Source organism: Friedmanniella luteola, assembly GCF_900105065.1.
Classification (GTDB): domain Bacteria; phylum Actinomycetota; class Actinomycetes; order Propionibacteriales; family Propionibacteriaceae; genus Microlunatus; species Microlunatus luteolus.
The window spans coordinates 4,138,942-4,194,433 of the sequence record NZ_LT629749.1 but is presented as its reverse complement, the minus strand read 5'-3'; the positions used below and the strand labels follow the sequence as shown (position 1 = coordinate 4,194,433).

Genomic DNA, 55,492 nt, shown 5'->3' with positions numbered 1-55,492 from the left:
GCGGAGCTGTCGGCGGCCTCGACCTCGACCATCGTGCCGGCGACGGCGGCCACCACGCCGGCGCCGACCAGGGCCTGCACCAGCTGCTCGGTCTCCCGCCGGCCGCCCAGCACCTCGACCAGCAGCGTGCCGGTGGTGTGCAGGTAGTCGGTGGTGGCCGAGGACCGGAGCAGCCGTCCGGCGTCCAGCACCACGACGTGGTCGCTGACCCGCTCCAGCTCGCCCAGCAGGTGGGAGGTGACCAGCACGGCGATGCCGAACTCGGTGCCGATCTTGCGCACCAGCGCGAGCATGTCGTCCCGGGACCGCGGGTCCAGGCCGTTGGTCGGCTCGTCCAGCAGGACCAGGCGGGGGTCGTGCACCAGGGCCTGGGCGAGCTTCGCCCGCTGCTTCATCCCCGTCGAGTAGCCGCCCATGGGGCGGTACCGCTCCTCGGCCAGGCCGACCTGCCGCAGCACGTCGGCCGCCCGCTCGCGCGCCGCGGGGTGCGGCAGGCCCGACATCTCGCCCATGTGCACCACGAAGTCGTTGGCGGAGACGTCGGCGGGGAGGCACTCGTGCTCGGGCATGTAGCCGACGAGGGCCCGGATCGTGGCGCCGTCGGTGGCCACGTCGTGGCCGAACACCCGGGCCCGACCGCTGGTGAGCGGCAGGAGCCCGAGGAGGATCTTGATCAGCGTCGACTTGCCCGCCCCGTTGGCGCCCACCAGGCCGGTGACCCCGTCGCCGACGGTCAGGTCGAGACCGTCGAGCGCGGTCACCCGGGGGTACCGCTTGGTGACTTGCTGCGCCTCGATGACCGCCACGCGCTCAACGTAGGCCGTCGGGCCGGTGCCCGGGCAAGCCCACGAGGGTCAGGCAGGGGGTTTCTCGGGGTGCCCCCGGACGACGGTCCGACGTGGTGGGGTCGGGGACCAGTCTGCGGTCCCTTGCGCCCGGCCGCGGTCGGGTGGAGTGGACGGTGGGACCAGCGGCCTCCCCTGGCCCGAGGAGGCGATGCGCGACCGGATCAGCCACGGCTGCTGACCGCCCGACGGGACCTGCCGGTTCCCACCGGGACGGAGGCGGCGTCCTCCCGTTCAGGTGGCGCGGGGCGCGGGCGGTCGCCACCGCTCGTGCTCGTGGGCGGGCCAGACCAGCTGGGGGTCGAGCGCGCGGACCAGGCGCTGGCCCTCGGTGCGCGGCTCGTCGAGCTCGGCGATGAAGACCGCCCGGTCGCCGCCGATGACGGCCAGGCGCCCGCCCGTCTCGACGACGACGACCTGCGTGCCGCGGGTGTGGCCCGGCGCCGGGACGAGCCGGATCCCGGGCAGGTCGATGCGCGCCAGGTCGAGCTCCTGCGTGCTCATCGTGCTCCGCTCGTCGTGGTGGTGGTCGATCGGCTCTGCGTGGAACCGGTCCGGACCAGCAGGTGGGTCATGCGTCCTCCTCGGGGTCGTCCCAGCACCGACCTCGCCCGGCCGTCGGAGTCATCGGCTGGCGGGCCCGTGTCCGTTGCCCAGCACCTCCCGGGTCCCCGGCGGAGGCGGCCCCCGGAACCCCGTCAGGTGTGGTCGGGCCGTCCGTCCTCGTCGCCCGCGGGCATCAGGCGAGCGAGGGTGCCGTAGCACCGCATGGCCGCGATGCGCTCGTCGCCGACGTCGTACACCAGGCAGAAGGCCAGGCCCGACCCGTTCCCGCCTCCGGGGTTCACCGACCGCCCCTCCAGGATCGCGTGACCGTCCGTCACCACCAGCGGGCGTTGCTCACCGCTCAGCATCCTGCTGTGCAGCTCGAGCAGGTAGGCGCGGACGGGTCCGGCGCCGCGGACCTCGTGGCCGCTGTCCACCATCAGCCAGGTGACGTCCTCCTCGAAGAACGCGGAGAAGTCCTCGTCGGCGCCCATGGCCGCGAAGTACCGGTCCATCAGGTCCTGCGTGCGGTGCACGGCCACCCTGGCCTCCTCGCTGGGCAGTGCGCTCGTCGTCGTCCGGGCTGCGCCCTCCTCACCCTCCTCGCTGTCCAGCAGCCGCGTCAACGCGGCGCGGGCGGGTGGCTCAGCGCGCCGGCTCGACCCCCGCGCCGGGCGACCCGCCCTGCGGTGGCGCCGCAGCCGGCTCCTCCTGACGAGGTGAAGAACCACCGACGACGTCGGCGAGGGGACACCCGGTCCACGGTGAGCCGCAGGTGCGCGGGTCGGTGCTCAGCTCGGTGCGCCCGACCCACCGACCCTCGGACGACGTCGTCCGAGGGAGCCCCGGATCGACGGTCCTGGAGGTACCTGATGGCCAACCTGACCGCGTGGGAGTGATAGAGCCCGGACGGCGCTCCGCAGGCCGTGCGGCGGCTGAAGGAGCGGCAGGACGAGGGGCTCATCGTGATCGACGACGCCGCGATGTGGGCCTGGTCAGCCACCGTCCAGGGCGCCGAAGCCCCTCGACCGCCCGGGCGCAGATGAGAGAGCAGGACGTCCAGGGTGTGCTGATCGCCGTGGCCCCATCGTCGGCACGCCCCGCGTCGTGTCGGCGGCCGCGAGGATCACCGAGGCATTCGGCTTCGCGGTGGCCATCGCCGAAGCGGAGGTCCTGGCCCAGGCCGAAGCCATCGCCTGCTGGAGCCCAGGCGTAGGACGACGCGGCCGGCGACGACCGGTCGAGGTCGGAGGGCGGTGGACCGGGGCCCGGTGCTGCGAGACCTGGGCGCGGGACCGCGAGCTGGGAACCTCCCGGTCACAGGAGGACCGCCTGGAGCTCCGGGAGTCGGCCGAACAGGTCGGGGAGGCCCCGCACCCCGTTGCGGACGGACGCGTGCGACAGCGCGAGGTCGGGGCCGGTGCCCACCTCGACCCCGGTGAGGCAGCGGAGGATGTTCCAGCGCGTGTGCCCCAGCCAGCCGCCGATCATGAGCACGAACCAGCTCGGACCCGGCGGCGGCAGCGCTCCGCCGCCGGCGACGTAGCCGTCCAGGACCGCGCGGAAGACGGCGGGCTCGAGGTCGTCGAAGCCGGGCCCCTTCGCGAGGCTCAGCGCCGTCGAGCCCAGCTCACCGGACAGGTCCAGCAGTCCCGAGAGCTCCCAGTCGAGAACCACCGGGCGACCCTCCCGAGCGAGCAGGTTCCACGGTTGGACGTCGCCGTGGGTCAGCACGACGGGTCCCGGCCGTTCGCAGGTGTCCACGAGATCGGCGATCGCGACGAACGTGTCGACCCGGGCGGCGAGGTCCTCGGCCCACGGCTGACCGGTCGCCACCGCCCGCTCGGCGAGCTCGGACCAGTCCTGGGACGCCGGGTCCTCGGTCGACCCGGAGGGCCACGGGACCTCGAGGGCGTGGAGGCGCGCGAGGATCTCACCGATCTCGAAGGCGTACCCCGCCGACACCGGAGCCTCGGGCACCGCCTCCCCCTCGACCCAGCGGTGGACGAGCGTGCGGTCGCCGGCCGCGATGGGCTCGGGCATCGGAATGCCGGCGTCGAACGCCGCCCGCTCGAACCTGAACACGTCCTCGAGGTGGTAGGTCCAGCGGCGGTCCAGGAGGTTCAGCTCCTTCACCGCGAACGACCCCTGGTCGGTGTCGAGCCGGTACACCCGGTTGGCGAACCCGCCGTGGACGCGGACCACCGGTCGGATGGGTGTGCCGAGGTGCGAGAGGTCCACGCCCGCAACCTAGGGCTGGCCGCTCGTCGGTGCACGCCAATACCGGGCGGGCGTCGGCCCCCGGTGGCTGCGTGCTGAGCGGCGTGCTGCCGCCCCGACTCCGCCAGCGCGTGGCCCGCTCCTGGGCGGGCCTCACGATGATGCCGCTGGCCGCGCACGTGGCTGAGCTCGTCGACGTCCCCGTAGGTGGCCACACCCCGAGCGGGTGGCAGCCGGGCTGCACGGCGATCTCGCGGGCCTCGTCGACCGTGACCGCCCACCCGCCCCTGACGGTGTCCCGGCCAGGACGGTCAGCCCGCGGTCGGTGACGAAGGCGGTCGTCGCTCCGAGGTCGCGGACGGCGATGCCGACGTCCTCCACCGTGGGGGCGGCGGCGCACGCTGTCGAGCCCGCGAAACCTACGCCGCCCACCCGGTCAGTCGCAGGATCTCGCGCACCGACTCCTCCACCGTCGCGGGGTGGGTGGCCACCTGGAAGTCCCGGATGCGCTCGTGATCGGACCGGGCGTGGTAGACGTCGACCCACTGCCGCAACCCGGCGCGCCACGCGTCCGTGGGCTCCCGTTCGGTCACGCGCTGCTTCAGCACCGCGACGGGTGCCGCCGTCTCGCAGACCATGAGCCTGGCGCCGGGGGTGACCTCGCGCAGCAGGTCCACCTCGTGCTCGTCCGCGAACACCGTCGGGATGATCACCTTGATGTCCGGGGCGGCCGCGACGTAGTGGGGCCAGATGGCACGGAGGTTCTCCCGGGGGAACGACCGGCCGGGATAGGGGTGCACCAGGCTCAGGTCGTCGAGGTCGATGACGCCGTGGGCCACGTCGGCCGCTCGGAGCGCCTCGGACAGGGCGCGCGCGATGGTGCTCTTCCCCGACCCCGGGGAGCCGTGCAGAGCCAGCACTTCCACCACGCTCGGCACTGTAGCGAGGCTGGTCGGACCAGGTCCCGGTCGAGGGGACCACCTCCGCGCAGGACCGGAGCCCTGGCCGGCGGGGGCACGCCGAGCGGACCCCGGCACGCATGGCGGCGGCGCCGGAAGATCTTGGAGAAGATCCAGGCGTGGCTGTCGATCCGGCGGCAGGGTGTTCGTCGTAGTTGATGACGGAGCCGGACAGGCCGGCCCGCGACCCAGTGCAGGAGGCAGCTCCATGGCCAAGTACGCAATCCTCATCTACGAAGACCAGGCGCGCTACGCGACCATGTCGCCCGAGGCGTGGGGCGCGCTGGTCGACGCGCACAGCACCTTCGTCAAGCAGGTCTTCGAGCTCGACGGGTCCCTCGCGGGCGGGGAAGCGCTCGCGGCCACGACGACGGCCACCACGATCAAGGGTGCCGGCGGCACGGTGACGGACGGCCCGTTCGTCGAGACCAAGGAGGCTCTCGGCGGCTTCTACGTCGTCGAGGCGCGCGATCTCGACCACGCCGTCGAGATCGCCAAGCTGTGCCCGGCCCCCTTCGGCGGCGTCGAGGTCCGCCCGGTCGTGGACCCCACGACGAACCCGTTCTGATCGCTCCCAGCCACGAGCCGACCGCGTCCGCCAGGCAGGCGGACGCGGTCGCTGCCGCGCTCGCGCAGGCCCACCGCTCCGAGTGGGCCTTCGTGCTGTCCGCCACCGTGCGCGTCGCGGGCGACCTGGACGTCGCGGAGGAGTGCGCGCAGGAGGCGTACGTCAGCGCGCTGCAGGCCTGGACGCGCGACGGCGTCCCGGAGCGGCCCGGCGCGTGGCTGACCACGGCGGCGCGGAACAAGGCGCTGGACCGGTTGCGTCGCGAGGTCACCCTCCGGCGCAAGCTCCCGCTGCTCGTGGAGCCGGCGACCGTCGATCCGCACGACCCGGCCGACCTGGACTGGCCCGACGCCGCGGTGCCGGACGACCGGCTCCGGCTCGTGTTCACCTGCTGCCACCCCACCCTCGCCCCCGAGGCCCGCGTCGCCCTCACCCTGCGCCTGGTCTGCGGCGTTCCCACGGCCGACGTCGCCCGGGCCTTCCTGGTGTCCGAGCCGACGATGGCGGCACGGATCACCCGGGCCAAGAAGAAGATCTCCGAAGCGCGGATCCCCTACCGGGTTCCGGGCCGGGCGGAACTGCCCGAGCGCCTGGACAGCGTGCTCACCGCCGTCCACCTGCTCTTCAGCACCGGCCACACGGCCGGCGAGGGGGACGCGCTCGTCCGTCAGGAGCTCTGCGACCGGGCCCTGCACCTCGCGCGCACCCTCGCCGCGCTGCTCCCCGAGCAGGCCGAGACCCGCGGCCTGCTGGGCCTGCTGCTCCTCACCGACGCGCGCCGGGCCACCCGGACCGACGAGCAGGGCCGGCTGCTCCTGCTCGCCGACCAGGACCGGACGCGCTGGGACCAGCGCGCGATCCTGGAGGGGCTCACGATGACGGCCGGCGCGCTGGCGTCCGGCCCACCGGGGCGGTTCACCCTGCAGGCGGCGATCGCCGGCGTGCACGCGGTGGCGCCGTCCCTGGAGCAGACCGACTGGCCGCGCGTCGTGCACCTCTACGACCGGCTGCTGGCGGTGTGGAGCACCCCGGTGGTCGCGCTCAACCGGGCCGCCGCCGTGGCGTTCGCCGACGGTCCGGCCGCCGCCCTGCCGCTCCTCGACGAGCTGGCGACCGATCCCCGGCTCGCCGACTACCCCTACCTCCCCGCCACCCGCGCCGACCTGCTGCGCCGCCTCGGCGACGCCGCCGGCGCGGCTCAGTCGTACCGGCGCGCGATGGAGCTCACGGCGAACGTCGCGGAGCGCACCTTCCTGGAGCAGCGGCTGGCCGAGGTCAGCCGCGCCGCCGGCGCCGAGTCCGCGCCGGGCTGAGGACGGCGGGCCCTGGGTGGACGCACGTCTGGCGGGCGTGACGTTGCCAGGCGTCGGAGGAGACGACATGGATCGCAGGACGAGGCGCTCACGCGCCGCCATGACGGTCACCGTTCCCGTGGTGCTCGCCGTGGGTGGGTCCTGGGCTGTCGACGCTGCGCGCGGTGCCGGGACTCTGTCGTGGTGACCGCCGCCGCGGCGGGTTCGACCGCCTTGCCGGCGGCCGCACCGGAGGAGATCGGTCCCGACGGCTGTCCGGAGAGCATGCGGGCATGCTTGACGGCCAGCGGCTTCGAGATGAAGTCGGTTGAGGGTGGATCGAGCGTGGTGACCCGCGACGAGGACACGCAGAGGTCTCTGGGCCCCGGGACCGGTGCATCGGGAGAAGCCGAGCTCGTCGATGCACGGCAGATCGACCCGCCCGCAGCGGGCGATGGTCGTGGCGGGCTGCTCGTCGTCGGCGGCACCGTGCTGCGTCGAGTTGGCCGGTCTTGTCGCGGTGATCCTGGTCGGGGGTCGTCAGCGGTGCGCCAGGACCAGGAGGGCGATGGACCGTCCCGATCGACCGCTCGGTGATGAGGCGGCTCGAGCAGCACCTGGCGGACGCGTCGGGGCAGAACCCGCACGCCCTCGACTTCACCGCGAGCCGGGTGGTCCGCTCTTCCGGTCGGCCTCCGCCCTGGAGCCTGGCGGCCAGCAGTCGAGCCGGCGGGCCTCGACGGCCTCGCCGTCCCCGGCCTGCGGCACCGTTGCGTGGCCCTTCTGGTCGCCGCCGGTGGCAACGTCCGTGAGGTGTCGGAGTGGGCGGCGCACAACGGCGTGGCGTTCGCCCTGGCCCGCTACGGCGGGCTGTTCGAGGACGGACCGGCTCGACGCCCTGCTGCAGACCCTTGAGGGACCCACTCCCGTGTCCGAGCTCCCGGCGGGGCTGACCGATCCTGGCCCGACCGCCATCGGCTGGTCGAAAGCCACATCTGCTGGCATCCCCAACGGGATTCGAACCCGCGCTGCCGCCTTGAAAGGGCGGTGTCCTAGGCCGCTAGACGATGGGGACCTGGTGCTCGGCGACTATACCGCCGAGCACCGTCCGGCCGGCCCGCCCGTCAGCTCACCTGTAGACGGTGATGTGCACGTGGTTCTTGTGGTTGGCCGAGTCGCCGCCCCGGTCAGCCATGGGGCGCCAGCCCTCCTTGTCGCGCTGGATGTTCCAGATGCGCTGGTTCCAGATCACGTACTGGATCCCGAGCGCCTTGGCGTTGGCGCGGGCCCAGGCGGCGACCTGACCGCCCAGGGCCTTGCCGCTGGCCGAGGTGTAGCTCGGCAGCATCAGGTCCAGCGCCCGGCCGGAGGGGTGGTCGGGGATGGAGTCCGGGCGGACGCCGTAGTAGGTGGTGATGCGCGGGAACTGGAGCCGCGCGGCGCGGTGCACCTTGATCGCGTTCGGCACCAGCCCCCGCTCGACCGACGCGCCGGCGCCGTTGTCGACCGACGGTCGGCTGGTGGAGAGGTACTTGGCCGTGACCCAGCGGGCGGCCTTGTTCCAGACGATCTGCATCCGGCCGTCGACCACCGTGCCGGTGATGCTGAGGGCGGTGCCCCGCGGCACCTCCGCGACGGCGGTGTACCGGTCGGCGCTGGTGGACCGGATGTCCAGGGTGGCGGTCGCGTAGCGGGTGCCGGTGACCCGAGGCAGTTCGGGGACGCTCGGCTGCGTCGCCGCGGGCGTCGCCAGGTACTTCGCCGTGACCCAGCGGGCCGCCTTGGCGTAGACGACCTGGGCGCGGCCGTTGGCCACGGCGCCGGTGATGGAGAGCCTGGTGCCCTTCTTGACCTCGGCGATCCGGGTGTACCTGGCCGCCGAGGTGGAGCGGATGTCCAGCACGGCCGTGGCCACGCGGGTGCCGACGACGGCCGGCACGCCGCGCGCGGCCTTGAGGTAGCGCGTCGACACCCAGCCGGTGCGGGCGCCCAGCACCACCTCGGCGAAGCCGCCGCTGGTGCGTCCGGTCATCGTCACCCGGGCGCCGCCGGCCAGCACCTTGAGGACGGCGTGGGAGGTGCCCGCCCCGCGCCGGACGTTGACCGCGGTCGTGGTGGCGCGCAGGCTGCCCGGCGCGACGGCCGGGGTGCTGACGACGGGGGTGGCCGCCGTCGCCTGCTTCAGGTACTTCGCCGCGACGTAGGCCTTCGCGTCCCGGAACTCGATCGCCGTCCAGCCCTTGCTGGTGCCCAGCGTGCTGACCTTCTGGCCCTGCTCGAGGGTGCCGAGCACCTCGTAGGTGGTGCCCGGCCCGCTGCGGACGTTGAGCGCCTCGGTCGCGGTCGCGGTGCTGACGGCGGCGGCCGCCGGGGCGGTGCCCAGGAGCCCCACCACCAGCGCGGCGCAGACGAGCAGCTGTGCTCCGGTCCTCAGACCTGCTCGGATGACGTGCATTCGGAGTCCCTCCTGGAGGCCGTCGGCGACGGCTCTGCGTGCACCCGAGCCCTGGGAGAGACAGCACAACAATCGCGTCACGTCCGTCACAGGAACCCCAGGTTGCTCAGGACTCTAAGCGTGTCCCAGGGGACGAAGCAAGGGTTGAGTAACGATTTGGACGGTCTGGCAAGCCGACACGCGGATAGCACCGGTGTAGTTTCATCAATGTGATTCAGGTGTCCGGAGGCCTGGGCGGTGGCCACTAGGCTGCCGCGCATGAGGTCGACCCCGGCGGCGCGCGTGTTCCACGGTCTGACGGCCCTCGTCGCGGCGTTCGCCCTGCTGGCGCAGCTCGTGCTCACCGTCCAGGGCAGCGCCACCCTGGTCGAGGTCGACCCGCCCGGCCTGGCCGAGCGGCTGTTCCACCTCGTCAGCTACTTCACGATCCTGTCGAACCTGCTCGTGCTGGCGACGACGGTGGCGGCGGCCCGCGACCCCCACGTCGACGGGCCGGTCTGGCGGGTGCTGCGGCTGGACGCGGTCGTCGCGATCACCATCACCGGCATCGTGCACTGGTTCCTGCTCCGCCCGCTGCTCGACCTGGCCGGGTGGTCCTACGCGGTCGACAAGCTGCTGCACGTCGCCGTGCCCCTGCTGGCCGTCGTCGGCTGGGTGCTGTTCGGGCCGCGTCGGCGGGTGGACCGGCGGGTCGTGCTGCTGGCGCTGGTCTACCCCTTCGTCTGGCTCTTCTACACCCTGGTCGTCGGCGCCCTGACCGGCTGGTACCCCTACCCCTTCCTCGACGTCGGCGCGAACGGTGCGGCGGCCGTGACCGTGGCGGCGCTCGGCATCGCCGTCTTCCTCTTCGCCCTGTCGGCGCTGGTCTGGTGGCTCGACCGGCTCCTCGGCCCGGCTCCGCGTGCCGCCTCCGAGGTGGCGGGGTGACGGTGGCCATGGCGGCCCAGGAGTTCGAGCTCCTGGTCCAGCAGGCGCTCGACGAGGTGCCGGACGAGCTGCTCGCACTGGTCGAGAACTGCGTGATCCTGGTGGAGGACGCACCACCGCCCGACCTGGCCGGCCTGCTCGGCCTCTACGACGGGGTCCCGCTGACCGAGCGCGGCGACTTCTACGCCGGGGTGCTGCCGGACCGCATCCTCATCTACCGGCTGCCGATCCTCGCGGTCTGCGACACCCACGAGGACGTCGTCGAGGAGGTGCACATCACCGTCGTGCACGAGATCGCCCACCACTTCGGCATCGACGACGACCGGCTGCACGAGCTCGGCTACGACTGAGGGCCCGCACCCAGCACGACGACGGCCGCCCCGGCGGCGGTGAGCACCACGAGCACGCAGAGCAGCAGGGGAGCCCGGGCGTCCGCGAGCGGCCGGTGCTGACGCAGGGCGGCGTCGTTGCGCCGGGAGCGGCGCCGCGCCAGCACGGCCAGCGCAGCGGTGGTGACGAGGGCGGCGATCCCCGTCACCACGGCGGCGGGCCCGGACACCAGCGCCAGCAGCCGGGCGACGACCAGCGCGCAGGCCAGCCCCGAGAGCAGGGTCCGCTGCCAGGCCAGCGCCGTCCGCTCGCTCTGCAGGCCCGGGTCCCACGGCCCGGGACGCGCGGCGGGGGGCGGGCTCACCGGCTCACGCGAACGTGACCACGACCAGGGCCACCGCCGCAGCCAGCACGACGATCCCGGTGACCACCAGCAGCAGGGCCGAGGACGGCAGCGGCTCGTCCAGCCGGAGTGCACGCTCGTTGCGGATCCACCGGGCCAGCGCCCCCACCCCGCTGACCATCCCCGCGAGGACCAGCAGCAGCGCGGCGACCCGGGCCTCGACGTCGAGCCCGGCGCCCAGCCGGCCGACCGCGGCCAGCGCCACCCCCGCGGCGACGAACCCCAGGGCCGTCCGCACCCAGGCGAGGAACGTGCGCTCGTTGGCGAAGCTGAAGCGGGGGTCGGGCTCGCTGCCGACGCCGTAGACCTGCCGCGGCCACCGCCGGTCCGCACCCGTCTCCGCCACACGGGCAGCGTAGGGGTCTCAGGCGGCGCTGGTCTCCCGGGTGACGGCCAGGCTGCGCCGGTCGGTGCTGACCCAGCGGCGGCAGCGGCCGAGGGCCTCGGGCGGGAGGTAGCCGGCCTGCCGGTCGGCCCGGTCGACCGCGGTGGCGCCGCAGCCGGAGGCGAGGGCGTCCCGGGCGGCCGGGTCGCCCACCAGCACCACGACCACGGCCAGGAGGCCGCGGATCCGGTTCACCTCCAGGGTGGCCAGCACCTCGCGGGAGACCCGGGGAGCGACCAGGACCAGCGGCGTCCGGCTCAGCAGCAGCCGTTCCAGCAGGCCCAGCAGCTCCCGGAGGCTGGCCACCTCGTCGGCGCAGACGAGCACGACGGGGTCCTCCAGCACGGCCCAGCCGGTCGCCGCGTCGGTGACGAAGTCCGCCGACGCCCAGCCCGAACCCACGTCCGGGCCGCTGTCGGCCGCCAGCTGGCGCTCGACCTCCGCACGGGTCGCGTCGTCGAGCACGGCGGGCCGGGCCTCCTCGGCCGGCCGGCGGGCCTGCAGCTCGGAGAGGTAGTGCGGGGTCGGGGCGTCGGCCCGGAAGTGCGGGATCACCCGGTCGGGCGGCGCCAGCATCTCGGCGGCGCGGCGCCGGTTGCGCGCGCGGTCGTAGAGGGCGCCGAAGACGACGGCCGCCAGGCCCACGACCACCAGCACCGCCAGCCCGATGCTCCAGGGGTCCACGGACCCAGGGTGGCACACCGGAGCCGCACCGACCCGGCGTGCGGTGGCTAGGCTCGGGCGCACGTGTCATCTGCGGAGGGGCCACGCATGGAGCGGTACGAGAGCTGGGTGGACCGCCAGGTCCGCGAGGCGCAGGAGCGGGGCGCGTTCGACGACCTGCCCGGCGCCGGCCGCCCGATCCCGGGCATCAAGGGCCCGCACGACCCGGACTGGTGGGTCAAGGGGCTGATCGAGCGGGAGAAGATCTCGGCACCGCTGCCGCCGGGTCTGGCCCTGCGCCGGGAGGTCGAGCAGCTGCCCGCCACCCTGGCCGACCAGCGCGACGAGGCCGTCGCGCGGGCGCTGGTGGAGGACCTCAACCGGCGGATCCTCGACCTGCGCCGCCGCCCGCCCGACGGGGTGCCGCTCTTCGTGCCCACCGTCGACGTGGACGCCGCCCTCGAGCGCTGGCGGCGGTCCCGGTGAACGGACCGGTCGCCGGTGCGCCACGGCTGCGGCTCAGCCACGTCAACGTCGGCTGCCGCGACGTCCCCGCCCTGCTCGCCTTCTACCAGCGGCTGCTGGGCTGGGAGGTCGAGGAGGCGTCCGAGGACTGGGCGGTGCTCCGCGACCCCGACGGCGGTGTGAGCCTGGCCTTCCAGACCGAGGCCCACCACGTCGCGCCGGTGTGGCCCCCCGCGAGCCCCCAGGACCAGCAGATGCAGCTGCACCTGGAGATCGAGGTCGACGACCTGGCGGCCGCGAGCGCGCACGCCGAGGCCTGCGGCGCCCCCGCGAGCGCCTTCCAGCCGCAGGACGACGTGCGGGTGCACGTCGACCCGGCGGGCCACCCCTTCTGCCTGTACACGGGCTGACCGCGGGGTGGAGACTTCGTCAACCAAGGTAATAAAGTGCCGGTCGTGGACGTGACGTGGCCAAGCACCTGAAGGGGGCGACGGCGGTCGAGACCCACAGCGCGATCCTCGACCTGATCCGCTCCAGCGGCGTCGTCAGCCGGATCGAGCTGGCCGACCGCTCGGGCCTCACCGGGGCGTCGATCTCCCGCATCGTCAAGCAGCTGCTGACCGAGGGCCTGATCGCCGAGGTCGGGTTCGGCGACCGGACCGGGGGCAAGCGACGCACCCTGCTGCAGCTCAACGCGCGCTCGCGGCACGCCGTCGGGGTCTCCCTGGACTTCGCCAGCATCACCTACCTCGTCACCGACCTCAGCGGGGAGGTGATCGCCCGGCTGGACGCCGACGGCATCGGCCACGAGCCGCCGGGCGAGGTCATCACCCGGATCGCCGCCGAGCTCGCCGGGCTGGTGGAGTCGGCGGGCGTCGACCGGTCGACGCTGATGGGCATCGGGATGGCCGTCGCGGGCCGCCAGGACAGCGCGCACCACGTGCTGCGCAGCAACCCCCAGGCCGACGACTGGGAGCTCTTCGACATCGAGGAGACCCTCAGCTCGGCGACCGACCTGGCCGTCGTCGTAGAGAACGACTCCACCTGCGCGGCGATCGGGGAGTTCTGGGTGGGCAGGATCCCGGCCTCCGCCGACTTCGCCACCGTCTACATGGCCACCGGTTTCGGGCTCGGCCTGGTCACCAACGGGGACATCTACCGCGGCTCGTCCTCCAACGTCGGCGAGATCGGGCACATGGTGCTCGACGTCCACGGGCCGCCGTGCTGGTGCGGCAGCCAGGGCTGCCTGGAGATGCTGGCCGCTCCGGCCCGGATCGTGGAGCGGGCCCTGGAGCAGCCGGGCCTGGCCGACGAGCTGGGGCTGCAGGGGGAGCCGGGGACGATCCGGCAGGACGCCGAGCGCGTCGCCCGCGCGGCCGCCGCCGACCACGAGCAGGCGCTGCCGGTGATCGAGGAGTCCGCGTTCTACCTGTCCCGGGCGCTGGTCTCGGTGACCAACCTGCTGGACCTGGACCAGATCATCCTGGCCGGCCCGGGTTTCGGGGCGGCGGGAGAGATCTACCTCCGCCGCATCTGGCAGGACCTCGAGCGGTTGAGCTTCGTCCGCGCGGTGCACCCCACGAAGGTCGGGCTCTCGAAGTCCAGCGACATCTCCGCCGCCCTCGGCGCGGCCTCCCTGGTGCTGCACAGCCGGCTGACGCCCCACCAGACGTCCAGCCGGATGGCCCTGGCCGCTCGCTGAACCCGCCGACCGGGCCGACCTGCCAGACGCTGTGACGGCCGGGACCGTCACCCGGTCTGACCCGTCGGCCCGGCGGGAGCCCTCAGCCCTGCTGGGCCGCCAGGAAGTCGCGGAACCAGTGGCCGCTCTTCTTCACCGTGCGCACCTGGGTGTCGTAGTCGACGTGCACGATCCCGAACCGGCGGCTGAAGCCGAACGCCCACTCGAAGTTGTCCATGAAGCTCCAGGCGAAGTAGCCCTTGAGCGGCAGGCCCTGCTCGACGGCGTCGGCGCAGGCCGCGGTGTGCAGTTCGAAGTAGTGCCGGCGCTCCTCGTCCTCGACCTGGCCGTCGGCGCCCAGCTGGTCCTCGTACGCCGCACCGTTCTCGGTGATGTAGATCGGCAGGTCGCCCGAGCGCTCGGCCACCATGGCGACGACGTCGACGAGCCCGTCCGGGTGGATCTCCCAGCCCATCAGCGTCTTGTCGGCGCCGGTGTCGACCATCCGGACGTTCTCGCTGCCCGGTGCGGCGCTGGGGACGGAGGGGTCGCTCCAGACCCCGTCCTCCGGTCCGGCGGCGGTGTGCCGGCTGTAGTAGTTGATGCCCATGAAGTCGACCGGCGCCTTGATGACCTCCAGGTCGCCGCTCCGCTCCTCGAACCAGTCGCTGAGGCCGGCGTCCAGCAGCACGTCGCTGGGGTACGCGCCCCGCAGCACCGGGTCGAGGAACAGCCGGTTGCCGATGCCGTCGGTCCGGCGGGCGGCCTCGCGGTCGACCTCGGAGTCCGAGGCTGCGCGCACCGAGTAGAGGTTGAGCGTGATGCCCAGGATCGAGTCCGTGTGCCGGCTCTCGCGCAGGGCGTTCATCGCCAGCCCGTGACCCAGCAGCAGGTGGTGCGCCGCCTTGAACGCGTCGGTGCCGACCTGCTTGCCGGGGGCGTGCACGCCGTTGCCGTAGCCCAGGAAGGCCGAGCACCACGGCTCGTTGAGCGTGATCCAGTGCTGGATGACGTCACCGAGAGCGTCGTGGGTGAGGGCCGCGTAGTCCCGGAAGGCGGCGGCGGTGTCGAGGTTCAACCAGCCGCCCTCGTCCTCCAGGGCCTGCGGCAGGTCCCAGTGGTAGAGCGTCGCCCAGGGGGTGATGCCGTTCTCGTGGCAGGTCTCGGCGATCCGCCGGTAGAAGTCGAGGCCGGCCTGGTTGGCCGGGCCCGTCCCGGTGGCCTGGATGCGCGGCCAGGCGATGGAGAACCGGTAGGCGTTGAAGCCCAGCGACGCCATCAGGGCGATGTCCTCGGCGTAGCGGTGGTAGTGGTCGTCGGCCACGTCCCCCACGGTGCCGTCGGAGATCGCGCCGGGGGTGCGGACGAACGTGTCCCAGATGCTGGATCCGCGGCCGTCCTCGTCGACGGCGCCCTCGATCTGGTACGACGCGGTCGCCGTCCCCCAGACGAAGTCGGCGGGCAGGCGGGTGGGGGTGGTCATGGGTCTCCTCGGGTGGGACGGGGTGGGGCGGGTGGTCAGGACGGTGAGAAGTCGAGCCAGTGCTCGCGCGGCGGGCGGAGCTCCTCCAACGTGTCGAACAAGGCGTCGGGCAGCGCGGTACCCAACGAGGCGACCAGGGCATCGAGCCGCGCGGGCCGGCTGAGCCCGACCACCGTGGTGCTGACGCGGGGGTCCCGGACGGAGGCCTGGAGAGCGGCGGTGGCCAGGTCGGTGCCGTGCTCCGCGCAGACGGCGCGCATGGCCTCGACCGCCTGCAGCGTCACCGGGCTCGCCTCGCGGTAGCCGTACTTCGTGGTGCTGCCCGGCTTGGCCAGCAGGCCGCCGCCGTAGACGGCCGCGTTGACCAGGGCGACACCGAGGTCCTCGGCCTGCGCGACGAGCTCGGTGGCGCTGCGGTCGACCAGCGTCCAGCGGTTGTGCACCAGCAGCACCTCGAAGCCGCCGAGGGCCAGGTAGCGCTGCATCTCCTGCGCGGTGCCGCCCGCCAGCCCGACGTGGCCGATGACGCCCTCGTCCCGCAGCGCCATCAGGGTGTCGACCGCGCCGCCCGGCGCGGAGAGCTCGTCGAAGTCGTGGAACTCGGGGTCGTGCAGGTAGACCAGCGGCAGCTGGTCGAGCCCGAGCCGTTGCCGGGACTCCGCGACGCTGGCCCGGACGCGGGCGCCGGAGTAGTCCGTGCCCCGGGCGTCGACCTTCGTGGTGACCAGGAAGTCCGCCGGCACCCCGCCGCGCTGGGCGATGGCCGCGCCGATCCGGCGCTCGGACTCCCCGCCGCTGTAGCCGTTGGAGGTGTCGAGCACCCGGACCGGGGAGTCCAGGACGTAGGCGGCCAGCGCGACGCCGTCGTCGTAGGCGACCTCGTGGCCGAAGTTCTCCGGCATGCTCCCCAGCGGGGCGCCGCCGACGGCCACCGCCGTCACCTGCAGGCCGGTGCGGCCGAGCGGTCGGAGCCAGTCCTCGCTGCCCGGTGCGGTCACGCGGCGGGGCCCCCGGTCGGCGCGAAGAGGAAGCCGTCGGCGTCGGCCAGCACACCGGCGCCGGACGCCGTGGTCACCGGCGTCACGCCGGTGGTCGGCGCCGCGCCGCTGATCTCGGCCCAGGCGAAGCCCGGGGCGTCGGGCTGCGGGGTGCGGCTCTGCTTCTCCGCCTCGTAGGTGAACACCTCGAGCACGGTAGCGCCCGACTTCAGGTAGCCGATGCTGAACCCCCGCGGGTCGTGCGGCTGCTCGATCGTGCCGATGAAGGAGAAGCCGAGCGGGGAGTAGAAGGCGTCGGTGGCCGCCCGGTCGTCGACCGTCACGGCGACGTGGTCGAAGCGCGGGCGGTCCGGGACGCCGAGGGCCCGCTCGGCGGCCACGCCGTCGGCGTCGAGCACCCGCGCGTACTGCAGGTCGCCCTCGACGAGCTCCAGCAGCGTGCCGTCCGGGTCGTAGAAGAAGCAGATCCGCACCCCGCCCTCCGCGTCCAGCGGGTCGAGGTGGAAGGGCACCTCGGCGCCCTTGAGGACGTCGGCGCGGGGGTCGACCCGGTCGACCTTGAAGCCGACGTGCCGGAAGCCGCGCTGCAGGTCGTCGGGGACCCAGGTGCTCTCCGCGGCCGGGACGGCGCGGAGCTCGAGCGTGGCGGTGACGAGGTCGAGCACGGCGCGCTCGGCGGTCGCCTCGCCGACCAGCTCGGCGTCGAGGTACTTGGTGTAGAAGTCGACCGAGCGCTGGACGTCGGTGGCGTTGACGATCACGTTCTGGATGGGCATGGCGGAGCTCGTTCCTGTGGGTGCTGGGGTTGGGGTGGCGCGTCCTGAGCCTGTCGAAGGGGCCCTTCGACAGGCTCAGGGAGCGGTGGTCGGCTCGGGGAGCGGTCGGCTCCCGGGAGCCCTGGTGGGCTCCCCGAGGCTCGCCGGGCCCTGGGGCCGGGGTGCGGCTACTTGACCGCGCCGAGGGTCATGCCGGCGACGAACTGGTTCTGCATCCGGACGTAGACGACCACCACGGGGATGATCGACAGCGTCAGGCCCGCCGTCAGGGTGGGCCAGTCGGTGGAGTACTGCCCGGTGAGGCTGAACAGCACCGGCTGCAGGGGCAGCTTGTCCGTGTCCTGCAGCACCGTGTTGGCCATCAGGAACTCGTTCCAGGTCTGCAGGAACTGGAAGATCACCACGGTGGCGATGCCCGGCCGCGCCAGCGGCAGGATCACCCGGAGGAAGATCGTCAGCTCGCTGGAGCCGTCGACCCGCGCGGCCTCGACGAGCTCGTCCGGCAGGGTCTGGAAGAACGCCCGCATGAGGAACATCGAGAACGGCGCCGACCCCGAGATGTAGAGGACGAGCAGCCCGCTCTGGGTGTCCAGCAGCCCGAGGTTCTTCAGCTGCAGGTAGAGCGGGATGATCAGCGCCGTCGAGGGCATCATCAGCGTGGTGAGCAGCAGCAGGTAGAGCGTGTTCTTGAACGGGAAGTCCAGCTTGGCGAACGCGTAGCCGCTGAGGGTGGCGAACACCAGCACGCCGGCCACGGTGACCGAGGTGATCCAGAGGCTGTTCCAGAAGTGCAGCGGGAACTCGATCGAGGTCCACGCCTTGGGGTAGGCCGCCGCGGTGAAGGACCGGGGGAAGAAGGGGCCCGAGAACACGGTGTTCTGCGGTCGCAGCGAGGTGAGCAGCAACCAGACGAACGGGAACACCATCAGGGCGCAGATCGGCGCCAGGACGAAGGTCGCGAACGTCTTGCCGAACGGGAGCCGACGGCGGGTGCCGGTCCGCCGGCGGGGCGCCGTCCGGACCGCGGTGCTCGGGTTGGGGGTCTCCAACGTCGCGGTCACCGCTCCGCCCTCCGGGTGATCGCCATCTGGATGATGACGGCGAGGATGCACATGATCATGACCACGACGCTGAACGCCGAGGCGTAGCCGAACTGGGGCAGCGAGCCGGAGGTCGAGCCGAACGCCAGGTTGTACAGGTAGGTGCCGAACACCTCGCTGGCGTGGTTCGGTCCTCCGCCGGTCATCACGTAGATGATGTCGAAGACCTTGAAGCCGTTGAGCAGGCCGAGGCTCACGACGATCCCCGTCACCACCCGCAGGCTCGGCACGGTGATGTGGAAGAACCGCTGGAAGGGGCCGGCGCCGTCGACCTGCGCCGCCTCGTACAGGCCCGGGTCGATGCCCTGGATGCCGGCGAAGAAGATCAGCATGTTCATGCCGATGCCGCCCCAGATCGCGACGACCATGATCGCCGGCAGCACGGTGGCGCGGTCCGCCAGCCAGATGTGCTGCAGGCCCTCGAGGCCGAGCGAGCCCAGCACCCGGTTGAGCGTGCCGACGTTCGGGTCGTAGATCAGCTTCCAGAGGACGCCGCTGACCACGAAGGAAACGATGCCGGGGATGAAGAGGATGGTCCGGACGACGACGCCGACCTTGCGCCACACCTCGTTGACCAGCACCGCGATGACGATGCCGAGCACGGTCTGCACCACGGTGGTGACGGCGGTGAAGAGCAGGGTGACGAACAGGGCCCGGTGGGCGGTCGGGTCCCCGACCATCCGGGTGTAGTTGTCGAGCCCCACGAAGGTCTTGTCGCCGAACCCGCTCCACTTGGTGAGGCTGAGGTAGATCGTCTGGACGATCGGCCAGCCGACGAAGGCCAGGAACAGCGCCAGGGTGGGCAGCACGAACAGGTACCCGGCCAGCCGTTGCGAGCGCTTGAGCCGGGACCCGAACCGCCCCTCGCGGGACGGAACGGGTCCGTGCGGGACGACCACCTGCGGAGGTGCAGTGGTCGTCATGTCAGCCCTTGGCGTTTTCCACGGCCGCCTGCATCTGCTTGGCCACGGCGGCCGGGTCGCCCTTGCCCTCGAAGAGCTGGACGAGCGGGTCCGCGGCCGCGACGGTGCCGTTGCCGAACGGGATGTGCGGGCAGCCCTCGCCCTCGATCAGCCAGGAGGTCATCTGCTTCATCACCGGGTTCTCGATGACCGCCGCCGCGCTCTTGGTGGCCGGCATCGAGTTCGAGTTGTTCATGGTGGGGGAGTAGTTCGCCTGGTCGTAGAGGAACTTGATGAAGGTCAGCGCGGCGTCCTTGTTCTTGCTGGTCTCCGCGACCGCCCAGCCCGCACCGGCCTGGTTCGCCGTCCAGTGCTTCTTCCCCGCCGCGATGGCCGGGTTCTTCATCACCTTGTACTTCTTGACGAACTCCTTCGAGGCGTTCTGGATGAAGCCCTGCGGGCTCCAGGAGCCGTTGAACAGCATCGCGGACTTCTCGGTGTAGAAGATCTGCGGCGCCTGGTCGCCCGAGGTGCCCGTGGTGCCCGGCTGGAAGACGCCGGCGTCGACGATCCGCTTCTGCAGCTCGAGCGCCTGGACCACCACCGGGTCCTCCCAGGTGAGCCCGTCCAGGCCCTGGTCGAGCTTGAGGAAGAAGGTCGGGTCGTCGGAGACCTGGGTGAGCAGCGGCAGGAAGAAGTCCATCGCGCTCGTCCCGGGGTTGGCGCTGAACGAGACGCCGTACTTGTCGATGGCCTTGATCTTCGGCGCGGCCTCGATCAGGTCGTCCCAGGTCTCGAGCGACTCCGGGTCCACGCCGGCCTTGTCCAGCAGGTCCGGGTTGTAGAACAGGCCGAAGGTCTGGGCCATCCAGCCGATCGCGTACTGCTTGCCGTCCAGGGTGTACTCCTGGTTGGCCGAGTCGAAGAAGTCGGAGAGGAAGGCGTCGCCGAGGTCGGCCTTGAGGTCGGCGGAGATGCCACCCGTGCCGTAGGTCAGCGCCCGGGTGTGCGGGGCGAAGATCTCGGGCACGTCGCCGGCCGCGACGGCGGCCTGCAGGGCGGGGAGGTACTGGTCGGGGGTGCCGAACACGCGGTTCTCGACCTTGATGTTCGGGTTGGCCTCCTGGAACTTGGCCACGAGCTTGGGGAACTCGTCCTTCTGCTCGCCGTACCAGCTCCACATCCGGACGGTGGCGGGGCTGCCGCCGGCGTTGCCGCTCCCGCCGGCGGAGGGGGAGCTGTCGTCGCTGCTGCACGCCGCGAGCAGGGAGCCGGTGCCCAGGACTGCGGCGCCGCCGAGGGCGGCGCGGAGCAGGGTGCGCCGGCGGAACGGGGTGGTCGCGCTGCTGGCGGCCGAGGTGGTGTCGACGGCCTGCGGGGCCGCGGTCTGGTCCTGCATGGTTCTCCTCGTTGAGAGAGCTGCGTGAGCTCAGGTGGGTGACCGGACGGGACGGCCGCCGGCTGCGTACACTTCCTAACTCAATGTAAGAAAGTTTGTCAATGACCACGAGTGGAGCTGCACGATGCGGTGGTGTCACTCCGGGTCGAGCCGGTTTCGCGGTGATTGACAGGCCGAAACCTGTAATGACAGGATGCTAACCCGGCACCCCGGGGGAAGACAAGACCCTCCGCCTCCCCGCCGCCGGCTCGCTCGCGAGGCCGGCCCCTCGGCTCCGCCTCTCTCGACCCGCACGCACACAGGAGTGATGTGACCAGCACGCGCAGGCCCGACGCCGGTTCGCCGGCGCCCGTCCGCTTCGGACTGATCGGCACCGGCTGGAGGTCGGAGTTCTTCGCCCGGCTGGCCCGCCAGGCCCCCGGGGCCTTCGCCGTCACCGGCGTGATCTCCCGTCGCCCGGAGCGGGCGGCCGAGGTGGCCCGCGACTGGGGCGTCCCCACCTTCGGCAGTGAGGAGGAGCTGCTGGCCGCCGAGCCGGAGCTCGTCATCCCGTGCGTGCCCTGGGGCGAGATGGGCCCGACGACCGCCCGGCTCGCCGGGGCTGGTGTCCGGGTGCTGGCCGAGACGCCGCCGGCCGCCGACCTCGACGGCCTGCGGTCGCTCTGGGCGGCGGTGGGCGACACCGGACTGGTGCAGGTGGCGGAGCAGTACCTGCTGATGCCGCAGCACGCGGCCCGGCTGGCCGTCGTCCGCGAGGGTGTGATCGGCGACGTCAGCTCGGTGCAGGTCAGCTCGACTCACCTGTACCACGCGGTCTCGATGATCCGCGGTTTCCTCGGCGTCGGCCGCGGGCCGGTCACGGTGCACGCCCAGTCCTTCACCGCTCCGCTGGCCAACCCGCTGAGCCCCTCCGGCTGGTCCGGGTCCGCGGAGCCGGAGCCGCTCGCCACCACCCTGGCCACCCTCGACTTCGGCGACGGCCGGATGGGGCTCTACGACTTCACCGACAACCAGTGGTGGAACCCGCTGCGCGCCCGGCGGATCGTCGTCCGCGGCAGCCGCGGCGAGATCGTCGACGAGCGGGTGACCCGGCTCGCCGACCCCTGGACCCCGGTCGAGTCCTCGCTGGTCCGGCGGCAGGCCGGGCTCGACCTCAACCTCGAGGGCGTCGACCTGCAGCACGTCAGCTTCGACGGCCGGGTGGTCTGGCGGAACGCCTTCGCGGGTGCCCGCTTCTCGGAGGACGACCTCGCCGTCGCCGACCTGCTGGCCGCCACCGGGGCCTGGGCCCGCGGCGAGGGGCCGGAGCCCTACCCGCTGGCCGAGGCCTGCGAGGACCACCAGATCTCCCTCGCCCTCGGCGAGTCCATCCGCACGGGCGCCTCGGTGACCACCTCGGTCGAGGGCTGGTCCGACACCGCCCCCGGCGCGACGGCCGCCTGATGGCCGGCTGGCCGGAGGGCTCGGTCGTCGTCGTCACCGGTGGGGCGGGTGGCGTCGGCCACGCGTGCGCCGCCTGGCAGGCGGAGCGCGGCGCGCAGGTCTTCTCCCTCGACCGCCGTCGGCCGGCCGACGTCGTCGGCACCTTCGTGGAGGTGGACGTGCTCGACGAGGGCTCGGTCGCGGACGCGGTCGCGACGGTGGTGGGGGCGGCCGGCCGGATCGACGGCCTGGTGGCCGCCGCGGGGCTGTCGGAGGAGCCGACGCCGGCCGAGGACATGGGGCTGGACGTCTGGTCCCGGACGATCGGGGTCAACCTGACGGGCGTCTTCGTCACCTGCCAGCAGGTCGGCCGGGTGATGCTCGGCCAGGGCGCGGGGCGGATCGTCACCATCGCGTCGATGTCGGGCGCGCACGTCGTCAACACCCCGCAGCAGCAGGTCGCGTACAACGCGTCGAAGGGCGGCCTGGTGGCCATGACGAAGTCGCTGGCCTACGAGTGGGCGTCCCGCGGCGTCCGGGTGAACGCCCTGTCACCGGGCTACGTCGACACCCCGCTGCTGGGCAGCAAGCACGACCTGCACCAGCAGTGGAAGTCGGTGACCCCGCTGCGCCGGTTCGCCGAGCCGGCCGAGGTCGCCGCCGCCGCCGCGTGGCTGCTCAGCGACGAGGCCGGATTCTGCTGCGGCACCGAGATGCTGATGGACGGCGGCTACACCCTCGCCTGACCGGCCCCGCCAACCCCCGACCGATGGAAGGACCCGTCATGGAGACCATGCGCGCCGTCGTCTACGACCGACCCGAGCACTTCAGCGTCGCCGAGCTGCCCGTCCCCGACCCCGGGCCCGGTGAGGTGCGGCTGAAGGTCCTCGTCGCCGGCGTCTGCGGCACCGACGCCCACCTGCACGTCGGCGAGTTCGGCCCGACCTACCCGCTGACCCCGGGCCACGAGTTCGTCGGTGAGGTCGTCGCGCTGGGTGCCGGGGTGGACGCCGACCTGCTGGGCCGCCGCGTCGTCGTCGACAACTGCGCCGCCTGCGGGCACTGCGTCGAGTGCCGGCGGGCCCGGCCGGCGTACTGCCTGCACGGGGTCGCGCAGGGCGTCAACGCGCCCGGCGGCTTCGCCGAGCAGGTGCTGACCGACGCCAACCGGTGCTTCGTCGTCGACGACCTCGACCCCGAGGTCGCCGTGCTGACCGAGCCGGTCGCCTGCGTGGTGCACGGGCTGGACATGCTGGACCTGGCGCCCGGCGCGGACGTGCTGCTGTTCGGCGCGGGGCCGACCGGGCTGATCCTCACCTCGCTGCTCGCCCGGTCCGGGGCGGGCCGGCTGGTGGTCGCCGCGCCGACGGCGGCCAAGCTCGAGCTGGCCACGGCCCGGGGTGCCGATGCGGTGGTGCAGCTGGACCGCGGCGACCCCGAGGGGTCCCAGGCGCGGTTGCGCGAGCTGGCGCCCGACGGGTTCGACGTCGTCATCGACGCGACCGGGGCCCTGGCCGTGCTGGGCACCACGCTCGGCCTGGTCCGCACCGGCGGCACCGTGTTCGTCTACGGGATGACGGCCGAGGCGGCGCAGTGGCCGGTGGCGCCGTACGACATCTTCCGCCGCGAGCTGACGATCAAGGGCTCCTTCGCCCAGCAGTTCGCGTTCGACCGGGCGCTCAGCGCGCTGCGCAACGGCCGCGTCGACCCGAGCGGCCTGGTCACCAAGCGCTTCGGGCTGGACCAGTACGCCGAGGCACTGGCGGCCGTCGCGGACAGCTCCGTGGTGAAGGCGGTGATCGTCCCGTGACCGCCGCGGTGACCCTGGTCCGGCCGGTCCTGCTGCCGGTCTCGCTCGAGCGGGAGCCGGGGGAGTCCTTCACCCGCCAGCTGGCGGCCCTCGTCGAGCTGTCCGACGGGCTGGTCGAGTGGCGGCCCGCTGCCTGGGTCTGCGACCCGGTGGCCGACGACGTCACGGCCGTCGTCGTGCCGGACATGAGCGGCCTGGCCTACCGCCTGCTGGAGGAGTTCCGGCGGGTCCGGGTGCCGCTGCTGGTCGTGACGTCGGAGTTCGGCACGGTCTCGATGTGGGACTGGGAGATCCGGGACTACCTGCGCCGACGCGGCGTCGACACCGTGGCGCCGACGTCGCGGCAGGAGCTGGTCGACGTGCTGCGCGGGCTGGCGGTGCGCCAGACGCTGCCGCGCTCGCGGATGCTGGCCTACCTCGACGACCTCGGCGCCGGCATGCAGCCCGACATCTTCAAGCGCTTCTACTGGTGGGAGGAGGAGTGCGTCGCCGACCTCCAGGAGCGCCTCGGCGTCACGGTGGAGCGGCGCTCGTGGCGCGAGCTCGCGGCCCGGGCGGCGGCCGTGCCCGAGGCGCGCGTCGTCGACGCGCACGAGCGGATCTCCTCCGGGGTGGAGCTGGGGGCCCTGGCCTGGCGGGCCCGGGCCGAGGCGCTGCGGCTCTACCTCGCGCTGTCCGACGAGCTGGACGAGACCCCCGACGTCATCGCCGCGGGCATCAACTGCCTCAACGAGTCCATGACCTCCCCGACGACGCCGTGCCTGGCCTGGAGCCTGCTGTTCGAGGAGCGCGGGCTGATGTGGGGCTGCGAGGCCGACCTGACGTCGATGATGACGGAGTTCCTCACCTGGCAGACCCTGCAGGCGCCGGTGATGATGACCAACCTGTACCCGTTCCTCATGGGTGACGCCGCGCTCAAGCACGAGAAGATCCCGTACTTCCCGGCCGTCCGGGAGCGGCCGGCGGACCACATCCTGGTGGCCCACTGCGGCTTCCTCGGGGTGGTGCCGCCGTCGTTCGCGACGTCCTGGTCGGTCCAGCCGCGGGTGCTGGAGATCGTCGACCCCAACGCGCACGCCCTCGACGCCCGGATCGCCGAGGGGGACACGACGATCGTCAAGCTCACGTCGACGATGGACACCCTGACCGTGACGCCGGCCGACCTGACGGGCTACCACCAGTTCGAGAACTCCGACTGCCTCAACGGCGCCGTGCTGCGCGTCGCGGACGGCTACCGCTACGTCGAGGCCCTGCCCTCGCACCACGCGGTGCTCGCCACCGGCGACCTGCGGCGGCGGCTCGAGCTGGTCGCGCCGGTGCTCGGGCTGGGGGTCCAGCACATCTGAGGGTTCCTCGTCGGGAGTGTGCAGCGATGTGCCGCGAGTACGCGGCAGATCGCTGCACGTTCGGCGGCGGGTGCAGGAGTTCCAGCACGCGGTGGTCCTGGGAGGCTAGCGTCGGCCGGACCTCCAGCGACAAGGAAGATCATGACCGCCGTCCTGACCCTGCCTGCCCTTCTTGACACCGGCTCTGAGGAGCGAGCGTCGACGGTCCTGCGCCGCTACTACGCTCCGCTGTCCGGTCACAACGCCGGGTACACCGGCGGCGCCTGGGACACCTTCGACCCGAACGGGAGGCGGGAGGCGGACGCCGACCGCTTCACCGCTGACGACCTGGTATCCGTCGCACTGCTGGGGATCGAGGTGAAGGGACGGGCGGTCGTCGAGATCCTCGGGCCTCAGGCCGACGTGATCAACCGCCACCTGCAGGCCATCCCGAGGGATCTCGACCTCGTCGAACTCCGGTCGATCGATCGCGACGGTCTACCGAGCGCCTGGGAGCTGTGGAAGACGCTGCGCGGGCTTCCCGAGCTCGGACCGACCACGGCGAGCAAGTTGATGGCGAGGAAGCGTCCCCGCCTGATACCGATCTTCGACTCGGTCATCAAGGACCATCTGATGGGTGGCGGTGACGACCTGTGGATCCCGCTGCACGCTGCGCTGCGAGCCGATGGCGGCGCTCTTCACCATCGGCTGCTCGACCTCCGAGCCCGAGCGGCCCTGCCCGAGGACGTGTCAGTCCTGAGGGTGCTCGACGTCCTCACGTGGATGGAGGGGAGCGGGCGAGCCTGACGCCCCCGGCCGAGTGCGCGCCACAGCAGATCTCACCCGCCTCGGGGGCCTGCTGGAGCGCGCAGTCGACGTCCGGCGTTGGCTGGGCCCTTCGCCAGGCTCAGGGAGCGGTCCTCAGGGAGCGGTGACCCGCATCAGCGGCTCGAGCTGCGCGTCGGTCGGCCGGGTGCGGCTGAGCGTCACCTCGAAGCGGCTGCGGTCGCCGCGGTGGTAGGCGACGAACATCTCCACCGGCCGGTCGCCGGCGTGGGAAGTGCTGCGCAGCACGAGCACCGGGTCGCCCGGCTTGATCGCCAGGTCGGCGGCCAGCGCGTCGCCGGCGACGGCGGCCTCGACCCCGCGGCGGCCGTGGGTGAGGTGGACGTCGTAGCGCCGCTCCAGCAGCGCGTAGAGCGACTGGTCGGTGAGGTCGTCGTCCACCAGGCCGGGGGCGACGTCGTGGGGCAGGTAGGTGGTGGCCAGCACCCAGGGCTCGTCGTCGACGAAGCGGAGCCGCTCGACCACCACGACCGGCGAGCCGGGCTGGATCTCCAGCTGGGCGGCGATCTGCTCGTCGGCCGGCACGACCTCCTGGCGGCGCACCTCGCTGCGCAGGTGGGAGCCGCGGGCGGCGACGTCCTCGTAGAGGCCGGTGAGGGACTGGACCAGGCGCTCGGCCGTCTTCTCGGGCGCGACGAAGGTGCCGCGGCCCTTGACCCGGACGATGACGCCCTCGGTCTCCAGCTCGGCCAGCGCCTGCCGCACGACGGTCCGCGAGACGTCGAAGGTGGCGCAGAGCTCGTGGTCGCCGGGCAGCCGGTCGCCGGCCGCGAGGTCGCGCTCGCGGATCTCGGTGAGCAGGATCTGCTTCAGCTGGTAGTAGAACGGCAGCGGCGACGTCCGGTCGATCGCGCTGGTCATCCGGGCAGTGTAGTGGTTGACCTCCTGTACGTACAGGACTACCTTCAACGGGTGCCGTCGTCGCCCCTCGTGCTGGTCACCAGCCGGTCCTTCTCCTCCGGCGACCTCGATCTGGCGGGCGAGCTGGAGGCGGCCGGCTGCCGCATCGTCACCGGGCCCTCCACCCACGAGCTCGACGTGCTCCGGCCCCTGCTCGCCGACGCCACGGCCTGGATCGCGGGCACCGGCCCGGTCAGCGCGGCCCACCTCGACGCCGCCCCCGGCCTGCACCTCGTCGCCCGCTACGGCGTCGGCGTGGACGCCGTCGACCTCGAGGCCGCCGCTGCCCGCGGGGTGCTCGTCACCAACACCCCGGGCGCCAACACCGGCGCCGTCGCCGACCACGCTCTGGCCCTCGTGCTCGCCGCCCTCCGGGACGTGGCCCCGGGAGACCGCGGTGTCCGCGCCGGCCGGTGGGCCGTCCAGCGCACCCGCGAGCTCGGAACGCTGACGGTCGGCATCGTCGGCCTCGGGCGGATCGGCCGCGCCGTCGCCGCCCGGCTCGGCGGGTTCGGCAGCACGCTGCTGGGCTTCGACCCCTGGGTGCCGCCGGCCGAGCTGCAACGGCTCGGGATCGAGGGCGTCGAGCTCGACGCCCTGGCCGGCCGCTCGGACGTCATCTCGCTGCACGCCCCGGGGGAGGAGGTCGTCGTCGACGAGCACCTCCTCGGACTCGTCCGGCCCCACCTCGTCCTGGTCAACACCGCGCGGGCCGCGCTCGTCGACGAACCGGCCCTGGCGGGGGCGCTCCGCGCCGGACGGCTGCGCTGCTACGCCTCCGACGTGCTGGGCAGCGAGTCCGGCGACCACGCCAACCCGCTGCTCGCCGACGACCTGCTCGACCGCACGCTGTTCACCCCGCACTCGGCGGCGCAGACGGTGCAGGCGGTCGACGGCATGGGCCGCGGCGCGGTCGACGCCGTGCTCGCCCACCTGCGGGGCGACCAGCCGCCGCACCTCGTCCCGCTGCCCGGAGGCCGCCGATGACCGACCCGACCGACCGCGCCGCCGACGACGCCGTCTCGAGCTCGTCGAAGGACCTCCGCGGTCTGCGCGCCGCCACCGTCGTCGCCGTCCTCCGCGCCCCGACCGCCGAGGCGGGCATCCTGGCCACCGACGCGCTGGTGGCTGGTGGCGTCACCGGCATCGAGATCACCTACAGCACGCCCGACGCTGCCGCCGTGATCCGGGAGGTCCGCCGCCGGCACGGGGACGCCGTCCACCTCGGGGCCGGCACCGTGCTGGAGCCCCGGCAGGCCCGCGAGGCTGTCGAGGCGGGCGCGGAGTTCCTGGTCAGCCCGGGCACGGACGCCGAGCTCGCCGGCGCCATGCTCGGCAGCGGGGTCACCGTGCTCTCCGGCGCCCTCACCCCCAGCGAGGTGATGACCGCGCTCCGGCTCGGCGTGCACGTGGTCAAGCTGTTCCCCGCCTCCCTCGGCGGGCCCGCCTACCTCAAGGCGCTGCGCGGGCCGTTCCCGCAGGTCGACTTCGTGCCCACCGGTGGCGTCAACGCCGGCAACCTCGCGGAGTGGCTGGCGGCCGGGGCGGTCGCCGTCGGCGCCGGCGGTGAGCTCTGCCCGGCGACGGCCATGGCCGACGGCGACTGGGCGACCATCACCGCCAACGCCCGGCAGTTCAGCGACGCCGCCCGCCGGGCACGGGGGGCGCAGGCGTGACCCGCGGCTCCGCCTCCTCCATGGGCTTCGTCGGGGTGAGCACCGCCGGTTCGTCGATCCGCACCGTGTTCCCCGAGTGGGCCGACGCCCTCGGGCTCCCCACCCGCCGGCTGGTCGGGCACGACGTGCCGCTGGACGCCCCGCCGAAGGTCTACCGCGACGTCGTCACCGCCATCCGTGACGACCCCGAGCAGTGGGGCGCCCTGGTCACCACCCACAAGATGGCCGTGCACGCCGCCGCCCGCGACCTCTTCGACGACTGCGACGAGCTGGCCGAGACCTTCGGGGAGATCTCGTGCATCGCCAAGCGCGGCGACCGGCTGGTGGGCAGCGCCAAGGACCCGGTCACCGCGCGGCTGGCCCTCGAGGAGTTCCTGGCCCCCGACCACTTCGCCGCCGGCGGCGGTGAGGCGCTCGTCCTCGGCTCGGGCGGGGCCGGCACCGCGCTCAGCCACCAGCTCGGCGGCCGGTCCGACCGACCGGTGCGGATCACCTGCACCGCGCTCACCCCGGAACCGCTGGACCACGCCCGCGCCGTCCACCAGCGCGCCGGGCTGCCCGCGGACCTTGTCCGCTACGTCGTCACGCGCGACGCCGACGACGTCGACGCCCTGGTGGCGGAGCTGCCGCCGACCAGCCTGGTCGTCAACGCGACCGGCATGGGCAAGGACCGGCCCGGCTCCCCGGTCTCGGGATCGGTCCGCTTCCCCGAGCGCGGGGTGGTCTGGGAGTTCAACTACCGCGGCCCGCTGGACTTCTGGCACCAGGCGCTGGCGCAGCAGGGCGCCCGCGGGCTGCACGTCGAGGACGGTTGGCTCTACTTCGTGCACGGCTGGACGCAGGCCGTCGCCGAGGTGTTCGACATCCCGATGCCGCCGGCGACCGTCGACGAGCTCGGCCGGATCGCGTCCGAGCACCGGTGAGCCCGCTGGCCGGCCCGCCGGACCCGGCGGTCAGCACGGTGCTGGGCGACGTCCCCGCGGTGACGCTGGGGAGGACGAACTACCACGAGCACTTCTTCCAGGTCAGCCCGCTGCTGCCCGGCGACGCGCTGGACGACGAGCCCCGGAGCCTCGTCGAGGCCGTCTCGCTGCGCGCCTCCGGCTTCCCGGCGGTCGTCGACGCCACCCCGACGGGGCTCGGTCGTCGTCCCGAGGCGCTGGCCCGCCTCGCCGCGGCCAGCGGCCTGCACGTCGTCGCCACCACCGGCGCCCACCGCGAGCCCCACTACGGAGCCGGGCACTGGCTGCTCGAGCTGACCGAGGACCAGCTGGCCGAGCGGTTCACCGCCGACGTCACCGACGGCCAGCCCGCCGTCGACGGTCCTGGACGGGGCCCTCGCGCGGTCGGCCCGGACGGCGGCCCGGTGCGCGCGGCCGTGGTCAAGGCCGGGATCGGCTACTGGAGCATCGGAGCCTTCGAGCAGCGGGTGCTGGCCGCGGTCGCCGCCACCTGGGCGCGGACCGGGGCGGCCGTCCTGGTTCACCTGGAGCACGGCAGCGCCACGTTCGAGGTGCTGGCGACGCTGGAGGTGCTCGGCGTGCCCGCCTCCGCCGTCGCCCTGGCCCACGTCGACCGCAACCCCGACCCGGGCCTGCACGCCGAGCTGGCCGCCGCCGGCGCCTACCTCGGCTACGACGGCTGGGCCCGCAGCCAGCGCTGGCCGGACAGCCTGCTGCTGGACTGCCTGCTGCGCGCCGCCGAGCAGGGCGCGACCGAGCGCCTGCTGCTGGGCGGGGACGTGGCCCGGGCCACCCGCTACCGCGGGTACGGCGGGATGCCGGGCCTGGCCCACCTGGGGGAGCGCGTGCTGCCGCGGCTGGAGCGCGCGGCCTCACCGGCCCTGGTGACGGCCCTGCTGGAGACCAACCCCGCCCGCTGGCTCAGCGGGACCGGGACGACCGTGAGCACGGAGGAGCAGACATGACCGAACCCGAGGTGCGGCCGGTGCCGCCGGTGACCTTGACCCTGCGGCCCGAGGAGGGCCGGCTGGAGGGCAGCAACGGCCGGTACGAGAAGTTCCTGCCCGACCTGGAGGGTCTCTACCGCGACCCCGACGCGTACGCCCACCGCCTCTCGACCGACGACGGCAGCCCCGTGTACTGGGTGGAGACCACGCAGACCGAGGACGGCCCGGGTGGGCTGATCACCGGCATCAGCGTCCTCGAGCCCGGCACCGTCGGCCAGGAGTACGCGATGACCCGCGGCCACCTGCACGCCGTCTCCGACCGCTCCGAGCTCTACGTCGGGCTGAGTGGTCGCGGCGTGATGGTCCTGGACACCCTCGACGGTCAGAGCCACGTCATCGAGGTCACCCCGGGCAAGGCCGTCTACGTGCCCGGCCACTGGGTGCACCGCAGCGTCAACGTCGGCGACGAGCGCTTCGCCACCTTGTTCACCTACGCCGCCGACGCCGGCCAGGACTACGCGATCATCGAGCGGGCCGGCGGGATGCGCTCGCTGGTCGAGGTGGACGGCGGGGGCTACCGGGTGCGCGAGAACCCCGACCACCGCGGCTACCAGCTGCTCCCGCGACCATGATCATCTCGCACGACCTGGGCACCACCGGCGACAAGGCGACCCTGGTCAGCGACGCGGGCCGGGTCGTCGCCGCCGTCACCTCCACCTACGGCACCGACTTCGGCCCGCGCGGCAAGGCCGAGCAGGACGCCGGGGACTGGTGGGACGCCGTCTGCCGGGCCACCCGGGACCTGCTGGCGCAGGCCGCCGTCGCGCCGGCCGACGTCGAGGTCGTCTCCTTCTCGGGCCAGATGATGGGCGCGGTCCTGCTGGACGGCGCCGGGGTCCCCGTCCGGCCCGCCATCATCTGGGCCGACACGCGCTCGGTCGCCCAGACCGCCACCCTGGTGGAGAAGGTGGGGATGGAGCGCGGCTACGCGATCACCGGCCACCGGCTCAACCCGACGTACTCGCTGTCCAAGATCATGTGGGTCCGTGATCATGAACCGGACGCCTTCGCCCGCGCCGAGAAGGTCGTGCTGGCGAAGGACTACGTGGCCTTCCGGCTCACCGGGGTGCTGGCCACCGACCCGTCCGACGCCTCCAGCACCAACGCCTACGACCAGGCGGCCGGGCGCTGGTCCGACGAGCTGCTGGACGCGTCCTCGCTGCCCGGGTCGCTGTTCCCGGACATCGTCGCCTCGACGGCGGTCGTCGGCCGGGTGAGTGCCGAGGCGGCCACCGCGACCGGCCTGGCCGCCGGCACGCCCGTGGTGATGGGGGGCGGGGACGGCCCGATGGGCGCCCTCGGCGCCGGCATCCTGGGGCCGGAGTCCGGGGCCTACGCCTACCTCGGCTCCTCCTCCTGGGTGTCCGTGGCGGCGGACGCGCCCCTGCACGACCCGCAGATGCGCAGCATGACGTTCAACCACGTGCTCCCCGGCCGCTACGTGCCCACCGCCACCATGCAGGCCGGCGGTGCCTCGCTGGAGTGGGTGATCGACACCCTCGCCCCGGGCCAGGACGACCGGTACGGGCGGCTGCTCGCCGAGGCCGCCGACGTGCAGGCCAGCGAGGACGGGCTCTACTTCCTGCCGCACCTGCTGGGGGAGCGCTCGCCCTACTGGAACCCGGCGGCGCGGGCGGTCTTCGCCGGTCTCGGCCGCCACCACGGTCCGGCCCACCTGACGCGCGCCGTGCTCGAGGGGGTGGCCTTCAACCTCTACACCGGGCTGCTGGCGTTCGTCGAGAACGGGACCCCGATCACGGCCGTCGACGCCATCGGCGGGGCCGCCAACGCGCAGCTGCTGCTGCAGGTGTTCGCCGACGTCTGGGGCGTACCCGTGACCCGGCGGAACCTGGTCGACGAGGCGACGGCGGTGGGTGCGGCGATCGTCGGGGGGGTGGGCGTCGGCATCTTCGACGACTTCGAGGTCGCCGGCCGGTTCTCCGAGGAGCTCACCTCGCAGACGCCCGACGGGGCCCGCCACGACCGCTACGCGGGGGAGTACGCCCTCTTCATGGAGGCCTACCAGCGCCTGGAGCCGTGGTTCGACAAGCTCTGAGGGCTGGCCGCGCACAGGTGGTGGAGGAGAAGAACCTCGGCAAGGACGCGGTGATCGCCGAGATCGCCGGCATCGACTCCCTGCCGCTCACCCAGGACCGGTCGAAGGGCTTCAAGGACGCGCTCCAGGGCTGCGGGCAGGACGTCGACAACCGGGTCGCCGCCGAGTTCACCGTCGAGTCGGGCGAGAAGGCCGCGTCCAACCTCCTGCAGGCCGCGCCCAAGATCGACATCGTCTGGAACCACGACGACGACCAGGGTGTCGGCGTCAAGGCCGCGTTCGACAACGCGAGCCGGGACGAGTTCGCCTTCATCGGCGGTGCGGGCTCGGCCAACGCGATGAAGTGGATCCAGGACGGCGAGATGGCGGCCACCGTCATCTACCCGCCCACCCAGGCTGCGGACGGGATCCGACTGGCGCGGCTGATCGCCCAGAACAAGGGGCTCTCGGACCTGGTCCAGGTGGAGGTGCCCAAGCGCATCGTGCTGAACGCGCCGGTCGTCACCAAGGACAACGTGGAGCAGTACCTGCCCCTCGGCTTCGAGTCCTGACCGCTCCTGCCGGCCGGACGCCCGCCGCCCCTCAGGGTCGGCGGGCGTCTGACCCGGTGGGCCGGTGCCGGGCTCAGACGATCCCGGCGTAGCGCTCCCAGGTGGTGAAGGGGGCGCGGTAGCGGGTCGGGGTGTTGTCCTTGGCGTGGCCGGCCAGGCCGTTGCGGCCGACGTAGTAGTCGGCGACCTGGTCGCGGTTGGTGTAGCGGCCGTTCTTCTGCCACAGGTCCGTGTCGCCGATGGCGGTGGCGTGGATGTGGGCGGGCCAGCAGCCGCCGCACTGGCTGGGCAGCCGCAGCCAGGCCGCGAAGCCGACCTTGCGGAGGGCCTGCACGGTCTTCCAGCGCTCGGTGGTGCTGAGGCTGCTCACCTTGATGTCGATGGTCCCGCCGGCGTCGTGGGTGCCGGCCGAGGCCTTGGCGCAACCGGCCTTGGTGAGGATGCAGTACGAGCCCTGCGAGACGGTGATCTTCCACGCCAGGGTGGCGTCGGCCGCCGTCAGCATCTGGCGCGTCCGGGAGTTGACGCGCTTCGTGCCGTACCGGTCGTTCCGGCTGCCGACCTGGACCACGCGAGCCACCGCGAAGCGACCCTTGCCCAGCCGGGCCAGCGACTGCGGACCCGGGATCCCGTTGGCGTCGACCCCCTTGTAGCCGAGGGAGCGCTGGTACTTGATGTAGGCGGCGGTGGTGGCGCGGCCGTAGTGGCCGTCGGCGACGACGCGGAAGCCCTTGGCGGTGAGGGCGCGCTGGACCAGACGGGTGGAGGGGTCGTCACCGAGCCCCGGCTGGTTGCCCCGGTAGCCCTCGACGTGGGCCGCGGCCGTCAGCGCCGTCATGTCGACGACGGGGAGCACGGGGGCCGGCGCCGCGTGGGCCGGAGCAGCGACGACCACCAGGCCCAGCAGGGTGAGCAGGCTGAAGAGGGGGAGTGCGAGCTTGCGGAGCATGGGGGAGGTCCTCGTTCGGTCGCCCGGTCGCCCGGGTGCGGTGCAGCGGGGCGGCGCCTCGCTCGGGGATGGGTCCGCCCTGCCCCCGCAGGTCAGCAGCCGTCGGCTGCGGTGTACCGGACCACGCGGGAGACAGTACCGATGGATCGCCGTTCCTGTTGTTTCAGTCATGTAACAGTCGTCCCAACTGTCACATGACGAACGTCCCGGTCCGGTTGCTCCGGAGCCGGACCGGGGTGCGGGGCCCCGCCCCAGGGATGGCCTGACGGCCAGCCGGCACGTGGCTGGTGCGTCCCAGGCGACGGGGACCGCTGGGTCAGCGGAGCTTGGGGACCGAGGTGCTCATCGGCGCGCCGGCGCCCACCGCGTTCACAGCCCGGACGGTGAACGTGTAGGCCGAGCCCTTCCGCAGCCGGGGGAAGGTGTGGCTCCGCGTCCCGGCCGAGACCGTCACCGTGACGGGACCCTGGCCGCGCGCGTCCTTCCCGTTGCGGGTGACCCGGTAGCCGGTGACCGCTCTGCCGCCGTCGGCGACGGGGGTCGACCAGGAGACGGTCGCCGTCCTGGCACGGTCGTTCTTCTTCGCGGCGACCTTGGTCGGCTTGCCGGGGGCGGTGACCGGACCGGTGTAGAGCAGGCGGTCCGGGGAGCCGGCCCGGTCCCGGACGGCGTCCGCGCCGGCGGTGCGGGTCAGCGCCCCGACCGCCTGGGCCGGCGTCGCGGTCGGGTGGGCCCCCAGGTAGCGGGCGACGGCCCCCGTGACGTGCGGCGCGGCCATCGAGGTGCCGCTCATCACCTCGGTCGCGGTGTTCGAGAGGTTGGAGGCGGAGCGGACCGCGACGCCGGGCGCGAACAGGTCGACGCAGCGACCGCGGTTGGAGAAGCGGGCCCGCCGGTCGGCGCTGTCGACGGCGGCGACGGTGATCGCGGCGGGCACCCGGGCCGGGCTCACGTCGCAGGCGTCACCGTTCTCGTTGCCGGCGGCCACGACGACAGGGATGCCGGCCCGGACCGTCCGCTCCACGGCCTCGTCCAGCTCGTCCAGGGCGGGGCCGCCGAGGCTCAGGTTGACGACGGCGGGGACGTCGGCGGCGACCTCGGCCACCCAGTCGAGGGCCCAGATGATGTCGCTGGCGTAGCCCGCGCCCTCGCAGTCCAGCACTCGCACCCCGACCAGGGTGACGCCCTTGGCGACGCCGTAGCCCGCGCCGCCGATGCTGCCGGCCACGTGGGTCCCGTGGCCGTCGCAGTCGGAGGCGTCGTCGTCCAGGTCGACGAAGTCGTAGCCGCTGACGGCCCGTCCGCCGAACTGCTGGTGCCCGAACCGCAGGCCGGTGTCGAGGACGAAGGCGAAGGCGCCCTCACCGGTGGTGTCGTAGCGGTAGGTCTTGTTGCCGGCGACGGGCCGCTGGTCCAGGCGGTCCAGGGCCCAGGGTGCGTTGGTCTGCACTCCGGTGGCGTGGAAGAGGCGGTCGGGGACGACCTCGGCGACCTCGTCGGAGGCGCGCAGGCGGCGCGCCTGGTCGGCGGTGAGCGTCGCCGCGAGGCCCGGGAAGACCTCGGAGTAGACGTGCTCGACGTCACCCCCGAGGCGGCGGACGTCCTGCGCCGCGTCGTCGGCGCCACCGACCGCGTCGGTGCGGACGATGTAGCGGGCCGTGGGCCCGGACTCCGGGGCCGCGTGGGCGGGCAACGTCAGCCCTGCCGAGACGGACGAGACGAGGGCGGCGGCGGCGAGGGCGCCGGTCAGTCGGTTCATGCGGGTGCTCCTGGGGACGTCGGGGGCCGTCGAGCGGTCGGCCCAGGCTGACCCGGGCACCTCCGGCCGCCGTCAGCTCCGGCCGTGGGTCCCCTCAGGATCGGCTGAGGACGTCGGGCTCGTACCGCCGGCGGCCGGGGCGCGGCGCGGCGCGGTTAGCATCAGCTGCTGCCTCGGGGGTCTGCTGACGGAAGGTCCCCCCGTGTCCCCTGCTCGTCGCCTCCTGGCGGCCGCCGCCTCCCTGCTGGCCGCGGCCGCGCCGGTCCTGGTGCCGGCGGGCAGCCCGGCCGCCGCGGCGCCTGCCGTCGCCGCCTCACGACCACTGGCGGGCAAGGTCGTGCTCATCGACCCCGGCCACCAGCTGGGGAACGCGACCCACCTCCGTCAGATCAACCGGCCGGTGGACGCCGGCGGGCTCCGCAAGCCGTGCAACAGCGTGGGGGCCGCGACCAGCGGGCACTACCCGGAGTCGACGTTCACCCTCGCGGTGGCGGAGCACCTGCGGCGCCGGCTGGTCGCCCAGGGCGCCACCGTGCGGCTGACGCGGACCACGGACTCGAAGCGCGCGTGGGGCCCGTGCGTGGACGTCCGGGGCCGGATGGCGGGGAAGGTCGACGCCGACGTGCTCGTCTCCCTCCACGCCGACAGCGCCCCGGCCCGCTTCCACGGCTTCTTCATCATCCGGCCCGCCTACCGGAAGGGCATCACCGACGACATCCACCGCGACTCCCGCACCCTCAGCAGCCACGTGCGGGCCGGCCTGGGGAGGGCGGGGGTGCCCCGCGCCAACTACTACGGAGGCGACGGCTACGACACCCGCGACGACATGGGCACCCTGAACCTGAGCGCGGCGCCCGCCGTGATGGTCGAGCTGGGCAACATGCTCAACGCCACCGACGCCCAGCACATGCGCTCCGACCGCTTCTGCGACGACGTGTACGCGGCCGGCCTGGCGCGCGGTGTCGCCGGGTACCTGCGCCGCTGACCGGTCCGGTCGAGGGCGGCACGGTCTGCCATGATGGGGCCCGGGCACAGGGGTCCGGCGGCACGTCTGAGGGGGAGCTCCCCACAGGGTTCCGGTCGACGCCTCGATGTCTCGGGCCTCTAGCTCAACTGGCAGAGCAGCGGACTTTTAATCCGCGGGTTGTGGGTTCGAGTCCCACGGGGCCTACAAAACACCTAGCCAGCGCTACTTGAGGCCGACGCTAGCCCTACGGACGCTGTCACCGGGGACGAATGCGGGGACGAATGCATCAACTGCCCTCCGTGTCGGCGTCAGTCGGCGAGGGCCCATAGGACTCCAGGGCAGCCAGGTTGCCTGCGTTGGCGACTCGCCGGCCGAGGTAGACGTCCTGTGTCATCGAGACCCGCGAGTGGCCCAGCTGGTCAGCGATCATGCGGGCGCTGGCGCCGCTGCCATCGAGCAGGGTCGCCACCGTCTTGCGGAAGGTGTGAGTCTTCACCCACTCGAAGTCCGACCCGTCCCGCACCCGCCGGAAGGCCTTGCCGACGTTGCTCCGGTCCCGCCAACCACCTTTCGCGTCGGCGAACACCGGACCGTCGAAGGCGCCAAGCCGCACCCGACGCGCCTTGAGCAGGTCGACGCACCACGACGGCAGCAACAGTCGGCGCTCAGACGCCCGCGACTTCACCCGCTTCGCCACCAGCCCCTGCCCCTGCACGCGAATGATGGTGCGCTGCACCGTCACCGACCCGACGACCAGGTCGAGATCGGCCCAGGTGACCCCGAGCGCCTCCCCGAGACGAAGCCCGGTGGCCAGCATGAAGCGGGCCAGCTCCGGCAGCTCGAGCCGCCGAGCGAAGTCGTCAGCGTCGAGCAGCGCCAGCCAGGAGACCACCTCCTCGGCCGACAGCGCCCGAGCCGTCCTGTCCCGGTTCTGCTCGAGAGGCGTGAGGTCGCGCACCGGGTTGCTCACGATGGCCCCCTGACGAACGAGCCAGCCGCAGATCCCGGACAGCACCGAGCGTGTGAGCTTCGCCGTGGCGTAGCCGCGGTCAGCCAGCACCGCTTGGACGAACCGGTCGAGCCGCGGGGTCGTCAGCTCACCCAGTCTCAGCGACCCGACTCCGGGCGAGATGACCCGCTTCACCAGGTAGCGGTACTCGTCCAACGTCGAGGGTGACCGAGCCCCGCGCTGCACCTGACCCTCGAACGTGGCCAACCACAGGGCGGCCGCTTCGTCGAAGGTGCTGCGAGCGGTGAAATCCGCACTACCCGTCATCCCCAACGCATCGCTGTAGGCCTTGAGCGCCCTTCGCGAGGCCTCTGCGCGGGACTTGCCGGCCCGCTTCAGCCGATGGCCCCGACCGGCGTGGTCGCGGTACCGCAGGTAGGCGACGAAGCCCGATCCCTCTCGGACTACCGAGAGCCCGCCGTGCTCGCCGAGCCCGAGAGGCTTCATCAAGCCACCTCCGTGGACAGCGAGGCCACCCAGTCGCGGACATCCTGCTGCCGGTAGCGCAGGAGCCGGCCCACCCTCCGGCCAGGCGGACCAGTGCCCGCGCTGCGCCACGCGTACAGCGTGTGCACCGGCACCCCGAGGTACTCACTCACGTCCTTGACCGACCAGAGCCGGTCAGCGATCTGCGCCATCCGTTCCACCTTCCACGTCGTCACTGAGCTGGAGTCCTACGCTGCGCCGCTCTTTCCTGGGCGTACTCGCGGGCTCGTGCGGCAGCGGCGGTGGCCAGGGCGGTCTCGCCCTCGTCGGCCCAGCCGGAGCCGAGATAGGACCAGCGGCCGACGACGAGGGTGCTCTCCTCCTCATCAGCGAGCAGGTCAGCTTCGAGGCTCGCCAGGTCCAGCGGGGTACCGGTGGCACGGCTGGCAGCGATGCGCGCCTGAGCGCGTTGCCGGGCGCGGCGCAGCTGGCCGAGGGTGATCGAGTAACGGCGGGACTTGGTCGCGAAGTGGCCGCGGAACCCGAGCATCCGCCCCCAGTGCCCCAACAACTGGTAGGGACTGTGACCGGTGGCGAGGGTGGCCACCTGGGCGCGGAGGTCCAGGTCGGCGATGGTCGTATGCAGCCGGCGGTGGTGGGCAGTGGTGGTCGCGACGTCGTCACTGGCGGTCTTCGTGGAGTACTTGGCCAGGTAGCCGGCAACCTGGGCCGCAGTGAGCGCCTGGTCGTCATCGGGACGGTGGGAACGGACGACCCGCACGTCGAGCTGACGACCGAACACCAGCCGTCGGGGCACGTCCAGGTCGTCGACCGCGGGCACGTGCAGCTGCACCGCAGACGCCGCCTCGGTCACCAAGCGGGCGAGCAGGTCGGCCGTCACCGCACCCGGCGGATTCGTGACCCCGTCGGTGGTGCGGGGGCCATCGAGGCGGATGAGGGCGTGGAAGTGGACGGCCCCGCGGCGTTGGAACTCCGCCACCTTGGCGTACTGCACCGTCGCCACCTCCGGCAGCGCGAGGGCGGGGATGCCGAGGTGGTGGGCGAGGCTGCGGTGCAGGGCGATCGTGAACCGGCGCCACAGGTCCGGGGCAAACCACTGCCACACCACGTGCGAGGCGTAGTCATAGCAGTCCGCACACAGCGGCTGCCCCAGCAGGCCAGCAGCCCTTCGGCCCTCGACGCCCTCGGCATGGACGACCCCGCAGTCGAGCGGGCGGCCGTGCGGGCACCGGCGGGTCGTGTCGGCGGGGTGGCACCGACCTGACGTGTGGACGCGGCCGAAGGAGGGGGCGGTGAGGGTGACGAACAGCAGCGGATGATCGCCCACCGACTCCGGGACGGTCTTGCCCCCGGTCACGCCGGCGCGGATGAGGTGGAACATGTCGGCGGCGTAGAGCCGGGAGCAGGACGGGCACTCCGACGCCCGACGGTTCCCGCACCGTACGTGCACCACCCCTAAGGGGTGATCGGTGCTGGAGAAGCTCGACAGCACCTCACCGGTCGTCGGGTCAATGCGGTCGGAGGTTCCGCGGAGTCGGACCGGTCGGACGCAGTTGCCGACCCTGGCCAGGGTGTCGGCCCAGGCGCCGAAGTTCTTCGACACCAGCCGGGCCAGGACCAGCTGCGACACCTCAGGGCTCAGGTTGTCGAGCTTGAGGACACCGCGGTCAGAGTCCTCATCGTCGTCGCGCCGCCAGACGCGGTCGTGGTCAGCCGCAGGTCGGGGCTCGAGCGTTGAGAGGTCCACGGTGACGATCACCACCCAGAGGGTGTGCCGCGCGGCTAGTGCGAACCCGCCGCGCGGCACACCCGGTCTTGAGGGTGGCCGACTACCGCCGCCACGAGAGGGGCGAGGCCTTCGATGCGGGGGTTCGCAGCCGCACCGAGACGCAACAGTTCAGAGGTGTTGGCAGCCAGCGCAGCAAGTGAGGCGTTTTGTGCGGCGAGTGTGTGTAGACCCGTAGGCCAGGGTGGGGAGCCGACCCCCAGGCATTAAGCCGTGGTGTTTGTGGCGCGCGTTCAATCTGCTAAGACAAGCATGACACACGCCCCTGACAGAACCCGTGGCTTGCTGACCCAAGAGGTACGAACGACATGCCGAGGGTCATCTACCGCGAGCAGCAGGGACGTTGGTCACGTAGTCGAGTCAGCTACCTGAGGCCTCTGCGCTGGCCGTCGGCTGGCGACGCTGATGACGACCAGTGCTGCGGCGGTGACGACGGCGCAGCCGAGGAAGATGCCCCGATTACCCAGCACCGTGAGGGACCCGAGAGCGATCAGAGGCCCAGACACGATGGCACCGATGCGGCGGGTGTTCATGTAGAGCCCGGTCGAGAGCCCGGGCCGCGGGATCATCTGCTGGAACAGCGGCAGCCCGACGCCGGCGATCGCGGCGAACGCCCAGGCGTTGAGGGGTTGCAGGATGAGCAGGAGGACTGGCCCGGGTGTCGCGGCCACCCCCAGGTAGTAGGCGATGCCGGCGAGGGTGCCGGTGGTGAGCAGTCCGAAGCTGGAGTAGCGCGAGCTGAGTCGGCCGATCAGGATCAGGGCCGGCACTTCGAGGCCAGCGGCGACTCCGAGCGCGATGCCCGCCCAGACCACGTCGACGCGCAGGGTCTCGGTCACGTAGACGGTGAGGATCGAGGTGACGGTGGCGTTCCCGGCTTGGAGCAGCACGAAGGCCGCCACGACCAGGACGACCGCAGTCCGGTTGAGGCCGAGGTCCTCCTCCTCGAACGTTGGTTTGGCGCCCGCCGAGCTCTCGGACGCGAGGGTGCGTCGGTGCTGGGCGGAGAGAGCCGCAGTAGCCGTGATGCCAAGGACGGCGACGGCGGCAAGGGCGAGGAGGATCGCTCGTTCGCCGAGGATGCCGATGATGAGGGTGGCCAGCGGCGGTCCTCCGACCCAGGCAATCGAGACGATGGCGCGGGTGTTGACGATGTCGGCCGGCTTCGCGCCGGCGTGGCGGAGGTGGGCGTAGAGCAGGCTGCTGCCGACCCCGGCAGGGCCACCAACCAGGACCAGGGCGAGGACCGCGACGGGCAGGGAGGTGGTGCTGGCCAGCAGCGGGGCGAGGAGCAGGGTCAGGACGCCGCAGCCGACCATCGGGCGCAGGTAGTCGCCGTGGCGGTCGGCGTAGGCGGGCACCACCAGGGAGGCGATGAACCCGCTTGCGTTGTAGACCGCGAGGACGACGCCGACCTCGGCGGTGGTCGCGTCGTAGAGGCTGACCAGGATCAGCGCCAAGGCCGGGTTGAGGAACGCGATCTGCAGCCCCCACAGCAGCGCGGTGGAGGGGACCAGTAGCCGGCCAGACTTCACTCGGCGAAGACGCGCTTGGCGACCTGCAGGGCGGACATGGCCTTCGGCCAGCCGGCGTAGAAGGCGAGGTGGGTGAGGGCTTCGACGAGCTCGGTCTCAGTGAGGCCGTTCTGCTTGGCGCGGGCGAGGTGTCCGACGAGCTGTTCGGTGCTGCCCGAAGTGACGAGGCTGGCGACGGTGATGAGGCTGCGGTCGCGCTTGGAGAGCTCGGGGCGTTCCCAGACGTCAGCGAAGAGGACGTCATCGGTCAGCTGGGCGAGCTTGGGGGCGATGTCGCCGACGGCGCGCTGGGCGGGGGTTTGCTCGGGCATGGTGTGTTCCTTCGTCGAGGGCGTGCGGATCCAGCACCAGGCGAGGCTGGCACCGGGAGCGGTTGTAGGGGCCGTCAGTGGTCGAAGTCGGCGGCGGCGGCTTCCCGGGTGGCGGCGAGGTTGCCGAGCAGCTGGATCCGTTCCTCCGTGGGCGACCCGGCGACGGTGGTGTAGGCGTACAGGGTGCAGCCGGGATGGTCGGGCAACTCGAGGCCTTCGAAGGTGAACTCGAGGTCGCCGACGTCGGGGTGGTGGATGCGCTTGGTGCCGCTGCGGTGGAAGCGGACGTTGTGCGCCGACCAGCGGAGGCGGAAGTCGTCGCTGCGGGTGACGAGCTCACCGATGAGGTCAGTGAGTGCCTTGTCGTGCGGGTGCTGCCCGGCGGTGGTGCGCAGGGAGGCGGCGATGCTGTTCGCGCCCTGCTCCCAGTCGGGGTAGAAGCTGCGCGACAAGGGGCTGAAGAAGGTGAAGCGGGCCAAGTTGGCGCCGTTGCTGGGGTCGTCGAGCATCGGCGCCATCAGCGCGCGGCCGAGCGCGTTGGTGGCGAGGAGGTCCTTGCGCTGGTTGACGACCCACGCGGGAGCTCCGGTCACGGCGTCGAGGAAGCGTTGCAGCGACGGCCGCACAGTTCCGTCGGTGGCTCGGGGGCGGCGTCGGGCCAGGGCCGGGGTGGCAGCCCGGGCGAGGTCGCGCAGGTGGGCGGTCTCGGCGTCGTCGAGCTGCAGGGCGGTGGCGACGGCGTCGAGGATCTCGGGTGAGACGCCGGTGAGGTTGCCGCGTTCCATCTTGGCGTAGTAGTCAGTGCTGACCGAGGCGAGCATCGCCACCTCCTCGCGCCGCAGCCCCGTCACCCGTCGGCGGCCGCCAGTGAGCAAGCCCGCCTGGTCCGGGGTGACACGAGCACGGCGAGTGCGGAGGAACTCGCGTACCTCGGCCTGGTTGTCCATGACCTCCACGCTACGAGGGATCGTCTCCGTGGAGGAGTGACTGCTGGTACACGGATAACCCCGCACTCCCACACCCTGCCCATCAGCACTTCACTAGTTGGTGCAGCCCTCAGGGGCTGAGGACCACCAGCGAGAACGGAAGTGCTCATGACTGCCACCCAGCCGGTCGCCGTGATCACCGGAGCCTCCTCCGGCATCGGTGCCGCCACCGCCCGCAGCCTTGCCGCTGCTGGCTACCGCGTCGCGTTGCTCGCGCGCCGTCTCGACCGGATCACCGCCCTGGCGGCCGAGCTCGGCGACGGCGCCCTCGCGATCGAGGCCGATGTGACCGACCGCGACGCCCTCGTGGCCGCCGTCGCGCGGGTCCAGGCCGAGCTCGGGGGAACCGACGTCCTGGTCAACAACGCTGGCGTCATGCTGCTCGGCCCGTTCTCAGCCGAGCAGCGGAACGACTACCGCCAGATGGTCGAGGTAAACCTGCTGGGGGCCATCACCACCACCGAGGTCTTCCTCAACCAGCTGAAGGACGGTGGCGGGGACATCGTCAACATCTCCTCGGTCGCCGGCCGCACCGCCCGTGCCGGCAACGGGGTCTATGCCGCCACCAAGTGGGGCATGAACGGCTGGTCGGAGTCCCTGCGCCAAGAGCTGCTGCCCGATGTCCGCGTCACGCTGATCGAGCCCGGCATCGTGGCCACCGAGCTGTCGACCCACATCACCCACGAGGAGACCCGGCAGGGTGTTCAGCAGGCCTACGACGTCGCCGAGGTCACCCCCGACGACGTCGCCGAGATCATCGCCTTCACCCTTGCGCGCCCGCGGCGGCTCGCCATCAACGAGGTCCTTCTGCGCCCCGCCGGCCAGGCCTGACCTCCTCGTCCCTTCGTCTACCAGCTAGGAGCCAATCCCATGAACAAGCGAACTCTCGGTACCAGCGGCCTGGAGGTCTCGGCCATCGGCTTCGGGGCCATGGGCCTCAGCCACGGCCTCGGCCCGGCCGTCGACGACGAGCACGGGATCACCGTGCTGCGCGCTGCGGTCGACCTCGGCGTGACCTTCGTCGACACCGCCCAGGTCTACGGCCCCTTCACCAACGAGACCCTCGTCGGCAAGGCGCTGGCCCCGGTGCGCGACCAGGTCGTCATCGCCACCAAGTTCGGCTTTCCCCTCGACCCCGGCAGCCCGACCCCGCTGAACAGCCGGCCCGAGCACATCCGCGCCACCGTCGACGGCTCCCTGCAGCGCTTGCAGGTCGAGAAGATCGACCTGCTCTACCAGCACCGCGTCGACCCCGACGTCCCCATCGAGGACGTCGCCGGGACGGTCAAGGAGCTCATCGACGCCGGCAAGGTCGGCCACTTCGGGCTGTCCGAGGCCGGGGTCGACGTCATCCGCCGCGCCCACGCCGTCCAGCCCGTGACCGCCCTGCAGAGTGAGTACTCCCTGTTCTGGCGCGAGCCCGAGGCGCAGATCCTGCCCACCCTGATCGAGCTCGGCATCGGGTTCGTCCCCTTCAGCCCGCTCGGCAAGGGCTTCCTCACCGGCGCCATCGACAGCGCCACCCCCTTCCCCGAGGGAGACATCCGCAACACCCTGCCCCGCTTCACCGAGCAGGCCCGGATCGACAACCAGGCACTCGTCGAGCTGGTCACCACCGTCGCGGCCCGCAACGACGCCACCCCCGCCCAGGTGGCCCTGGCCTGGCTTCTCGCCCAGCACCCCACAATCGTCCCGATCCCCGGCACCACCAAGGTCCACCGGCTGCAGGAGAACACCGCCGCCGCCGACCTGCAGCTGTCGCCGGCCGACCTCGACGAGCTCACCGCCGCCGCCGACCAGATCGACCTCAGCGGCGATCGCTACCCCGCCGCCATGCAGCAGTGGATCAACCGCTGACCACCAGCACCGCACCCCACCAGAAGGACCTCTCATGCCTGACGTGACCAGCCTGACCCTCAACAACGGCGTCACCCTGCCCGCCCTCGGCCTCGGGGTCTTCCAGACCCCGCCCGATGAGACCCGGGAAGCCGTCACCGCCGCCCTGGCCGCTGGCTACCGCCACATCGACACCGCCGCCGCCTACGGCAACGAGCGCCAGGTCGGCGAGGCCGTCGCCGCCTCCGACCTCGACCGGTCCGAGGTCTTCATCGAGACCAAGATCTGGATCAGCGACTACGGCTACGACCAGACCCTCCACGGGTTCGAGAAGTCGGCCCGCAAGCTCGGTGTCGACCAGATCGACCTGCTGATCCTGCACCAGGCCCTGCCCTCGGAGTTCGACAAGACACTCGGCGCCTACAAGGCGCTGGAGCAGCTGCTGGCCGACGGCAAGGTGCGCGCCATCGGCGTCAGCAACTTCATGGTCGACCACCTCACCCGCATCCTCGACGTCGCCACGGTCGTGCCGGCGGTCAACCAGATCGAGGTCCACCCCTACTTCCAGCAGCGGGAAGTGCAGGACTTCGGCCACGAGCACGGCATCCTCACCCAGGCGTGGTCCCCGATTGGCGGCATCACCTTCTACCGCGACGGCCAGCACACCAGCACTCTCGAAGACCCGGTCATCACCGACATCGCCACCGCTCAGGGCGCCACCCCGGCCCAGGTGATGCTGCGCTGGCACCTCCAGCAGGGCCGCTCGGTCATCCCCAAGTCGACCAAGCCGCACCGCATCGCCGAGAACATCGACGTCTTCAACTTCGAGCTCACCACCGAGCAGCTAGCCGCGGTCGATGGCCTAGACACCGAGCAGCGCGGAGGACCCGAGCCCGAGGCCATCACCCTGGAGAACTTCGGCCGGCCGATCCCGGAGGACTGAGCTCTGGTCGGCATGGGTTTCCGCCGCGACCTGACCCGGCGGGCTCTTCTGCACCGCGGCGCCGTTCTCGGCGCTGCGGCTGCAGGGGGTGTGCTGCTCAGCTCCTGCACATCACCACCACGACCGGACCCGGCCAGCACGCCGACCGCTGACCCGAAGGAGGAGCCGACGACGTCAGCAGGCTCTGCGCGGACGCTACTGGCCTACTTCTCTCGACCCGGAGAGAACTACTACTACGGCGGTCGCCGCGACCTCGAGGTCGGCAACACCGAAGTCCTGGCCCGCATGATCGCCGACCTCATCGACTGCGACACCTACCGGATCGAAGCGGCCGTCCCCTACTCCGCGGATTACGACGCCACGGTCGCCCGCAACTCCCAAGAGCAGGACGACGAAGCCCGACCGGCGATCGCGAACCCGCTCCCGTCGATCGCGCAGTACGACACGGTGCTGGTGGGCAGCCCCATCTGGAACGTCAGGCCGCCGATGATCCTCAACACCTTCCTCGACAGCCATGACTACACCGCCAAGGTCGTGCAACCCTTCGTCACCTACGCCGTCAGCGGCCTGGGCCGCACCGAGGCGGTCTACGCGGCCGCTCTACCCGGTGTTCAGCTCGGCCCCGGGCTCGCCGTCCAGGGCGAGGAGGTCGCGCGGCACCGAGACGACGTGGAGGCCTGGCTCCGCCCGTCCGGTCTCCTCACGACCTGACCGAGCACCATCAGGACCCACTCACCACGCCCGGAACCGCTAGCGGGCTTCCAAACCATCGATGGCCGACTGCTGCTCAGCCGCCTTCAACAGGTGCTGCGCAAGCAGGCGGGCTTCGGCTGCTGTGAGGCTGACGGTATCGATGTCGCCACCCAGACAGATCTCTGGCCGATCCATCCGCAGCACCTCGCCAGTCCTGGCATCGACAGTCTCGCGTGCCGCTAGGGAAACCGACAGGTGACGCCTGGGTCCGTAGCGGTTCGTCTTGGCGGTCTGCATGTCAGCCGAGAACCCGTTGTGCCATCGTGCGGGCTGATCGAGGGCCGAGTCATCGTCGTAGCCGTGTCCGACGGCGTCCAAGCACCAAGCCGGACAGTTGTTGTTCGTCGCGACCTCGAGGCCGTAGTTGGGGCGGTTGGCGCGATCGTCCGGTGCGAGGTTGGCCATTGATGCTCCTCGGATCTGGGGGGGTGCGATTTGTCCCCTGACCTATCGTGCCTCCGCTCAAGCCGTCACCGACCATCGGCGTCAATGGCCGACCCTTAGTGGGCGAGCCCGGACTGCCATTGCTGACCTTCTCGCGCTGAAGCAACACCCTTGACGCAGCAGCACGGGCGGTCGGCGAAGCAGCGGTTACGACTTTCCTTACTGGTTCAAGAGCCTCGCTGCGCTCGGCGGAGCCCTCCGGCTCCGCGTGTCCTCGCTGCGCTGCGGGCCGCTACGCCTGCGGGCTCAACCCGTTCAACCAGGGGAATGCGGTGGCTCCGAGCTGAGCCCGAGTTCGGTGGCAGGGGGCGGCGACCCGATCAATGAGGATCTGCACGCCGCCACCCGGCATCAAGGGCGCTTCGCGTCGCTGCGCGATGGACTCCGTCCACCCTTGACCCCGGGTGCCGACGAGCAACCTGGCTGGTCATCGGATCGCCGCCCTCACCTTGGCCGGGGACGAATGAGGGGACGAATGCTCGCCAGAACAGGGGAGTCAGCCACTGCCAGACGGCGTCAATCCACGCTCAGACGGGCCTAAATCGGCCGCTCAACGGCTGCTAGATAGGTTTCCGCGGGTTGTGGGTTCGAGTCCCACGGGGCCTACAAAACACCTAGTCAAACCCCACTTGGTCCGGACGTGTCCTCGGCGGCCCACACCTTACCCACAACATACTTCTCGGCAGCCGATGGTTTGCGGGCGGCTGACCACCGGATGCTCGCCGCTTCCTTAGGGGTTCGTGGTGGCCGTCGGAGCCTTCCGAAGGTGCGTGCTGCCTCCCCGGGTCCGGCTCGCCGGGGACGGCTCCGGCCCGGCCCGAGTGGGAGCGCTGCAGGCGCTTCGGCATGGTCACGGCTGGGTCGAGACCAAGATCAACATGCTGCGGAAGGAAGACCATGATCACAAGGGAAGGTGAGGTCGAGCGCCTGCTCAGCCTGCCCGAGCTCTCGGAGATGCTGGGCGTGCCCATCCACACGCTGTACGGGTGGCGTCATCGCGGTGAGGGCCCGGTCGGCTATCGGATCGGCCGGCACGTGCGTTACCGGCGATCCGCCGTAGAGGCTTGGCTTGAGCTTCATCGCGATCGACGGGACTCCTCAGCTCGGTAGGAGTCGACTGCCCTCGAACCCGAGTGGCGGCGTAGGAGCGCAGATGATGCAGTTCGGGCAGTCGCAGCGGCGCTCATCTACGGGCTGGACGCATCGGCGTGGTGGATGACGACACAAGAGGTCCAGCGGCGTCCATAACCCGCGGCTACACCCAGGAGCGTCGCGATGGTTGAGAGCCTGCGCGTGCTGCTTCTATCGAGGTGATCCGACAGCTGGCGCTGCGGCTGGGGTACCGGTCAGTCGCGTCCCAGCCCGCTAGTTGTCCTGTAGCGCTGATGTTCGTGACGGATGTCGATGTCGAGGTCCGACATGATCGTGCTGCCCTCCTGAGGGATCCCACGCCCTGACTCCCGGCTGTGCCGGCCGGATGGCTTAGCAATTGCGGAGGCGGTCGTGGAACAGCGGTGTTGCAGCGCGTTCCGTCTAGGCAACACATAAGATCAGGCCATGCCTCAGATGCCCGGGGAAGACCTCCCAGCGCCTACGCGGCTCGGGGCACTCGAGCTTGACCTCGCTCCTGATTCCCCTGGGATCTACGCCTGGTACCCCCATCTCGCGCTCTCGCCGGACGACTGGAAGCCTCGTCTCGTCGGCGGCGTCGATGCCGCTCGCGTTGACCTTCTACACGCCATCGAGGACTACGCACGGATCCACGAGTCGGGAGCGGTCGATCTAAAAGGTTCGGCCAACTACGGGCTGTATTGGCATGGACGGATGCAGCGGCTTTCCGTCGCCGCCCGATCGACTGAAACAGGTGAATCGCTCGCTGCGACGCACCTCGCGGAGTTGGCGGCTGATCCCGACGATCGGCGCATCTTGACCGACCTGCTGCGGATGGCGCCACCGTACTTCGCTAGTCCGGTGTATATCGGTGTCGCGACCAACCTGCGCGAACGGCTGGCGGAGCACCGCGTCAGCTTTGAGCGAGCCAACAAGCTGCTGCGAAACCAACCTGATCGTGCATCGGAACTGCAATTTCGTGGCACGGACCTTGGCGCCCGCTTGGCCGGCGCCGGGATACCACTCGAGCGCTTAGATTGCTGGATTTTGGCGGCGCCCGGGATGCCACACGCCGGTGATGACCAAAAAAGCAAGCAGCGATCGGTTGCGGCGGCGGCTGAGTGGGTGCTGCAGCGAATCTTTCAACCGATTCTAGGGAGACAATAGAATGAGCTTGAGCCAACTGGGCGGCGGACCCACGTTCCAGAACCACATTCAAGGCACAGTCGGTCAGTTTACAACGCCTGCAGGAAAAGTGAATTATCTGATGACCAAGGCGCGTCTCGGTGCGGAGGCAACAGATCCGGAGCGTCGCCTGACCCAACACCTCGCGCCCGTTCGTGAAGTGATCCAGGCGGAGGAACTGGACTTCAGCCAGCTTCTGCAACGCGACTTGGATGACCACCGTGTTGCGGTCAACCTCGTTCCCTACTTGCTGAATCCTGATTGGACAGGTCCGGCATTTTTTCCACCGATTGTCGCTATTGCGTTACCATTCTTGAAGCAGCATCCGTCGTCCTTTCCGAATCTCGGACTTGCCCAGTCGGTGTCAGATCTGGGTCTGACCTGGTCTCAGCAGGACGCTGGTCAGCACCTTCGGACCCGCCGGTTGCTGGGCGCCAACCACGACTTCAACCCGGTCGCGCTGGGCCAGCTTTGGTGGAACAGCGAGTTTTGTCGCATCGTTGTCGTTGACGGACAGCACCGGGCGATGGCGCTCCTGGCGATCGACCGAACGGTTCGAGCGACTTGGCAGGACAGCGGGGGCGCACGGTACCGCTATTTCTATGAATCGCGTATCAAAGAGATTCTGAAGGACTCGAAAAACATCTCGCTCGATGACATCGAAGTGCCGGTCACGGTGCTCTGGTTCCCGGACATGTTTGGCTCCGACAAGGACCCCCACAAAGCGGCGAGAAAACTTTTCGTCGACGTCAACAAGGAGGCGCGGGCGCCGAGCGAGTCGCGACTCATCCTGTTGTCAGACAGCGAGCTAGCGAACATCCTCACGCGAACGACTCTGACGCAGTTGCGCAACCAGGCTACTGACGAGTTTCTTCCGTTGTACTGCGTGGAGTACGACAACCCGGACACTAAGACAACGCAGTCTGCCCGATGGTCCGCCCTCACTAACATTCACGTGCTGAAGCAGATGGCAACGCGGGTGGTGTTTGGTCCACCGCGTTACATCAAGAAGGTTGACACTCAAATGGGCAAACGGGAACCTGAGGAGGAACGAAATGCTTTCATGCGTACACAACTCAGCGTGGACAAACTCTTCCCGCCGACGCTCCCTGGCGATGAAAACTTTGCGCGTGACAAGCTCGGAAATCTATCGTTCCCGGAGTCGGCGATTGCGCCACTTGCGGACGCTTTCGAGCAGAGCTGGGGACGGGCGCTCCTTACGCTGCTGAGTGAGACTCTGCCGTTTAAAGCCCACGCCGAGGCCCTTACCAAGCTGAAGGAAAGTTGGCTGCCTGACGACACTGCAGCTACGTTAGCCCACGATGCCCTATTCAGCGGGGTGGGGATGTTCTGGACACTGCGAGATTCGGCGTCTTACTACCAAGAGGAGCGAGCAGTTGATAGCACGGCGGTGAAGCCTGACGTTGTCAAGGCGTGGGACCTCATCGCGAAGAAGCAGTCCGAGTTCGAGGAGCTTCGCGCCCAAGAACTGCTGGGAAGCAAGTCGAAACGATTGGCTGCCAACCAACTCTACCAGGCTGTGAATACTCATGCATGCCAACTTGGGCTTGCCCTCACGCTCGGCACGCTACACACACTCGCCCGCGAGGGTGATGCCAGCGTCGTCGCGGTTGCGCAGCGCATGGTGAAGGCCATCAACGCTTGGATGACAAGCAAGACTGCCGGCGATTACGACCGTCGCGTAGCCCTGGCGAAGCGACGCGATGGATTTCCGAAGAGCCCACTCAACGTTATTGCTAATATGGATGCGCCGAGGGCAATTCAATTCAGGTACTTCTGGCTCGAAATTCTCGCGTCCAGCCAGGCAGCGCCAGAGCTTGCGGGAACACTGTCATCGACAGTTGTCGGGCAACATCGGGATATTGCACGGCGCGCTTATCTCGAGTATGTAACCGGCGAGAAGGAGAAGGCACTCAAGACCTCGGCGCCAGGACTCACTGATGCTGAGCGGAAGTCGCAGGCTAGGTCATCGGCTGCCTCCGAACTGCAGATGGCATTGTTGCGCTGGTTCGGCCTCACGTCGTCGGACTGGGAGGCTTGGAAGAAGACGCCAGCGGCCACAGCTCCTCCCACGCCCGCGAGTTCTCACGCTCCATCCAGCGACGCGGACGCTGATGTCTCGACTGTGGGTGAGGAGATGGAAGACGAAGCGGACGGTGAGAGTGAGGAAACGGTGAGCATCGAGGACCTTATCGCGCCTGATTCCGAGTGAGGATGAGTTGTCATTGAACGCAGCCTCCTGTCGACCCTCGAGTTGTTTCGGTCTATCGATGCGACCGCAATTGCCGCTTTTGTGCTGGTGTTATCGGAGCTGTTGCCTTTGAAGTAAGCGCCGGTGTGTCACCAAGACGGCGCCTACACCACGGTTGCGCTCCAGATTTGCACCGTAGGCCAGCTCTCCGGTGCAACCTCAAGCGCAACGGTGACTGCCTTGATTGGGGCGCTGCCCGCAGCTGAGCGAGGATACGCGCCGCGAGGCCGAGCGCTGCGGTGTCGGCCGTGATGAGGACTGGAGATTACTTCCGTAAGCGACCCCGGCTCAGCGTTGTCCACTTCAGACTTTCCATACGGCCTGGATGGAACGATTGGCGGTTTTGGGGTTCCACCACCGGTCGCCGACTGAGACCGTGTTCCATGAGCAACGCCCGCTGGGAGCAACCGTGGCAGTCGCAGCGGCAGCGCACCGCGATCGGTCGACAGGCGCTGTCAGCACCCGTGCGGCAGGCCTTCGCCGACGGACTGCTGGAGCCCGGCACGGTCCTCGATTACGGCAGTGGGCGAGGTCAGGATGTTGAGCGGCTGGCAGCTGCTGGAGTGGTGGTACGCGGTTGGGATCCGTACTACGCCGCGAGTACGCCACTGGAGGCGGCGGATCATGTCCTTCTGTCGTACGTGCTCAATGTCATCGAGTCGCCGCATGAACGACGGATGGTGCTTGAGCACGCGTGGGGACTGGCCCTCCGGACGCTTGTCGTTGCGTCACGGCTCAGCTGGGAGCAGCGCAAGGTGCGGGGTGATCGGCTGAGCGATGGCGTATTGACCTCGCGTGACACCTTCCAGCACTTGTATGAGCCCTCTGAGCTACGGACGCTCGTGCAGGACGTCACACATGGCGCTTGCTTGTTCCCTGCTCCGGGCGTTGTGTATGTGTTCCGGAACGAGAGGGACCGGCTGGCTTGTCTGGCGCGCCGAACGGTGGAGCGATTCGCTTGGCAGTCGTCCGAGGGGTACGGCGAGGCGCTTCAGGACGTGGTCCGCTTCTACGAGCAGCGGGGCAGGCTCCCGTTGTTCGAGGAGTTGCCGGTCGATCATGTCCCGTTGCTGACGAAGGTGCCAATGCATGTTCTGAGGCGATCGGCGAAGGAGGCGGCAAATCCCGCCCGAGTCGAGGATGGAGTTAAGCGGAGCATATTAGAGACGCTGCTGCTGCTAGGCATCGCAATATTCGATGGCCGACCCAGGTTATCAATGCTGCCGCCAACGACGCAGGCAGACCTCAGGAGTTTTTTCTCTTCGTACGCCGACGCTTGCAGGCGCGCCGATAGGCTCTTATTGAAGTTGCGGGACGATAGCTACCTGAGGGCAGTTATGCGCAACTCCGTAGGCAAGCTGACGCCTTCTGCTCTCTATGTGCACCGAAGTGCTGTGACTCGCCTGCCGGTGCTGTTGCGCCTGTATGAGCACTGTGCGGCGGTAGCGGCAGGGCGACCGGAGGGGTGGACCTTGGTCAAGCTCCATCACGATGGTCGCAAGGTGAGCTGGTTGAGTTACCCGGACTTTGACCGTGACCCGCATCCTCGGTTGTCGTGGTCCTATCAAGTGGATCTGCGGACGCTGGCGACGGGCTGGACTGGTTACGAAGGCGCGCCTAACCGACCGCTGCTGCATCGCAAGCACGAGTTCATTGCTGACGACCATGCGGATGCCGGGAAGTACCGCCGGCTCACGGAGGCGGAGGTTCGGGCGGGTTTGTATCGGCACCCGGAGCTGATCGGGCGCGTCCAGGGTTGGGAGTCGGAGCTGCGTGCCGCGGGAGTGCAGTTGCGGGGGCACCGTCTGATTCGCAAGAAGCCTTCCTAAGAGGACGCTAGTTGTGCTGCAGGCTAGGGCTGACCAACCCGGCGATGGCATCGCGCATGGCGCTGACCTCGACGTCTGGGCGGCCCCACCAGGAGAGCCGAATGGCGCCCTCGATGCGTCCCGGAGCGAGCCCCATGCCGGCTAGCACGTGGCTAGGGGTGTAGGAGGCGCTCGTGCAGGCGGACCCGGTGCTGAGGGCAACCAAGTCTTTCAGAGCGAGCAGCAGCGCCTCCGCGTCTGCTCCAGGGAAGGACAGGTTAAGGATGTGGGGTGCGCAGTGGACAGGGTCCCCGTTCAGCGCGGCGCCCAGGGGCTGGAAGGCGGCGAGGAGTTCCCGGCGCGTAGCGATGCTTTCGGCAGCCCATGTGCCGTGGTGTTTGTCGAAGTAAGCGGTTGCCTCGGCCAGCCCCATGATCAGGGCCACGGGCAAGGTGCCTGGACGGAGTTTGCGTTCCTGGCCGCCGCCGTACATGAGCGGGGTCAGTGGGGGCTTCCGAAGGTTGCGGCGGCGAGCGATGAGGGCACCGATGCCCTTCGGGGCGCCGATCTTGTGGCCGCTGATGGACATGAGGTCAATCGGCGCTGTGAGGGTGGCCGGTAGCTTGCCGAACCCTTGGGCAGCGTCGACGTGCAAAAGTGTCGGTGTGTCGACGAGGGCGTGCGCGAGTTCGTGGACGGGCTGGATGACGCCAGTCTCGTTATTAACGTGCATGAGCGAGACCAGGAGGGTGTCGTCACGCACGCGGTCGAGCACCTGTCCAGCGTCAAGTCGTCCGCTAGCGCCGGGCTCGAGCAACTCCACCTCGAAGCCGCGAGCCGATAGGTGCTGCAGCGGCTCGAGGACTGCTTTGTGCTCGGTGACACAGGAGATGATGTGCTGGCGCCCGGTCAGCTCGCCGTGAGGGGCTAGACCGAGGAGGGCGAGGTTGTTGCTCTCGGTAGCCCCGCTGGTGAAGACGACTTCCGCAGGCTCAGCACCGACAGAGGCGCCGACACGCTCGCGGGCGAGTTGGACCGCCTTCTTCGCTCGGTTACCGTACTCGTGCGATCTGCTGCCGGGGTTGCCGTACTCCTCCAGCATGTACGTCATGACAACGTTTGCGACGTTGGGTAGCACAGGCGCTGTGGCTGCCATGTCGAGGTAGACGGGCATCGGTCCTCCGGCTGGTTACGTCATCTGGTTGACATACTGTACCCCACTAGTTAACGTCAGAACGTGCAACGTACCGCTGCCTCTCCGGTGCCGAACGTGGTGGACGGGGACTACGCCATCTCCTTCCCCGCCATGCGGGGTGTGCAGGCGCATCGTGAGTTCTACGTCGTCATGGTGCCGCTGAGGTACCTGCCCCGCCTGTTCCTCTTCGACGAGGAGGAGATCCCGGCTGAACTCCGTGCGCAGCGGGCGCTGAACAAGAACCGGTTGCCCGGGCTCGTCCGCTACATCGTCGACAACCGCTCGGGCTATGTGTTCAGCGCACTCACCGCCAGCGTCGACGGGACGATGGGCTTCGCTGCTCATGACGCGGAAGGTCACGGTGCTCGGCTCGGCGTGCTGCACATCGGACTAGGCGCTCGATTCCTTATCAACGACGGACAGCATCGGCGTGCCGCAATCGAGGAGGCGCTGAGGCTCGACCCTAGCTTGGCGGAGGAGACGATTCCGGTTGTGATCTTTGCTGATGAGGGGCTTGCCCGCAGTCAGCAGATGTTCGCGGATCTGAACCGCCATGCCGTGCGCCCCGCGAAGAGCATCGGCATTCTCTACGACCACCGCGAGGACGACGCCAGCATCACGCGGCTGTTGGTCATCAGGAGCGACTTCTTCCGCGGTGTTGTCGAAATGGAGCGCAGCACGCTCGCAGCAGCGTCTCGGAAACTCTTCACGCTCTCGGCGCTTTACAACGCAACCTCGGTATTGCTGGCCGGGTTGAAGTTCGACACCGCCGAGGAGGCGGCGCGCGTGGCTCGGCAGTACTGGGAGATGGTGGTCGAGCAGTTCCCGGAGTGGCAGGAAGTGAGGCGTGGTCGCCTCCCGGCTGGGGACATCCGTCGGGACTTTATCCACAGCCATGGCATCGCACTCCACGCGATGGGCCGCGTCGGGAATACTTTGCTGCACCAGTCGCTGAACCCGGAGGACTGGCGCGACCGAGTCAAGCGCATCGGCACCCTGGACTGGAGCCGGGCCAATACGCGTCTCTGGGAGAGCCGTGCCCTCGTCGGCGGACGTGTCTCGAAGGCCACAAACAACGTCACACTGACCACGAATGCGCTTCGACAGCACCTCGGGCTCTCCCTGAGCCCCGAGGAACAGCGTGTTGAGGACGCCTACCTGCAAGGACGTACATGACCGACATCCAGATCACGCGTAGGCCGTTCGGCGGCCGTCCTGTCGCTGAGGTGGTCGCCGAGCTGACCG

At 70.9% G+C, this 55,492-nt stretch carries 58 protein-coding genes and 2 tRNA genes (2 of these 60 running past the window's edge); 33 read left to right on the top strand and 27 right to left on the bottom strand.

Features of this window, described 5'->3' with window-relative positions:
- From BLT72_RS19600 to BLT72_RS19580, 5 genes are all read right to left on the bottom strand, one after another.
- Positions 1–806, bottom strand: partial view of an ABC transporter ATP-binding protein gene (locus BLT72_RS19600; RefSeq protein WP_091415110.1) — the 5' portion only. The gene continues 124 nt to the left of window position 1, outside the view; only the first 806 of its 930 coding nucleotides appear in the window; the start codon lies at positions 804–806; its stop codon lies off the left edge, out of view.
- Positions 807–1,079: 273 nt separating this feature from the next.
- On the bottom strand, positions 1,080–1,349 hold the full coding sequence (locus BLT72_RS19595) for an MBL fold metallo-hydrolase (RefSeq protein WP_197677109.1): 270 nt from the start codon (positions 1,347–1,349) through the stop codon (positions 1,080–1,082).
- 194 nt (positions 1,350–1,543) lie between these two features.
- Positions 1,544–1,933: a nuclear transport factor 2 family protein gene (locus BLT72_RS19590; protein ID WP_091415106.1), complete on the bottom strand. Its 390-nt coding sequence runs from the start codon at positions 1,931–1,933 to the stop codon at positions 1,544–1,546.
- Between the two features lie 775 nt (positions 1,934–2,708).
- Complete coding sequence (locus BLT72_RS19585; protein ID WP_091415103.1) at positions 2,709–3,632, bottom strand: phosphotransferase family protein; 924 nt, start codon at positions 3,630–3,632, stop codon at positions 2,709–2,711.
- Positions 3,633–4,030: 398 nt separating this feature from the next.
- Entirely contained in the window at positions 4,031–4,540 is a 510-nt protein-coding gene (locus BLT72_RS19580; protein WP_157720580.1) for an AAA family ATPase, read from the bottom strand.
- Between the two features lie 238 nt (positions 4,541–4,778).
- Here BLT72_RS19580 and BLT72_RS19575 point away from each other — a divergent pair, with 238 nt between their 5' ends.
- The 4 genes from BLT72_RS19575 to BLT72_RS22405 all read left to right on the top strand — a co-directional run bounded on the left by BLT72_RS19575 (position 4,779) and on the right by BLT72_RS22405 (position 7,345).
- Positions 4,779–5,138, top strand: coding sequence for a YciI family protein (locus BLT72_RS19575; protein ID WP_091415096.1), 360 nt, complete (start codon positions 4,779–4,781; stop codon positions 5,136–5,138).
- Positions 5,139–5,230: 92 nt separating this feature from the next.
- Positions 5,231–6,451, top strand: coding sequence for an RNA polymerase sigma factor (locus BLT72_RS19570; protein ID WP_091415092.1), 1,221 nt, complete (start codon positions 5,231–5,233; stop codon positions 6,449–6,451).
- A 183-nt stretch (positions 6,452–6,634) separates the two neighbouring features.
- Positions 6,635–7,027 carry a hypothetical protein gene (locus BLT72_RS23385; RefSeq protein WP_172826124.1) on the top strand — a complete coding sequence of 131 codons (393 nt, stop codon included), beginning with the start codon at positions 6,635–6,637 and terminating at the stop codon, positions 7,025–7,027.
- 177 nt (positions 7,028–7,204) lie between these two features.
- On the top strand, positions 7,205–7,345 hold the full coding sequence (locus tag BLT72_RS22405; RefSeq protein WP_157720579.1) for a hypothetical protein: 141 nt from the start codon (positions 7,205–7,207) through the stop codon (positions 7,343–7,345).
- 84 nt (positions 7,346–7,429) lie between these two features.
- Here BLT72_RS22405 and BLT72_RS19565 read toward each other — a convergent pair.
- Together BLT72_RS19565 and BLT72_RS19560 are read right to left on the bottom strand one after the other, a co-directional pair.
- A tRNA-Glu gene (locus tag BLT72_RS19565) sits at positions 7,430–7,505 on the bottom strand.
- A 54-nt stretch (positions 7,506–7,559) separates the two neighbouring features.
- Positions 7,560–8,885: a VldE C-terminal domain-containing protein gene (locus BLT72_RS19560; protein ID WP_091415089.1), complete on the bottom strand. Its 1,326-nt coding sequence runs from the start codon at positions 8,883–8,885 to the stop codon at positions 7,560–7,562.
- A 258-nt stretch (positions 8,886–9,143) separates the two neighbouring features.
- Between BLT72_RS19560 and BLT72_RS19555 the strand changes: the two genes are divergently transcribed.
- Positions 9,144–9,812, top strand: coding sequence for a Pr6Pr family membrane protein (locus BLT72_RS19555; RefSeq protein ID WP_091415086.1), 669 nt, complete (start codon positions 9,144–9,146; stop codon positions 9,810–9,812).
- Complete coding sequence (locus BLT72_RS19550) at positions 9,809–10,162, top strand: metallopeptidase family protein (RefSeq protein ID WP_231930177.1); 354 nt, start codon at positions 9,809–9,811, stop codon at positions 10,160–10,162. Before BLT72_RS19555 ends, BLT72_RS19550 begins: the two co-directional genes overlap by 4 nt.
- On the opposite strand, the gene BLT72_RS22400 is transcribed toward BLT72_RS19550, so the two are convergent.
- Genes BLT72_RS22400 through BLT72_RS19535 form a run of 3 tightly spaced genes read right to left on the bottom strand, consistent with a single transcriptional unit; the run spans position 10,153 to position 11,614 of the window.
- Positions 10,153–10,506 carry a DUF202 domain-containing protein gene (locus BLT72_RS22400; protein ID WP_157720578.1) on the bottom strand — a complete coding sequence of 118 codons (354 nt, stop codon included), beginning with the start codon at positions 10,504–10,506 and terminating at the stop codon, positions 10,153–10,155. The two genes, BLT72_RS19550 and BLT72_RS22400, sit on opposite strands and share 10 nt — an antisense overlap.
- A gap of 4 nt (positions 10,507–10,510) precedes the next feature.
- Positions 10,511–10,891, bottom strand: a complete 381-nt coding sequence (locus tag BLT72_RS19540; protein ID WP_091415083.1) for a YidH family protein — start codon at positions 10,889–10,891, stop codon at positions 10,511–10,513.
- Positions 10,892–10,909: 18 nt separating this feature from the next.
- On the bottom strand, positions 10,910–11,614 hold the full coding sequence (locus BLT72_RS19535; protein WP_091415080.1) for a hypothetical protein: 705 nt from the start codon (positions 11,612–11,614) through the stop codon (positions 10,910–10,912).
- An 87-nt stretch (positions 11,615–11,701) separates the two neighbouring features.
- Between BLT72_RS19535 and BLT72_RS19530 the strand changes: the two genes are divergently transcribed.
- The 3 genes from BLT72_RS19530 to BLT72_RS19520 are packed head-to-tail and all read left to right on the top strand — an operon-like array spanning position 11,702 to position 13,760.
- Positions 11,702–12,079, top strand: coding sequence for a DnaJ family domain-containing protein (locus BLT72_RS19530; protein ID WP_091415077.1), 378 nt, complete (start codon positions 11,702–11,704; stop codon positions 12,077–12,079).
- Positions 12,076–12,468: a VOC family protein gene (locus BLT72_RS19525; protein ID WP_231930176.1), complete on the top strand. Its 393-nt coding sequence runs from the start codon at positions 12,076–12,078 to the stop codon at positions 12,466–12,468. Before BLT72_RS19530 ends, BLT72_RS19525 begins: the two co-directional genes overlap by 4 nt.
- 56 nt (positions 12,469–12,524) lie before the next feature.
- On the top strand, positions 12,525–13,760 hold the full coding sequence (locus BLT72_RS19520) for an ROK family transcriptional regulator (RefSeq protein ID WP_091415073.1): 1,236 nt from the start codon (positions 12,525–12,527) through the stop codon (positions 13,758–13,760).
- 82 nt (positions 13,761–13,842) lie between these two features.
- On the opposite strand, the gene BLT72_RS19515 is transcribed toward BLT72_RS19520, so the two are convergent.
- The 6 genes from BLT72_RS19515 to BLT72_RS19490 all read right to left on the bottom strand — a co-directional run bounded on the left by BLT72_RS19515 (position 13,843) and on the right by BLT72_RS19490 (position 20,397).
- Complete coding sequence (locus BLT72_RS19515) at positions 13,843–15,222, bottom strand: GH1 family beta-glucosidase (protein ID WP_091415070.1); 1,380 nt, start codon at positions 15,220–15,222, stop codon at positions 13,843–13,845.
- Between the two features lie 35 nt (positions 15,223–15,257).
- Positions 15,258–16,220 (bottom strand): aldo/keto reductase, encoded by a 963-nt coding sequence (locus BLT72_RS19510; protein ID WP_091415066.1) that lies wholly within the window; start codon positions 16,218–16,220, stop codon positions 15,258–15,260.
- The gene (locus BLT72_RS19505; RefSeq protein WP_091415063.1) at positions 16,217–16,996 is read right to left on the bottom strand and encodes a VOC family protein; all 780 of its coding nucleotides are present in this window, start codon (positions 16,994–16,996) and stop codon (positions 16,217–16,219) included. Before BLT72_RS19505 ends, BLT72_RS19510 begins: the two co-directional genes overlap by 4 nt.
- Positions 16,997–17,163: 167 nt before the next feature.
- Positions 17,164–18,057, bottom strand: coding sequence for a carbohydrate ABC transporter permease (locus BLT72_RS19500; RefSeq protein ID WP_091415060.1), 894 nt, complete (start codon positions 18,055–18,057; stop codon positions 17,164–17,166).
- Positions 18,054–19,019 carry a carbohydrate ABC transporter permease gene (locus tag BLT72_RS19495; RefSeq protein WP_091415056.1) on the bottom strand — a complete coding sequence of 322 codons (966 nt, stop codon included), beginning with the start codon at positions 19,017–19,019 and terminating at the stop codon, positions 18,054–18,056. Before BLT72_RS19495 ends, BLT72_RS19500 begins: the two co-directional genes overlap by 4 nt.
- A 1-nt stretch (position 19,020) precedes the next feature.
- The gene (locus BLT72_RS19490; protein ID WP_091415053.1) at positions 19,021–20,397 is read right to left on the bottom strand and encodes an ABC transporter substrate-binding protein; all 1,377 of its coding nucleotides are present in this window, start codon (positions 20,395–20,397) and stop codon (positions 19,021–19,023) included.
- Between the two features lie 309 nt (positions 20,398–20,706).
- On the opposite strand from BLT72_RS19490, the gene BLT72_RS19485 reads away from it, so the two are divergent.
- The 5 genes from BLT72_RS19485 (at position 20,707) to BLT72_RS19465 (ending at position 25,761) form a co-directional block, all read left to right on the top strand.
- A complete protein-coding gene (locus BLT72_RS19485) occupies positions 20,707–21,840 on the top strand; it encodes a Gfo/Idh/MocA family protein (protein ID WP_197677108.1) in 1,134 nt (377 codons plus the stop codon).
- Entirely contained in the window at positions 21,840–22,565 is a 726-nt protein-coding gene (locus BLT72_RS19480) for an SDR family oxidoreductase (RefSeq protein ID WP_091415050.1), read from the top strand. The genes BLT72_RS19485 and BLT72_RS19480 overlap by 1 nt, the downstream gene beginning before the upstream one ends.
- A 38-nt stretch (positions 22,566–22,603) precedes the next feature.
- A complete protein-coding gene (locus BLT72_RS19475; protein WP_172826122.1) occupies positions 22,604–23,629 on the top strand; it encodes a zinc-dependent alcohol dehydrogenase family protein in 1,026 nt (341 codons plus the stop codon).
- Complete coding sequence (locus tag BLT72_RS19470; protein ID WP_091415043.1) at positions 23,626–24,975, top strand: hypothetical protein; 1,350 nt, start codon at positions 23,626–23,628, stop codon at positions 24,973–24,975. Before BLT72_RS19475 ends, BLT72_RS19470 begins: the two co-directional genes overlap by 4 nt.
- Before the next feature lie 141 nt (positions 24,976–25,116).
- Positions 25,117–25,761: a DUF6308 family protein gene (locus tag BLT72_RS19465; RefSeq protein ID WP_091415038.1), complete on the top strand. Its 645-nt coding sequence runs from the start codon at positions 25,117–25,119 to the stop codon at positions 25,759–25,761.
- A 114-nt stretch (positions 25,762–25,875) separates the two neighbouring features.
- Here BLT72_RS19465 and BLT72_RS19460 read toward each other — a convergent pair whose 3' ends face one another.
- Positions 25,876–26,661 (bottom strand): GntR family transcriptional regulator, encoded by a 786-nt coding sequence (locus tag BLT72_RS19460; protein ID WP_091415035.1) that lies wholly within the window; start codon positions 26,659–26,661, stop codon positions 25,876–25,878.
- A 51-nt stretch (positions 26,662–26,712) separates the two neighbouring features.
- Between BLT72_RS19460 and BLT72_RS19455 the strand changes: the two genes are divergently transcribed.
- From BLT72_RS19455 to BLT72_RS19425, 7 genes are read left to right on the top strand one after another with little or no spacing between them, the layout of a single operon-like run.
- Complete coding sequence (locus BLT72_RS19455; RefSeq protein ID WP_197677107.1) at positions 26,713–27,687, top strand: NAD(P)-dependent oxidoreductase; 975 nt, start codon at positions 26,713–26,715, stop codon at positions 27,685–27,687.
- Positions 27,684–28,376, top strand: a complete 693-nt coding sequence (locus tag BLT72_RS19450; protein WP_091415029.1) for a bifunctional 4-hydroxy-2-oxoglutarate aldolase/2-dehydro-3-deoxy-phosphogluconate aldolase — start codon at positions 27,684–27,686, stop codon at positions 28,374–28,376. The genes BLT72_RS19455 and BLT72_RS19450 overlap by 4 nt, the downstream gene beginning before the upstream one ends.
- A complete protein-coding gene (locus tag BLT72_RS19445; protein WP_197677106.1) occupies positions 28,373–29,299 on the top strand; it encodes a shikimate dehydrogenase family protein in 927 nt (308 codons plus the stop codon). The genes BLT72_RS19450 and BLT72_RS19445 overlap by 4 nt, the downstream gene beginning before the upstream one ends.
- On the top strand, positions 29,296–30,303 hold the full coding sequence (locus BLT72_RS19440; RefSeq protein ID WP_197677105.1) for a phosphotriesterase family protein: 1,008 nt from the start codon (positions 29,296–29,298) through the stop codon (positions 30,301–30,303). Before BLT72_RS19445 ends, BLT72_RS19440 begins: the two co-directional genes overlap by 4 nt.
- Positions 30,300–30,917, top strand: a complete 618-nt coding sequence (locus BLT72_RS19435) for a glucose-6-phosphate isomerase family protein (protein ID WP_091415026.1) — start codon at positions 30,300–30,302, stop codon at positions 30,915–30,917. The genes BLT72_RS19440 and BLT72_RS19435 overlap by 4 nt, the downstream gene beginning before the upstream one ends.
- The gene (xylB, locus tag BLT72_RS19430) at positions 30,914–32,401 is read left to right on the top strand and encodes a xylulokinase (protein WP_091415022.1); all 1,488 of its coding nucleotides are present in this window, start codon (positions 30,914–30,916) and stop codon (positions 32,399–32,401) included. The genes BLT72_RS19435 and xylB overlap by 4 nt, the downstream gene beginning before the upstream one ends.
- 17 nt (positions 32,402–32,418) lie before the next feature.
- A complete protein-coding gene (locus tag BLT72_RS19425; RefSeq protein ID WP_231930174.1) occupies positions 32,419–32,952 on the top strand; it encodes a substrate-binding domain-containing protein in 534 nt (177 codons plus the stop codon).
- A gap of 73 nt (positions 32,953–33,025) precedes the next feature.
- On the opposite strand, the gene BLT72_RS19420 is transcribed toward BLT72_RS19425, so the two are convergent.
- Together BLT72_RS19420 and BLT72_RS19415 are read right to left on the bottom strand one after the other, a co-directional pair.
- Positions 33,026–33,901 (bottom strand): peptidoglycan-binding domain-containing protein, encoded by an 876-nt coding sequence (locus tag BLT72_RS19420; RefSeq protein WP_091415018.1) that lies wholly within the window; start codon positions 33,899–33,901, stop codon positions 33,026–33,028.
- Positions 33,902–34,217: 316 nt separating this feature from the next.
- Positions 34,218–35,660, bottom strand: a complete 1,443-nt coding sequence (locus BLT72_RS19415) for a S8 family serine peptidase (protein ID WP_157720577.1) — start codon at positions 35,658–35,660, stop codon at positions 34,218–34,220.
- A gap of 202 nt (positions 35,661–35,862) precedes the next feature.
- Here BLT72_RS19415 and BLT72_RS19410 point away from each other — a divergent pair, with 202 nt between their 5' ends.
- Both BLT72_RS19410 and BLT72_RS19405 read left to right on the top strand, forming a co-directional pair.
- Positions 35,863–36,645 carry an N-acetylmuramoyl-L-alanine amidase gene (locus BLT72_RS19410; RefSeq protein WP_157720576.1) on the top strand — a complete coding sequence of 261 codons (783 nt, stop codon included), beginning with the start codon at positions 35,863–35,865 and terminating at the stop codon, positions 36,643–36,645.
- Positions 36,646–36,758: 113 nt separating this feature from the next.
- Positions 36,759–36,831, top strand: a tRNA-Lys gene (locus BLT72_RS19405).
- 82 nt (positions 36,832–36,913) lie between these two features.
- On the opposite strand, the gene BLT72_RS19400 is transcribed toward BLT72_RS19405, so the two are convergent.
- The 6 genes from BLT72_RS19400 to BLT72_RS19375 all read right to left on the bottom strand — a co-directional run bounded on the left by BLT72_RS19400 (position 36,914) and on the right by BLT72_RS19375 (position 42,662).
- Entirely contained in the window at positions 36,914–38,083 is a 1,170-nt protein-coding gene (locus BLT72_RS19400; protein WP_231930172.1) for a site-specific integrase, read from the bottom strand.
- Complete coding sequence (locus BLT72_RS19395) at positions 38,083–38,274, bottom strand: helix-turn-helix transcriptional regulator (RefSeq protein ID WP_091417928.1); 192 nt, start codon at positions 38,272–38,274, stop codon at positions 38,083–38,085. Before BLT72_RS19395 ends, BLT72_RS19400 begins: the two co-directional genes overlap by 1 nt.
- 20 nt (positions 38,275–38,294) lie before the next feature.
- Positions 38,295–39,842 carry a replication initiator gene (locus tag BLT72_RS19390; protein WP_157720575.1) on the bottom strand — a complete coding sequence of 516 codons (1,548 nt, stop codon included), beginning with the start codon at positions 39,840–39,842 and terminating at the stop codon, positions 38,295–38,297.
- Between the two features lie 374 nt (positions 39,843–40,216).
- Positions 40,217–41,404: an MFS transporter gene (locus BLT72_RS19385; RefSeq protein WP_091415007.1), complete on the bottom strand. Its 1,188-nt coding sequence runs from the start codon at positions 41,402–41,404 to the stop codon at positions 40,217–40,219.
- A complete protein-coding gene (locus BLT72_RS19380; protein ID WP_091415004.1) occupies positions 41,401–41,715 on the bottom strand; it encodes a carboxymuconolactone decarboxylase family protein in 315 nt (104 codons plus the stop codon). Before BLT72_RS19380 ends, BLT72_RS19385 begins: the two co-directional genes overlap by 4 nt.
- Positions 41,716–41,789: 74 nt before the next feature.
- Positions 41,790–42,662, bottom strand: coding sequence for a helix-turn-helix transcriptional regulator (locus BLT72_RS19375; RefSeq protein ID WP_091417925.1), 873 nt, complete (start codon positions 42,660–42,662; stop codon positions 41,790–41,792).
- Between the two features lie 147 nt (positions 42,663–42,809).
- Here BLT72_RS19375 and BLT72_RS19370 point away from each other — a divergent pair, with 147 nt between their 5' ends.
- The 4 genes from BLT72_RS19370 to BLT72_RS19355 are packed head-to-tail and all read left to right on the top strand — an operon-like array spanning position 42,810 to position 46,191.
- Positions 42,810–43,532 (top strand): SDR family oxidoreductase, encoded by a 723-nt coding sequence (locus tag BLT72_RS19370; RefSeq protein WP_091417922.1) that lies wholly within the window; start codon positions 42,810–42,812, stop codon positions 43,530–43,532.
- 39 nt (positions 43,533–43,571) lie between these two features.
- Entirely contained in the window at positions 43,572–44,558 is a 987-nt protein-coding gene (locus BLT72_RS19365) for an aldo/keto reductase (protein ID WP_091415000.1), read from the top strand.
- Between the two features lie 34 nt (positions 44,559–44,592).
- Positions 44,593–45,480 carry an aldo/keto reductase gene (locus BLT72_RS19360; protein ID WP_091414997.1) on the top strand — a complete coding sequence of 296 codons (888 nt, stop codon included), beginning with the start codon at positions 44,593–44,595 and terminating at the stop codon, positions 45,478–45,480.
- Between the two features lie 12 nt (positions 45,481–45,492).
- Positions 45,493–46,191, top strand: coding sequence for a flavodoxin (locus BLT72_RS19355; protein WP_091414993.1), 699 nt, complete (start codon positions 45,493–45,495; stop codon positions 46,189–46,191).
- Between the two features lie 39 nt (positions 46,192–46,230).
- On the opposite strand, the gene BLT72_RS19350 is transcribed toward BLT72_RS19355, so the two are convergent.
- A complete protein-coding gene (locus BLT72_RS19350) occupies positions 46,231–46,638 on the bottom strand; it encodes a DUF6907 domain-containing protein (RefSeq protein WP_091414990.1) in 408 nt (135 codons plus the stop codon).
- 885 nt (positions 46,639–47,523) lie between these two features.
- Here BLT72_RS19350 and BLT72_RS19345 point away from each other — a divergent pair.
- The 4 genes from BLT72_RS19345 (at position 47,524) to BLT72_RS19330 (ending at position 53,073) form a co-directional block, all read left to right on the top strand.
- Positions 47,524–47,787 carry a helix-turn-helix transcriptional regulator gene (locus BLT72_RS19345; RefSeq protein WP_342587379.1) on the top strand — a complete coding sequence of 88 codons (264 nt, stop codon included), beginning with the start codon at positions 47,524–47,526 and terminating at the stop codon, positions 47,785–47,787.
- Between the two features lie 447 nt (positions 47,788–48,234).
- Entirely contained in the window at positions 48,235–48,954 is a 720-nt protein-coding gene (locus tag BLT72_RS19340) for a hypothetical protein (protein ID WP_091414984.1), read from the top strand.
- 7 nt (positions 48,955–48,961) lie between these two features.
- Positions 48,962–51,205: a ParB N-terminal domain-containing protein gene (locus BLT72_RS19335; protein ID WP_197677103.1), complete on the top strand. Its 2,244-nt coding sequence runs from the start codon at positions 48,962–48,964 to the stop codon at positions 51,203–51,205.
- Positions 51,206–51,627: 422 nt separating this feature from the next.
- On the top strand, positions 51,628–53,073 hold the full coding sequence (locus tag BLT72_RS19330; protein WP_091414978.1) for a DNA phosphorothioation-associated putative methyltransferase: 1,446 nt from the start codon (positions 51,628–51,630) through the stop codon (positions 53,071–53,073).
- Between the two features lie 7 nt (positions 53,074–53,080).
- On the opposite strand, the gene BLT72_RS19325 is transcribed toward BLT72_RS19330, so the two are convergent.
- A complete protein-coding gene (locus BLT72_RS19325) occupies positions 53,081–54,208 on the bottom strand; it encodes an aminotransferase class V-fold PLP-dependent enzyme (RefSeq protein ID WP_280949266.1) in 1,128 nt (375 codons plus the stop codon).
- A gap of 81 nt (positions 54,209–54,289) precedes the next feature.
- Here BLT72_RS19325 and dndB point away from each other — a divergent pair, with 81 nt between their 5' ends.
- Positions 54,290–55,423 (top strand): DNA sulfur modification protein DndB, encoded by a 1,134-nt coding sequence (gene dndB / locus BLT72_RS19320; protein WP_197677102.1) that lies wholly within the window; start codon positions 54,290–54,292, stop codon positions 55,421–55,423.
- Positions 55,420–55,492 carry the 5' portion of a DNA phosphorothioation system sulfurtransferase DndC gene (gene dndC / locus BLT72_RS19315; RefSeq protein WP_091414970.1) on the top strand. 1,553 nt of this gene lie beyond the right edge of the window, so the window shows 73 of its 1,626 coding nt (coding positions 1–73); its start codon is at positions 55,420–55,422; its stop codon lies beyond the right edge, outside the window. Before dndB ends, dndC begins: the two co-directional genes overlap by 4 nt.

Coding starts and splice junctions, on each gene's coding strand:
- BLT72_RS19595 (WP_197677109.1), bottom strand. CDS start 1,349: ATGAGCACGCAGGAGCTCGACCTGGCGCGCATCGACCTGCCCGGGATC.
- BLT72_RS19575 (WP_091415096.1), top strand. CDS start 4,779: ATGGCCAAGTACGCAATCCTCATCTACGAAGACCAGGCGCGCTACGCG.
- BLT72_RS19560 (WP_091415089.1), bottom strand. CDS start 8,885: ATGCACGTCATCCGAGCAGGTCTGAGGACCGGAGCACAGCTGCTCGTC.
- BLT72_RS19555 (WP_091415086.1), top strand. CDS start 9,144: ATGAGGTCGACCCCGGCGGCGCGCGTGTTCCACGGTCTGACGGCCCTC.
- BLT72_RS19530 (WP_091415077.1), top strand. CDS start 11,702: ATGGAGCGGTACGAGAGCTGGGTGGACCGCCAGGTCCGCGAGGCGCAG.
- BLT72_RS19515 (WP_091415070.1), bottom strand. CDS start 15,222: ATGACCACCCCCACCCGCCTGCCCGCCGACTTCGTCTGGGGGACGGCG.
- BLT72_RS19505 (WP_091415063.1), bottom strand. CDS start 16,996: ATGCCCATCCAGAACGTGATCGTCAACGCCACCGACGTCCAGCGCTCG.
- BLT72_RS19495 (WP_091415056.1), bottom strand. CDS start 19,019: ATGACGACCACTGCACCTCCGCAGGTGGTCGTCCCGCACGGACCCGTT.
- BLT72_RS19490 (WP_091415053.1), bottom strand. CDS start 20,397: ATGCAGGACCAGACCGCGGCCCCGCAGGCCGTCGACACCACCTCGGCC.
- BLT72_RS19480 (WP_091415050.1), top strand. CDS start 21,840: ATGGCCGGCTGGCCGGAGGGCTCGGTCGTCGTCGTCACCGGTGGGGCG.
- BLT72_RS19475 (WP_172826122.1), top strand. CDS start 22,604: ATGGAGACCATGCGCGCCGTCGTCTACGACCGACCCGAGCACTTCAGC.
- BLT72_RS19465 (WP_091415038.1), top strand. CDS start 25,117: ATGACCGCCGTCCTGACCCTGCCTGCCCTTCTTGACACCGGCTCTGAG.
- BLT72_RS19460 (WP_091415035.1), bottom strand. CDS start 26,661: ATGACCAGCGCGATCGACCGGACGTCGCCGCTGCCGTTCTACTACCAG.
- BLT72_RS19450 (WP_091415029.1), top strand. CDS start 27,684: ATGACCGACCCGACCGACCGCGCCGCCGACGACGCCGTCTCGAGCTCG.
- BLT72_RS19435 (WP_091415026.1), top strand. CDS start 30,300: ATGACCGAACCCGAGGTGCGGCCGGTGCCGCCGGTGACCTTGACCCTG.
- xylB (WP_091415022.1), top strand. CDS start 30,914: ATGATCATCTCGCACGACCTGGGCACCACCGGCGACAAGGCGACCCTG.
- BLT72_RS19420 (WP_091415018.1), bottom strand. CDS start 33,901: ATGCTCCGCAAGCTCGCACTCCCCCTCTTCAGCCTGCTCACCCTGCTG.
- BLT72_RS19415 (WP_157720577.1), bottom strand. CDS start 35,660: ATGAACCGACTGACCGGCGCCCTCGCCGCCGCCGCCCTCGTCTCGTCC.
- BLT72_RS19400 (WP_231930172.1), bottom strand. CDS start 38,083: ATGAAGCCTCTCGGGCTCGGCGAGCACGGCGGGCTCTCGGTAGTCCGA.
- BLT72_RS19395 (WP_091417928.1), bottom strand. CDS start 38,274: ATGGCGCAGATCGCTGACCGGCTCTGGTCGGTCAAGGACGTGAGTGAG.
- BLT72_RS19380 (WP_091415004.1), bottom strand. CDS start 41,715: ATGCCCGAGCAAACCCCCGCCCAGCGCGCCGTCGGCGACATCGCCCCC.
- BLT72_RS19375 (WP_091417925.1), bottom strand. CDS start 42,662: ATGGACAACCAGGCCGAGGTACGCGAGTTCCTCCGCACTCGCCGTGCT.
- BLT72_RS19370 (WP_091417922.1), top strand. CDS start 42,810: ATGACTGCCACCCAGCCGGTCGCCGTGATCACCGGAGCCTCCTCCGGC.
- BLT72_RS19365 (WP_091415000.1), top strand. CDS start 43,572: ATGAACAAGCGAACTCTCGGTACCAGCGGCCTGGAGGTCTCGGCCATC.
- BLT72_RS19360 (WP_091414997.1), top strand. CDS start 44,593: ATGCCTGACGTGACCAGCCTGACCCTCAACAACGGCGTCACCCTGCCC.
- BLT72_RS19355 (WP_091414993.1), top strand. CDS start 45,493: ATGGGTTTCCGCCGCGACCTGACCCGGCGGGCTCTTCTGCACCGCGGC.
- BLT72_RS19350 (WP_091414990.1), bottom strand. CDS start 46,638: ATGGCCAACCTCGCACCGGACGATCGCGCCAACCGCCCCAACTACGGC.
- BLT72_RS19345 (WP_342587379.1), top strand. CDS start 47,524: ATGGTCACGGCTGGGTCGAGACCAAGATCAACATGCTGCGGAAGGAAG.
- BLT72_RS19340 (WP_091414984.1), top strand. CDS start 48,235: ATGCCTCAGATGCCCGGGGAAGACCTCCCAGCGCCTACGCGGCTCGGG.
- BLT72_RS19330 (WP_091414978.1), top strand. CDS start 51,628: ATGAGCAACGCCCGCTGGGAGCAACCGTGGCAGTCGCAGCGGCAGCGC.
- BLT72_RS19325 (WP_280949266.1), bottom strand. CDS start 54,208: ATGGCAGCCACAGCGCCTGTGCTACCCAACGTCGCAAACGTTGTCATG.